Source organism: Brevibacillus borstelensis (assembly GCF_037834415.1).
Lineage (GTDB): Bacteria > Bacillota > Bacilli > Brevibacillales > Brevibacillaceae > Brevibacillus > Brevibacillus borstelensis_A.
Genome location: NZ_JAUMSJ010000018.1, coordinates 1 through 57,671 on the forward strand (window position 1 = coordinate 1; position 57,671 = coordinate 57,671).

Genomic DNA, 57,671 nt, shown 5'->3' on the forward strand with positions numbered 1-57,671 from the left:
ATAGTGTTGCTCGTATAATCTTTCACCTCTAAAACAACAAGGCCAAGGTCTGGCCCTATTATGACAAAATCCGGCCTTCTTCCCCGAATCTCCGGTTCGTAGTAAACAATATAATCACTTGGCAAATGGTTTTTCAGACATTCAAACAACATTCTCTCTCCAGCCGTCCCTCCCCTAGGGATTGTTTCCGGTACCATATAAGCCACGATCTGTCTCTCCTAGTACATTATTCCTATTTCATTTCATTATAGTATAAATGGCAGCAAAGAAGCAGACGAAAATACGGATGAGCCAAATCGTGGCAACAGATTTGCCGCAGAAAACCAAAAAACACGAGTCCGCCCAACTCAGGAGCAAACTCGTGTCCAATCCGCTTCGCCGCAGCGTACAAAGCGCTTTACTCTTTCACCGCAAAATCAATCCCGCCGAGTCCGTCCCAGCGGGCCGATACGACATCGCCTGCAAACAGCTGATGAGCTCCTGTAATTCCCCCGGATAAAATGACCTGCCCCGCCCGGAGCTTCTCACCTTTTCTGCTGAGCATGTTGGCCAGCATCGCCACAGAGTGGGCCGGGTGCCCCAGCACGGCGGCTCCCGCTCCCAAATCCTTCATCTGTCCATTAATCGAAAGGGTCACTCCGACGAGGTCGAGCTCCAATTCGTCCGGCCTTTTCATCCGGGAGCCGAAAAAGACCCGGGATGACGAGGTGTTGTCGGCGATGACATCGGGTAGCGTAAACTCGAAGTTTTTGTATCGGCTGTCGATGATCTCCAGCGCCGGGAGCACGTACTCCGTGGCAGCCAGCACCTGCGCTCCGGTGACGCCCGGTCCCGCGATGTGCTCGCCGAGAACAAAAGCGATTTCCGCTTCCACCTTTGGATGAATCAGCTCACTCAACGGAAGCATGCCGTTGTCGATCGCCATATAATCGAAAATGACGCCGCAAATCGGTTCATGCACGTTCATTTGCTTCATTTTGGCCTGGCTGGTCAGGCCCATTTTCAGCGCCAATACACGGTGGCCCTGCTCTTTCTTGATCGCAATCAGCTCCTCCTGAATCAGGTAGCCATCCTCAACGGACAGGTCGGGATACTCTGCCGTCAATTTCACGATCTCCTGCTTGCCAAGCTCGGCGTCCACAAGCTTTTGCGCGAGTGATCTGCATACTTGTTCCGCGAGCATGCGCTCCCCTCCTATCTGCTTTCCACAGCTGCCTTCTGCTTCGCGATCTCGGCGGCGACATCGATGATCATGTCCTCCTGCCCGCCGACGGCCTTTCGCGCTCCAAGCTCGATCAAAATGTCTCGGGAATCGATCCCGAACCGCTTCGCCGCCCGCTCCGCGTGCAGGCGGAAGCTGGAATAGACGCCGGCATAGCCGAGCACGAGCGAGTTTCTCGTAATCTCCTGGGGCACCTGGATCAACGGTGCCACGATTTCTTCCGCCAGATCCATCATTTTGTACAGATCGATCCCGGTCTGGATACCCATCCGCTCCATCACGGCGGCGAACACCTCTGTCTGCGTGTTGCCGGCTCCGGCTCCCAGACAGCGGACACTGCCGTCGATGCGCGTAGCTCCTTCCTTGATGGCGGCCAGCGTATTGGCCATCGCCAGTGACAGGTTGTTGTGGGCGTGAAAGCCGACCGGGACTTCCAGGCTTTCCTTGAGCGCCCGGACTCGCTCCGCGACCTGGCCTGGGAGCAGCGCTCCGGCGGAATCGACGATATAGACGACGTCAGCTCCATAGCTTTCCATCAATTTTGCCTGCTCCGCCAGCTTGGCGGGCGGGGCCATATGGGCCATCATCAGAAAGCCGACCGTAAGCAGCCCCAGCTCCTTGGAACGGGCGATGTGCTGAGCCGAGATGTCCGCTTCGGTGGAATGGGTGGCGATCCGCGCCATCCCTACACCAAGCTTGGCCGCGGCATTCAAATCCTTGATCGTGCCGATCCCCGGCAGCAGCAAAACGCCGATGGTCGCCTGCCTGCAGACGGAAACGGCCGCTTCGATCAATTCCATTTCATTCGTGCGCGACAAGCCGTATTGCAGAGAAGAACCGGCCAGCCCGTCTCCGTGAGAGACCTCGATAAAGGGCACGTTTGCTTCGTCGAGCGCACGGGCCACACGGACGACCTGCTCGACGGTAAACTGGTGGTTGATCGCGTGACTTCCGTCGCGAAGCGCTACTTCGGTGACGAGAATCTCCCGTTTATCAGTCATTTCCCTTCCCTCCCTTTCAGACGGACGCCGCCCCGACGTGAGGCTTGGCGAATTCCTCCGCCACTTTGACCGCAGTCGCGGTCATTATGTCCAGATTTCCTGCGTATTTGGGCAGGTAATCCCCCGCGCCTTCCAGCTCCAGCACCACCGTTACGCGGTTGCCGTCAAACAGCGGCTCTGTACGGAGGCGATAGCCGGGCACGTATGACTGAATAAAGGCAACGGTCTGCTCGATAGAAGCGGTTATTGCCTGTTCATCCACCTCGCCCTCCACCAGCGCATACACCGTGTCCCGCATCATGATTGGCGGCTCGGCCGGGTTCAGGATGATGATCGCCTTGCCCTGTTTGGCCCCGCCAATCACTTCCAGACCGCGGGCGGTCGTTTCGGTAAATTCGTCGATATTGGCACGGGTGCCCGGACCCGCGCTTTTGCTGGAGATGGCCGCGACGATCTCCGCATAGCTGACAGGGCAAACCCGGTGAATCGCATGGACGATCGGGATCGTGGCCTGCCCGCCGCAGGTGATCAGATTGATATTGCATTCATAGAGATGCTCCCCCAGATTGACGCTGGGCACTACATACGGGCCGACTGCCGCCGGAGTCAGGTCGATGGCGAGCTTTCCGGCCTCCTTCAGCGCTTTGGCGTGACGTATATGAGCTTTGGCCGAGGTCGCGTCAAAAACGATATCGGCAAGCTCCGGGGCATTGTCCAAAAACTGCTTCAGCCCTCCGTCGAACACCTCGTACCCCGCTTTTCTCGCGCGCAACAACCCGTCTGATGCGGGATCTATCCCGATCATCGTAGTGACCTCCAGATATTTGGAGCGCTCCAGCTTCATCAGCAAGTCCGTGCCGATGTTTCCCGATCCGAGGATCGCAACCTTTTTCCTGGACATGGCTCTCCCTCCCTTGACACTTAGCTTGTAAACCGGACACCGACTTCGCCCAAATGGGCAATTCTTGTATGGAACGCATCGCCCGGCCCCGCCGCGATGGCCGCAGACAAAGCGCCGGAGAGAATCACTTCCCCCGCTCGGAGCGGAATGTCGAATTCGGCCAGTTTATTCGCGAGCCAGGCGACGCAGACAGCCGGGTTCCCCAATGCCGCCGCGCCCACACCTGTATTCATTACCTCGCCGTTTTTGTACAGCACCATGCCGGCCATGACGAGATCGATCTGGTCGGGCTTCACCGGACGGCCGCCCAATACGTAAAAGCCGGAGGACGCATTGTCCGCAACGGTGTCCTCCAGCTTGATCTTCCAGTCGGCGATGCGGCTGTCCACGACTTCGAGCGCGGGCACCACAAATTCGGTCGCCAGCAGGACGTCGAGAGCCGTCACCCGCGGACCTTTCAAATCGCGCTTCAGAAAAAAGGCGATTTCCGCCTCTACCTTTGGCTGCAGCACTTTTTTGCAGGATATTTGCCCGTGATTTTCCACGGCCATGCCGCTGAGCAGATGGCCGTAGTCAGGCTGGTCTACCCCGAGCAAGGTTTGCATCGCCAGCGAGGTCAGGCCGATTTTTTTACCCGTAATCACATCGCCCGCTTTCACTTTCCGCCCGATGGTCAAAAGCTGCACACGATACGCGTCTTCTACCGTAATCTCCGGCTCTATGTTCGTAATCGGCTCGACAGCCAGGCCGCTTCTCTCCGCCTCAGCCAGATGGTCGGCGAGCCGCTTGATTTTTCCCTCGTCCATTGCCGCATCCCTCCTACGCGTTGTTTCCGACCGCTATCTTTTCATCGTGACGGTTTTGGCTTCCGTATAGAATTCGAAGCTGTGCCGTCCGCCTTCTCGTCCGATTCCACTCGCCTTCGCTCCTCCGAACGGCGTTCGCAGGTCGCGCACATACCAGCAGTTGATCCACAGCAGCCCGGACTGCACCTGATCCGCCACGCGGTGAGCGCGTCTGAGGTCGTTCGTCCAGACGACGCCGGCCAGCCCGTAGATGGAGTCATTGGCGATCTGGATGGCTTCCTCTTCTGTTTCAAACGGAATAATGACGATGACCGGGCCGAAAATCTCCTCTTGCGCCACCTTCATTTTGTTGTCCACATCGTAGAGCACGGTAGGCTCGTAAAAATTCCCGTCTCCGAGACTGGCGATTCGCTTGCCGCCAAAAGCGAGCTTGGCGCCCTCGGACAGGCCGATCTGGACGTACTCATCCACCGTGGCAAGGTGGCTGCGGGAGACAAGCGCGCCCATATCGGTATCCGGGTCGAGCGGACTGCCCACCTTGATTTTCTGTACCGCCTTCACAAATTTGTCCAGGAATTGATCGTAGATGCTCTTTTGGACCAAGAGGCGCGATCCGGCCAGACAGATTTCGCCCTGGTTGCGGAAAATCGCCTCGATCGACCCTTTCACCGCCTCATCCAGGTCCGCGTCCTCGAAGACGATGTTGGCTGATTTTCCGCCCAATTCGAGCGAAACGGGGATGAGCTGGCTGGCCGCGTTCCGCATCACCGTTTTGCCTGTCGTGGTTTCGCCGACGAACGATATCCGGCTTACATGCGGGTGTGTGGTCATCGCGGTGCCGACTGTTCCGCCCGGCCCTGTCAGGATGTTCAAAACGCCCGGCGGCAAGCCTGCCTCGTTTGCGATCTCGCCCATCATGACCGCGCTCAGCGGCGTATAGGAGGCGGGCTTGACGATTACGGTATTGCCTGCCGCCAATGCGGCCGACGCTTTCCACGTCATCTGCATGAACGGCAGATTCCACGGAATGATCAGGCTGGTCACCCCTGCGGGAGCGTATTTGGCGTAGGACATGAAGCCGTTCATCTCGTAATGCTCATGCGCGAGATATTTGGCCATTTCGGCGAAAAAGCGCAGATTCCAGGCAGCTCTGGGGATGTCAAAGCCGCGGCTCTCCTTGATCGGCTTGCCGACGTCAAGCGTCTCCACCAGCGCCAACTCCTCCACCCGCTCCATGACGAGATCGGACATTCTGCAGAGAATCTTCGCTCTTTCTTCGACGGGCATCTTGCTCCAGACGCCGCTTTCAAACGTGCGCTGGGCCGCCTCGATCGCTTTCTCCACATCCTCCTCGCCGGCATTTGCCACCGAGGCCAGCTTGAGATTGGTCGCGGGATCGACTGTGTCAAATGTCTCCCCGGAGATCGCGTCCACGTATTTCCCATCGATAAACAGCTTCGCGTCCTGCAGCTTTCGCTGATTTGCCTGTGTAGTCTGACTCATGTGAAACCTCCTACTCTTCGATTTCCAGAATCATTTCGACTTCCACCGCATTGTTGTGCGGAAGCTGGGCCATTCCAACTGCGGAACGCCCGTGCCTTCCCTTCTCCCCGAAAATCTGCACCAGCAGATCGGATGCCCCGTTCATGACCTTGGGCTGATCCGTGAAATCGGGGTCGCTGTTGACAAACCCGAGGATTTTCACCACCCGCTTTACGCGGCTCAGCTCGCCGATCTCCGCCTTGACGACCGTCAGCAGATTGAGCATGCATTGCCTGGCCGCGAGGTAGCCCGTTTCCACCGACACGTCGAGGCCGAGCTTGCCGCGGTATTCATCCGTCCCTTGTCCGGCGGTGAACAACAGGCTCCCCACGCGGACACAGCCCACGTAATTTCCTGCCGCTTGCCGGGGAGCCGGGAGCGTCAGCCCCAGCTCTTGCAATCTTTGTTCTGGTGTACCCGCATGTGTAGTCATCTCTTTCTCACCTGCCATCGCTCATATTCAGGAAGCGCAGCGCGTTTTCGCCCAGCATCGCCCGCTTCTGCTCCTCCGTGAGCGAAAGCGCATTGTCAATAACCTCGCCCGGAGGAATTTCCCGCAGCAAGAACGGGTAGTCCGAACCCATCAAAATGCGGTCGGCGCCAAATCGGTCCACCATATATTGAATGTTCAGCGGATCGTAGTTCAGCGAATCGAAATAAAAGCGCTTGGCGTAGTGGCTTGGCGGCTGCTCGGTCAGCCTTAGATGCGGCCATACCTTCCAGCCCTGGTCCAGGCGGGGAAGAATGTAAGGAAATGACCCTCCGCCGTGGGCGAAGCAAATCTTCAGCCGAGGGAATTTTTCCATCACGCCGCCCAGAATCAGGCTGGCCGCAGCCAACGCCGTCTCGCTCGGCATCCCCACCGTATACATCAGGTTGTGCCGCGGCATCCGCTCTCTGCCGAGTGTCTCCCATGGGTGGACAAACAGCGGCACCTCCCATTTCTCGCACATTTCAAAAAAGGGAAGCAGGAACGGATCGTCCAAGTTGTTGCCGTTCACGTTCGTACCGATCTCGATCCCCTTTAGGCCCAGCTCGTGCATGCAGCGGTCCATTTCACGAATAGCAATCTCCGCATTTTGCAAGGGCACGGTCCCAAGCCCGATAAAGCGTTCGGGGTGCTGCCTGACCGTATCCGCGATAAAGTCGTTCTGGATGCGGGCCATCAGCTCCGCTTCCTCCGCGGGCGCCCAGTAGGAAAACGTGACCGGGATCGGCGAGATGACCTGCATATCCACCTTTTCCCGCTCCATGTCGGAAATCCGCTTGGCAGGGTCCCACACCTGATCGGTCACTTCCCGGAATACTTTGCCCGCGACCATGATGTTGGCGCCGCACGCGCAGGTTCGCTGCAGGACGGGCCAGCGCTCGCCTTGAAATTTCTCGGCCAGATTGGGGAGGTCTTCCGGAATGATGTGCGTGTGAAAGTCTACTCGCATTTCCACTCACTCGCTTCCGGAGGCATGACGTGCCCGCAGTTTTTGCATGTGCGAAGCTCCAGATTGCTGTTGAAGCCGTGGATCGCTTCCTTGACCTGCACTTCGATATTGGTCAGCTGCACGGTGGCCCGATGCATTTCCCCGTCGCACTCGTCGCAGAACCAAACGAAGTCCTCCAGTTCTCCTTCCGCGCGGTTTCGCTCGATGACCAGTCCGATCGTATCGGCTACCCGATGCGGCGAATGCGGAACATTCGGCGGAAGCAGGAACATCTCGCCCTCCTTGACTGTAATCACTTCGCGTTTTCCCTCGTAGTTGATGATCTCCACATAGCAATCGCCTTTGATCTGATAAAAAATCTCCTCCGAGGGGTCCACGTGAAAGTCGCGCCGCTTGTTGGGGCCGCCCAGCAGCATGACCATCAGCTCGGCGTCTTTCCAGATCACCTTGTTGTTGACCGGCGGCTTGAGCTGGTCTTTGTTTTCCTCAATAAACTGCGCTAAATGAATCGGTGCCAGGATGCTCATGCAAATCACTCCCGTTCGCTTTTGATGGATGCTTTCCCGCTGCTCAACGCTGTGCAGACAAATCGGCCGCGTCCTTCAGCGCTTTTTGCATCAGCACCACTTCTTTTGCCAGATGGCTGATGCGGCTCAGAACATCCTCGTCCTCAATCTCGTTTTGCTGATTGAAATGGTCCGTGTGGGCGTAGACGAAGCCCGGGGCCACATAGGCCCGGAAATACCCTGCGATTGGCTTCAGCTGGTTCTCCACCACCAGGTAATGCTGGTACGTCCCGCCGTTGGCGACAAATCCCATCACCTTGTTGCGCAGCGCCTGCGGCGGAATGTGGTCGAACAGATTTTTCAGCGCGCCGGTCAGCGACCCCTGGAAGATCGGCGTTCCAATGATGTAGCAATCAGCCGACGTCACAATATCGATCACCTTTTTCGTGTCATCGGGATAGGTGGACGGATCGCGACCATCACACAGGGACATTTTGAAGTCCCTCAAGTCAAGCAGCTCTGTCTCAAGCTCAGGGGCTTCCTTTTTTACTTCTTCCAAGACTTTATGCACGAGGATGCTTGTCTTTGCTCCGATAATGGTTCCGGATATGCCTAGCACTTTCACCGGAAACCCTCCTTTCAGGCAGATTCTTCGATAGACGATAGACTGCTTTTGCCGCTTAGTCGGCTCCGCTTGCCCGCTTGACCGGAAGCGCCGACTCTGCTGTCTTTTTTGCCTCAAACACGCTGAGAGCGTCATCCACAAGGGAAAAAGAACGTTCACGCTTGTAGCTGTTGTAGAAAATCGCCCTTTTGCGGATCGGGTCGCCCGTGTAGTAGCGCTCGTACTGGAGCAGCCGCTGTCCGAACGCTTCGCCGCACAAATCCCAGGCCAGCTTGAACAGTCGGACGCGCTCTGAACCGGAGATTCCCGCCCGCCCGGCGTAGTACTTCTCCATGTCCTCGGCTAGTTCGGGATGCACCATGTCGGCATCCGTCGGAGACATGAGCAGTCCTCCCGCGCCGATGATCTGCAGCACTTCGATGGCACGCGGGTACATTTTCGGGAGCAAGCCGCGAATCGTCTCCAGCGGCACCCAGCCCGGCATCATTTCACCGGAAGGCAACACATCGCATTCCCGCTCGGCTGTCCGCAGCAGCGCCCGGATGCACTCGACAGACTGGATCAGCTCGCCCAGGTCGTTCTGAACGTTCAGATACACGTCCACCCCGATGGAGTCAGCCAGGCGGACCGCCACCTCCGTCGCGAACTGCAGCTTGATCAGCCCTCTCACCCCGGTCTGGTGCGCCGGCTGCTGGGCGATTCCCGTTTTCGGATACAGCCCGTTCGCCGCTTCCACGTTGTTGTACAAAAAGACGCGGTCCCACGGAACCAGCACATCGTGGAAGACGAGCACCGCATCGCTTTCCTCGAACCGGGAGGCCAGCGGATGATCGTACACGGAGCGCTTTCCGTCCTGCATCGGTTCGCGGCAAAGGATGCGCAGTCCCGGCGTATCGATCGGGATCGCAAACGCAAGCGCGTAACGCTCGTCACCAGGCTTAAATCCAGGGAACGAATAGATGATCACTTCATCCGTGATCGGGGCCAGCGTAGCCAGCATTTTCGCCCCTCTGACGATCAGTCCTTCCGGAGTTTCTCTGACCGCTCCCAAATGCGTAAACACGTCCTGCTGTTCATGCGAGCTCTTGCTCCGGTCATTCTGCGGGTTGATGATCGCGTGCGTGAGGAACAGGTCGTTGTCGCGAATGTACCGGTAGTAGCTCTTTACATTTTCCGCCCATTGCGGATTGTACTTCTCCAGAAACGAAGCATTGCTGTACAAGGAGGTGAGGACGATATTGAGAAAATCCGGCGTTCTGCCCATCAGGCCGAAGGTTGCCTTGGCATACGCCTCATACAGATTTCTTCGGTCCTCCAAATCCTCCGCAGTCTTTACCGGCAGGAAGGCGTTGTTCACTCTCTCTCCGGTTTCTTCGCAGATGTGCGTGATCTTGTCCTGATACTCAGGATCATGCTGCATGTCGTACAGCTTCGCGATTTCGCGGATAGGCTGCTGAAAGACGGCCTCATCCCACACGCTTGTCACCCTGCGCCCCTCCAGCCAAATCTCTGGCTGCCGGGACTGCAATCCCTTGATGTATTCAGCGCCTGAACGAATTCCCATAAACAATCCTCCCCTGGCAATGTTGGTTTTTCATCTTGAAACGGATTATAATATCGAATTTTTCCGAAAATTGTAGCGCATTTAACGTTTTTCTCCGTTTTTTGCGAGCAGTTGAACATCCAACATCTTTCCTTCCCGAGAGGAATCACTGGGTCAACCCCAATATTTTCGGTACCAACAGGACGGCATCTTCCCAATAGGTGATCAAAAACAAAATGGCAATCGCCGCCAGCAAAAACGGCATCGTCGCTTTGACCAGCCGTTCAAATTTGACCTCCGCGATGGAGGAGACAATAAAGAGCCCGGTTCCGACCGGCGGGGTCAACAGCCCGATCGTCAGGTTGATGCAGATGATCACGCCAAAATGGATCGGATCGATCTGGAATGCGGTGACGAGCGGCATCAGCACCGGCACTAAAATAATCAGCGCGGCAATGCCGTCCAGGATCATCCCAAGCAGCAGCAGAAGCAGATTGACCAGCAGCAGAAACACAAACGGATTGTCAGACACGGAAAGCATCGTACCTGCGATCAATTGGGGGATTTGCTCGAATGCGATCATCCAGCCGAAGATGTTGGCCATCGCGATCAAAAAGGTGACCGTAGCCGTGCTGATGACGGTGTTGATCAAAATGTGCGGCAGCTTTTTGACATGCAATTCCTTGTACAAAAGCGTGCCTGCAAGGAATGCGACGACGCAGGCGATCGCCGCTGATTCAGTCGCCGTGAATGCCCCGCTCAAAATCCCGAAGATGATGATAAAAGGCACCAGCAGCGCGGGCAAAACTTGGACGGTGCTCCTTAGCATTTCTTTTCCCGACGCGCGTTTGCTTTTTGGAAAGTTGTTCTTATACCCTAAATAGGCGATCAGCGCCGTGAACCCGATCCCGTAAATAATGCCGGGAACAATCCCCGCCATAAACAGCCCGCCGATGGAAGTCCCCGACAGCGTCCCGTAGATAATAAAGATCATGCTGGGCGGGATAATCGGCGCGACAATGGACGATGCCAGCGTCAAAGCCGAGGAGAACTCCCGGTCATAGCCCTCCTTTTCCATTTCCGGGACCATCACCTTGCTCATCATCGCAGCCTGCGCATTGGCCGACCCGAGAATGGAGGCCAGAAACATATTCGATACAACCGTCACATAAGCCAGCCCCCCGCGCACATGCCCCACGAACACCTTCGCAAACTGGACCAGCCTGGTCGTGATGCCGCCTCCGTTCATCAATTCCCCCGCAAGCATAAACAGCGGGATCGCCAGCAAGCCGAAATTCTCCAGGCCGGAGTACAGCCGCATCGGCGTAGATGTGAGCAGTGTCGTGTTCCCCATGACGAAGAAATAGACGACCGTGATCATGCCCAGTACCAGGGAGATCGGGATGCCCATCAACAAAAAGAGCAGAAACAGCAGAATTACCAATGTGGTCAATGGGCTTCCTCCTCTCGTATCATCCCGATCAGATTGGACAAAAGATGAATGGCAGCGCACGTCAAGCCGATCGGTACCGCACTGAACGGAATCCACATCGGAAGGAGAATGGCTGTGGACTTTTGAAAGGCGACGCCCGGCGACAGTACCCACGCATAGCTGTAATAGAGCATCACCGCCAGAAACGCTAGCATCAGGACGTGACCCATGATTCCCACCATTTTCCTTGCCTTTGCCGTCGCGTACTCAAGCACAATGGTAACGGCGGCCTGAGACCTGTACTTCAGTCCCAGACTGCCGCCGATAAAGCTGACCCAAATCAACAAAAAGATCGACACCTCCCCCGCCCAAGACAAGGGGGCGCCCAGCACGTAGCGAAACACAACAGCCAGCGCGACAATGACAGCCATCGCGAACATGAGAACAACGGCCACATACTTTTCCACCGCAGAAATAAAATCGCTCAATGCTTTCATGGTTTGTTCCCCTTTGACTGCCTATTTGCGGAATGTATCGATAAACTCTTGTATGAGCGGGTTGGTCGGTCCGTATTTTTGGTCAAATTGCTTCATGATGGGCGCAAAGAGCTTTGGATCGATCTCGTAGACTTTCATCCCTTTGTCGCTCAGCGTCTTTTTGAACTCTTCTTCCTGCCCCGCTCTTGTCGTCGCGGAGAAGTCTGCCGCCGCGGCGATAGCATCGCGAATGATCTGCTTGTCCTCATCCGGCATCTTGTCGAATGTCCCCTTGCTGACCATCGCGACCGCAGGCCACACCATGTGATTGGTTACAGCCCCGTACTTCACGACCTCGTAGTATTTATTGGTAATGGTCGCATCGAGATCCATGTCTATTCCATCGATCACGCCCGTCTGGACGGCGGAATACACCTCGGGCAGCGGCAGCCCTTCAGTCGATGCCCCTGCAAACTTGTAAAAATCCTGCAGCGGAGGGCTCGGGGTTACGCGCAGCTTTAGTCCTGCCATGTCTTCCGGCTTCAGTACCTCCCTGTCTTTAAACAGCATCACGCGCTGCCCGGCGAACAGGTAGTCAAGGCCCACAAATCCCTGCTCCTCCAATGTTCCGAGGATCTTTTTGGCTACGTCGGTATGTCGGGCTTCATTTGCCGCCATCAGATCGGGAAAGGCATACGGCGTAAACCAGGCTGAGAAGGAAGGGGACCTGGAGCTGAGGTAGGCAGCCGTAATCAGGCCAAAATCGACAGAACCGGCGCCGATTTGCTGAACCATGTCGGCTTCCGTGCCCAATTGGCTGGAAGGGTAAATCTCCAGCTTCATCCGTCCCCCGGAGCGCTTGTCCAGCTCTTCTTTAAATTTTTCTGCTGCCAGATGCCACGTGTGCGTCGGCGGTGTGATATGGGCCAGCTTAAAATTGTAGCTAGGCTTTGAATCTCCGCCTGCTGCCGCGGTCTGGGTGGAAGCGTTGCCCGGCGCTGCGCTTCCGCCGCCGCAGCCTGTTGTCATGACAATCATCAGGCAAGCGGTTAAAAGGGACGCCCCCCATCTTTTTGCCTTTTCCATTGACTACCCCTCCATTTTTTCGTATACGAACTCATTCATGAAGCTTTGCCGCAGCTGGATTTACCTGTCGGTTTGGTTTTTGTGCGAGTGAATTAATATCGGAATCTTTAGATAATTTAGCGCCTGCCTGCCGTTTTAGGTAAAAAGTGCGGTGCTATGATTTTACTAAACGGGAGACTGAAGTATTGTAAAGCGCTTAACGTTGTTGCCACATTTTTTGACAAAAAACGGCTTGGTTTCCGGTCTGAATGTAAACCATTTAACATGATTTCTGTTTTTTTGCTTTGTCCCTACTTCACACATTGAAAATGCCTTTTTTCTTCATCTATAATTGTTGTTGTGAAAGGTTCTGAAAATTTAGAATTAGTTCTGGAGGACTATCCGGAAAACGGTTTTGGCGAAGGGGTTTGGAGGCAATGAGCCTGTTGGAAAATGTCGTCTGCGTTTCTTCTCTTATGCATAAAATGGTCTTATGCTTTGAAGAGGATTTTACGCTCGGAGTAACGGATCGAGAAAAATTTTTAACCTATATACCGGGTAAAACCTTGCAATTTGGCCTGTCGCCCCACGCCCCGATCAAGGAGAGCAGCCTGGCCAACCACATCTTGAAGCAAGGTCTGGCTGTCAGCAAGGTGATGGATTCCTCCGTGTACGGCATCGCCTATCTGGCCGGCGGACTTCCTGTCAAGGAAAATGGAACGATTTCCGGCGTCCTTGTGTTTGGAGTCGGTCTGAATCGACAAAATACGCTGACACAGATCGCCGAGCATTTATCGTCGATCGTTGAGGAGGTTTCCGCGCAGTCCATCCACATGCAGAAAAGCTCCGGGGTTTTATCCTCGCACAGCGAAAAGCTGTACGCTGTCACGACCGGGATGCTGGAGCAGCTGCAAACGACTTTTACCGTGTTGAAATCGATCTCGCAGATTGCCAAGCAATCGGAAATCCTCAGCCTGAATGCCTCGATTGAGGCCGCACGGGCTGGCGAACACGGCAGAGGCTTCAACATCGTCGCCGGAGAAATGCGCCGCTTGGCCGCGATGTCCGGAGATTTCGCCAAAGAAATTTCCCGGAACCTCTCTCTTCTGCAAGCAGAAATGGCCTCGATCTCGGAGATGGTCTTGGACTCGAAAAATCTTTCCCAGGGACAGACAGAAGGCATAAGAGAGCTGGCTTCTGCCATTCAGGAAGTAACCCAGAAAGCCACTCTGCTCCAGCAGATGTCTCAAATTCAGTCAAACATCCCGACCAGATAGCCGAAACCTCCTCTCGTGCCCTACGTTTTTCGAGCATCCACAATTCCAATTGTAAGGAGTGTTCGATATGGTATCTCCATTTGAAACCGATGTGAAGTGGGAGTCGTTCCTGAAAAACGGGACCCGGCAATTTTGCAAAGGAAAAACGATCATATACAAGCAAGGCACGATGGGGGAAGGGTTTTACTACCTCCATAAAGGCTTGGTGAAAATCATTTCCTCAACCGTAAAAGGAAATGACCGTCTGTTAAACATCGTGGTTCCCGGCCAGATCATGGGCGTCCAGTCCATGGATCGGCAAACGCACTTCACCACGGCCGTCGCCGTAAAGAACTCCGTCGTCTACCACTTCTCCTGTGCCCAGTTTCAGGAAATGCTCAAGGCTCAACCCGAATTGCTTTCTCTCTTTACGCAAACGGTCAGCCAAAAGCTGCGCATTCTCCTTTTTGCCATCAACATGAAAGCGCTTACCTCCGAAGAGCAAATTGCCTCTCTCCTTTTGAATCTTTGCGACGATTTTAAAAACTACGAGGTTCCGCTCACCCAGCAAGACCTGGCGGACTGTGCCGGATTGACGCGGATCACCGTGTACAAGATTTTGAAGCAGTGGAAAGAAAGCGGGATCATCGAGATCAAAAACCGGACCTTTGTCATCCAAAAACCGGAATTGCTGCGCTATCCGTATCGGTACACCCAGACAGCGATCACTGTCTAGCCTCCGTTGTGCAAGGCAGATCACAAATAAAGGAGATCGGCATGACAAATCTGCGTTACAAGTGGACCCCGTTTTTGATGTATGGCCAAAAGCTGGAGTTTAAAAAGAACGCGACCGTCTATCGCCAGGGTGAACAAGGGAACGGTTTTTACTACCTGGATCGGGGCGGTTTAAAGATCATTCTGTTATCCGCGAACGGACACGAGCGCACCATCGACTATGTGCCAACCGGCGGACTGTCAGGTGAGCACGGGGCCTTTAAAGGGCCCTACGTCACGTCCGCCATTACCACTTCCCCCTCCGTTCTGTACTTCTTCTCCGATGAAGCGCTGTCCAATGTATGCAAAGACCACCCCCAGGCCGCCGTCCTCTTTACCAATTCGCAAATTTACAAGGTTCGGCTGCTGGCTGAAATCATCGCATTTCAGGACTGTCCGGTCGAGCAGCAGATGGCCCATTATTTGATCAGACTCTATACGATTCACGAAAATGAAAACGTCCCCATCGATCAAGCGTCATTTGCCCGCTACATTGACACCTCCCGCATCACCGTAAACAAAATTCTGCAAAAATGGCGCCAGCAAGGGCTGATCGAGCTTTCCAGCCGCGGTGCGATTCGTATTGCAGATGTCGAAAAGATCAGGGAAATTGCTTATAAAACCGGGGAGCTGGAAGGAATGAGCCTTTGGAAGTAGGCCGCTTCTTGCCACAAAGCGGAAAAAATCCCCCAGGAAATCGGGGGGATTTTCGCTTATTCCTCTTTCGGCAGGACAATTCCTTTATAAAGCTGTACCGTAATCCAATAGTAAAAGGTGTAGATGACCAGGAAAATGGAGATCGGCACCCAGATGCCCACATACGGTTCTTGCAGGATAAACGAGAACATGTTCATCCCCACGAGGACGTGCACCAGACCGATCAGGGCAGGAAACACGAAGACGATGAACAGCTCCTTGTAAATCGAGCCGACAAGCCATTCCTGGCGAACCCCGATCTTGCGAAGCATGCTGTAGCGGTCTTTGTCCCGGGTAGCTCCGGACAGAATTTTAAACATCAGGCAGCTTGCCATCATCGCCAAAAAGGCAATTCCGAGGAAGAATCCCATGAACATCGTCCCGCTCGTAAACGCATACAGGCTGGCATACGTGCTGTATTTCGAGTAAAGCTGGGGACCCTCGGCTCCAGTCTCATCGGCATACAACCGGGTTTGCCGCTCATCGATTGCTTTTAGCTCCTGCTTGTACTTTAAAAAGTCATCCACCTTGGCGAGCACGACCGCGCGCTCTTCCCCTTGGATTCCGCCATAGGTCGTTTTATCGACAATGCGAATTGCTTTGCCGTTTAACATCTGGTAGCTGTTGATAAATTCACCCGTGACCACTTCCTGCCAGTCAGGGGGCATCGACTCGACGGCTGGCCCCAGATTTTCGTACGCGGTGTACACCCTGGACGGGAGCGGCGTTGACACACGCTTGATCCGATGGGCCGGATCGTAGTCCTCCAATACGACCGTGTTGATTAGCGGAGGATGCGCAAGCAAATCGTCCTTCAGGTAGTAAATCCCCGCGTCATCCACCTTGTATCGGTACGTGTTTTGTTCCTCAACCGTCATTGCTTTCAATGCCTCGTAATCCGCAGGCACAGGATTGTGTATGATGACGTCATAGACTTTTCCCATATCCGCCATCAGGCTCACGTTCTTCTGAAAAGCCATGCCTCCTGCCATTGCCCCGACACCGAGAGCGATCAGCATCGCTACCGTTCCGAGCACCTTTGTCAGGTTGTTCACGCGAAAGCGAAGCTGCGCGAACGTGAAAGCGTTCAGTTTTCGCTCATTCCACACCCGATTCTTTTTCAGCGCATTTACAAACACAGGCAACAGCGTGATGAAAAGCAGATACGTTCCGATGGTGGTAGCCGACGCAGCGATGAAAAGTCCGATTTCTCTGAGCTCTTCCATATGGACAAGCGCATAATAACCCGCCGCCAGTCCGGCAATGCCGATCAGAGCCAGCAGAACCGTAGCGAAGCCTTTTCGCTTCACGATGTCATTTTGCTGTTCGGCCCGTATGAGATCCAGTTCTGTCGAACGAGCCAGCTTGATCGCGTTTACCGATGACGTCAACAGAAAGAGCACCAAAAAGAACCCGCACGTCATCATGATGGAAGGGAGATAGAAGGGCTGGTAGCCTTCAAGCGAGATATCGAGCTGCTTCATCAGCAAGACGCCAACTCCGCTCGCCAGCCCGGCTCCCGCGATAGTGCCGATGACCAGCGAAATGATCCCGAGTACAAGCGTTTCCAAAAACAGGATTTGGCTGATCTTCCTCTTCTTCGCGCCCAATACCATATACATCCCGAGTTCTTTGCGTCTGAGCGACAGCAGAAACGAGTTGGCGTAAAAGATATAGAAGAAGGTAATGAAGGCCAGCAACACAGAGCCTACATTAAAGACGAGCTGGATGGAATCGATCACCGAATTCTGTTTCGTAAAGTCCCCATTCAGCGCCAGTGTCTGGAACATGTAAAAGATCGTAATCGAGATGACCAGACCGATCAGGAGAACCAGATAGTCTTTCATCATTTTCCGCATACTTGAAAGCGAAAGCTTCAACAGCATGTGCATTCCCTCCTAGCCCAAATCATGCGATGCACCAAGCTCGGCAAGCACATCCAGGATTTGTTTGAAGAATTGCTGACGGTCTTGTGTCCGGCGGATTTCCGTATACAATTTTCCGTCCTGAATAAAGAGAATGCGTCGGCAATAGCTTGCACTGAAAGCGTCGTGCGTGACCATCATGATCGATACGTCGTGGTGCTCATTCAGATCGGTCATCGTTTCCAGCAAGCTTTTCGCGTTTTTGGAATCAAGCGAACCGGTCGGCTCGTCTGCCAAGAGAATCGCCGGATCGTGAACCAACGCGCGTGCGGCCGCGGCCCGCTGCTTCTGCCCGCCTGAAATCTGGACCGGATACTTCTGCAATATTTCCTGGATTCCCAAGGTTTGCGCCACCTTGTGCACCTTGGGGCCAATCTCGCTGGAGGAGACGCCTTGCAGCGACAGTGGCAGGGCGATGTTTTCATACACCGTCAAGTTTTCTAGCAGGTTGAAGTCCTGAAAAATGAACCCCAGCTTTTGCGAGCGGAAATCTGCCAGCTGATTCTGCTTCATCTGGGTGATGTCCGTTCCGGCGATCTGAATGAATCCGTCCGTGGGGCGATCCAATGTGGAAATAACATTCAGCAGCGTCGTTTTTCCGGAGCCGGAAGGACCCATGATTCCGACAAATTCGCCTTCCTGAATCGTGAGCGATACGCCCTTTAACGCATGTGATTGACTTTCTCCCCGTTTGCCGTATATTTTTTCAACGTCTCTGACTTCAAGTACAGATGGTTTCATGTTTTCCTCCCAAGCTTTTTCCTAAATCTCAATGACAGTTAGCTACTTTCATCGTCGTTTACAACTGTAACTAGTTTCCATGCAAGTAGCTATTGATCTACCTTACATTTTGCTTTCGGTTTTGTAAGGAAAGCTTAGGTCGAGCTTTGGCGGAGGAGATGAAAAAGGAGAAAAACACTCAGGGTACGGTGGGACACTTGCTCGGGGTGGATCTGGCCGGCTGCATTCCAAAAGCGGAACACGTCCAAAAGCAGCCGGTTCAAAATGCTTCTCAGAGGTTGGACGCTAAATGCGGTTCCGCTTTTTCCATTCCGCCTGGGTAGGTGTCAGCTTCCGTTTTTATCTAGCTTTCTTTTCAAGCTTATTTCTTTTGTTTTTGGTTCTTTGGCATCTTCGGCCATCGGCTTGGGTCTACATACCGAAGCATCGTGTGGAATAGTTGCCCCCATTGCTGCTCATTCAGGGAAGAGATCGGTTGATTCCTCTCCAGTCTCAACGTTCTCACTACATGCTTGATTTGGGAAGGCGTAAAAACTCCCTGTAATGCCTCAAAAAGAGGGGCTTGCGGCTGCTGAAGGACGTGTGCAGCCAGTGCCATGAACCTTGCACGAGCATGAAGCGAAATCAATGGATCCTTCTTTCTGAAGATCGTTACTACTGCTGAATCGACCTTTGGCGGCAGTGAGAAATTGTCTGGTGATACCGTCCGGACGAGCTTGATTTCAAACCACATCCGCCATTTCAGGATTCTTGGATTCGTAATCGGTACACCGGTAAAACGTTTGGCTGCTCCTTTTTCCATGATGAGCACGGCTCTCTGCAACGGAACAGCAGGGTCGTCCAGAAGCTTCCCGAGTATCGGAGTGGTGATGGAGTACGGAATATTGGCCACTACGCAAAACGGACTCTTTGGATGGTTGATTTGTAAAAAATCACTTCGGCTGGTTCGAATATTTGTTGTACCCTGCATCCTGTCGAGCAGCTTATCGGCAAAAACCGAGTCGCTCTCAACAGCTATAATTCTTGCCGCTTTCATTGCCAGCGGGAGCGTTATCGACCTTTGCCCGCTCCGATATCTATCACAGTATCATTCGACGTTATTCTCGCCATGTCGATCAAGTCTTTGATCAATTGTTTATTGATCAACAAATGTTGCGCAGAAAAGTTTAGTAAGGAATGAAAAAGGCACAGCACAAATAAACCTGAACCATCTGTGAAAAATGGCCAGGTTATACATGTTCTGTACCTTTCATTACCTTACACGCATGAATGCGATGCAACACATGATCTAGGGTCCTCCTCAAGGACAATTCATGAGGAATTTACATCCATCGGATAGCGATATCCGAAAACAAGCACGCAGCTTTCTTGGGGCGTACTCTAGCTATAGGATATCTCGCCGGAAAGAATAAGTCTATTCTTTTTTTCGATTTCCCGATATATTTTCTATGCTGCTTCCGCGGGCCAGCAATCTTGCACGTCATCGTGCTAAAAAAGGGAGCGTGTAGAAATTGTCAGTTTTAGAAAAGGCAAATGAAAAACCAAAGGTGCGGTTAATCACGGCGGGGTTATTGCTGGGGCTTGTTCTGTCATCTGTGGATCAGACCATCGTTTCGACCGCCATGCCGACCATCCTGAATGAGTTGGGCGGACTATCCCTGTACAGCTGGGTTTTTGCCATTTATATGCTCGCTTCGACAACCGCCATGCCGCTCTACGGGAAACTGGCGGATTTGTTCGGCCGCAGAAAGATGTATTTGATCGGGCTGTTCCTCTTCCTTGCCGGTTCGGCGTTATGCGGAATGGCAGGAACGATGGAACAACTGATCGTTTTCAGAGGCATACAAGGTCTCGGAGCCGGAGCGCTGATGCCGATCGCCTTTACGATCATCGGAGATATTTATCCTCCTGACAAGATTGGCAGGTTTCAAGGCTTGTTCGGTGCGGTATTTGCTGTATCCAGCATCCTCGGACCGGCAGCGGGAGGATTTATCGCAGAACATGTGAGTTGGAACTGGATCTTTTACTTGAATCTCCCCATTGGCATTCCCGGCTTTCTTATTTTGGCGACGGCGTTGAAAGAGCGGAAGAACGAGGAAAGACGACCGATCGATTGGCTCGGGGCGATTACATTGAGCGGCGCGATTGTCTCCAGCCTGCTTGCGCTCGTGCTGACTGGCGACAAGCCGGGAACGGAAGTACCGTACCATTGGGGACGGCCGGAAATAATCGGTTTGTTCAGTATCGGGATGATCCTTTTGGGCTTGTTTGTCTGGATCGAAACAAAAGCAAAAGAGCCGATCATCCCGCTCCATTTGTTCAAATTTCGCGTGATCGCATTCGGCAACATTGCCGGATTTTTTGTCAGTGCGGGGCTGTTCAGTGCGATTGCGTACCTTCCTTTGTTTGTACAAGGGGTAATCGGGGTCAGTCCGTCTGTCGCCGGCTATATATTGACACCCCTTATGCTTTCTACCGTCGTCACCTCTACCATAGGGGGACGCTTGATGAGCAAAGTATCATACCGTGCCATTCTCGTTCCCAGCTTGGCTTTCATGGCAGCAGGATATCTTTGCCTCAGTCAAATGAGCGTGGATACGTCCATCTTGCAAATCGTCCTGTGTATGATCATCGTCGGTCTGGGCATGGGAGCGGTTTATCCGACGCTCGGTACAGCGGCGGTGCGAGCTGTTGGGTTTCAACTGCGGGGAGTAGCCACGGCCTCGTCCCAATTTTTTCGCTCCATCGGAGGAATGATCGGGGTCAGTGTCTTGGGCAGTCTCATGACGCAGCGAATGGCATCGGGAGTGCGCCAGCTTGGCGAGCAAGAGGCGGCGCTGCCGGTGAGCAATCTCTCCGCCGACCAGCTTCAGTCTCTCGTCAACCCGCAGCTGCTGCTGGATTCCGATGCACGCGCTTCTCTGCCTCCCGAAGCGCTCGCGGGACTTCAGCATGTATTTAGCGACTCCTTGGGAAGTGTGTTTCTAATCGGACTGCTGTTTATTTGCGTCGCGCTCCTCGCATGCGTCTTTATGGGCGGAGAGCGATTGGTCGCGCCAGAAGAAAAATAGACCTGCTCTGTAAAGCGAATTGTTCTGTCCCGTCTGCCTCCTGGTCTGACTGCCCGTTTCGCTGAGGAAGAAACAAAGGCTCAAGCATGGTTTGCTTGAGCTTTTGTTGTCATGTCGTCCTGCGTATTTTGTTCATACTCTTCGGCGCTGCTTACACGAGCGTCCTTCGGTTTCGGATCTCCTCTCGCGCTCGATCATTCATTCGAGCCGGGCTCCAGGCTGGCTCAAAGACAAGGTTGACATGAACCTTCCCTACCTCTGGAATGCTTTTGGCTTTGGCTTCCACCTGACTGACAATCATATCGCGAAGCGGACACTCGGGAATGGTCAATGTCATGGTGATCGTCACATTTTTTTCCTCATCGACCGCAATGTCGTATACCAGACCCAAATCGACGATGTTCACGCCTACCTCGGGGTCGATTACGTCTTCAAGCGCTGCCCACAGTTTTTCTGTTATGTCCATTTTTTCCATCCCCTTTCATGAGGATAGGTTTTCCTTTGTCCAGCTGTTTCTTGCATCGGCACTGCAATTCATTCACGAAAGAGAGGCCGCCCCTCGAGCGGCAAACGCTACTCGGGGGACAGCCTCCATGCAGACTCATGGCTTATGTGTTCACTAGTCAGGCCGGTTACCTATTGCGCATAGAACGCGTTCTCCTGAAGAGCCACGCTCCGAACAAGATGAGACCAATACCTGCCAACTGAAGCGGGAGATGGCTCTCTTCTCCGGTTTTCGGCAAGACTTTTTTGCCTTCTTTGTCCGGATGAGTGCCGCCACTTGGAACATTGCCATCTACCTCGTACAAATCCTCTGGATTTTTGCCCGTGCTTGCCGTGCCGCTTGCCGTATCGCTTGTCGTGCCGCCTTCCGGTACTTTGACCGAATCGACAGGCACCGTTGGATCCGCAGGCTGGCCAGGGTTTGCTAGTGCCGGAGGTGCCGGAGTTCCTGGCATTGGCTCGACAGGTGTTACCGGAGTCGGTTCTGCGGGAGATGGCGTAGATGGCCCGACTGGCTGCCCAGGTTTGTCCGGCTGGGAAGGAACGCCTGGCCGTTCAGGCTTCTTGTCAGGTGCATCCCGGTCCGGTTTGTCTCCGTCCGGTCTGTCTCTGTCCGGTTTGTTGGGTTTCTCCGGATCAACTGGCGGGTCTACCGGCGGTTTCGGATCGACCGGCGGGTCTACCGGCGGTTTCGGATCAACCGGCGGATCGACCGGCGGTTTTGGATCAACCGGCGGGTCTACCGGCGGTTTCGGATCGACCGGCGGGTCTACCGGCGGTTTCGGATCGACCGGCGGATCGACCGGCGGTTTTGGATCAACCGGCGGCGTTCCACCGCCTCCTCCGCCAGAGTAGCGGGTATTCTCGACGGTTACGGTCGTGACTTTATCTTTTTCAATCACAAATTCCGTTAGCCTTGTCTTGATCACATAACCGCTTGGAGCCTTCGTTTCCTCGAAATAGTACGTACCAGGTCTGAGATCCGGAATATGCAATTCGCCGTTTTCGCCCGTGATCAAATCGCTCAGGATCGGCGTCTTGTTCTCGTCCAACAATCTGAATTTCGCATCTTTCAATTTGACGTCCGGACGACTGGAATCTACCTTTGTCAGCGTTACGGATCCCGGAATCAGCTCATTCGTAAATGTTTTCTGTACGACCTGGCCATCATCTACGATCTCAAATTCCAGTGGTTCGGACTTGAGAACGTAATCGACAGGAGCGGCAATTTCCGCGAGTTGATACTTTCCTGCCTTCAGATTTGAAATCACCAGTTTGCCGTTTTCATCCGTCTCAAGGTTGGTTTGCAGAATTTCGCCGTCTGCATTCCGAAGCTCAAATACAGCTCCCTTCAACGTGACGGTTTGGTCAAATTCGTCTACCTTCACGATTTCTACAGACCCACGATTTGCTTCATTCGTCATTGTTTTTTCGATCATGGTTATCTGGTTTGGATAAATCGTGAAAGAAATCGGTGTGTCATCCAGCTTGTACCCTCTTGGTGCACTTGTTTCGACAAGCTGATAGTCGCCCGGTTCCAGCTTCGCAAGGTAGAGCTTTCCGTTTGCGTTGGTCACAAGCGAAGTATGGTCGGCAACATCCTCAAACACATCGCCGTTTTTCCGCTGGAGTTTGAAGACAGCGCCTTCCAGCCCCTTCTTGTCGTTCTCCGAATCGACTTTCGTCAACTCAAAGCTCCAATCGCCTTTCTTGTTTGTAACCGGGATTTCCTTGTCTTCGTTGAACTTGATCACTTTGCCGCTTGCGTACGCTTCATCGATGATATACCCAGATGGGGCCGATTTTTCTTTCAGTAAATATTCTCTAAAGTTATATTTTTTCTTTGTTGCTGCTACTCCCTTTTCATCTGTCACAAGCGTTTCAAGCAGCATTTTGCCTGTCTTGTCATACAGTTCGAATGTGGCTCCTGCCAACAGCGCACCCGAGTCGGCATCTGTTTTGACAATTTGGATGAATGCCTTCCCTGTCGGGTACGCCCCTCCGCCGGCTCCTGACAAGCTGACCTGGATTCCGCCGGCTCCACTGCCATCGTCAGCCATGGACGTTCTTCCGGCAAAAGTGGCTTTGTTCTTAATGACCTCTCCGTCTTCAGCGATGATGAACGACTTGTATTCCAAAATATAGGCGCTCTCAATCGGCTTTGTAAAGGTCAATGCAAAGGAATGCTCCCCATCCGCTGGCGTAAGAACTGTCAATTCATAGTCGGCGGGATCGGCAGGCTCTCCTTTACTTACTACCCCGTTGGCATCCACCACTGTCCGATAGAGCTGGAAAGATTCCCGGTTGAGGATTTGATTGCTCGACAAGGTGTCAGTTACAGTCGCACCCGCATCGATCCAGGACTGATTTCGGTTCAGGTAGATGGTCCAGAACGCATTTTCTGCGTCTGCCCCTGTTCCCTGCTTGCCTTGTTTAAAGATATACTCCCCACCATGCTTTGGCTTCACAGTAGCGGATTGGGCAAACAACGCCGGCCCGCCCCCGTCGCTCATGGTGGCATCGTTCGAGTACTCGGACAAGACCTCGTGACCTTTCAGGCTCGTCTGGTACGTGATGCGATAGGCAGAGTTGATGGAGTCTTTAAACGTCAATGCAAAGCCCTCGTGACCTTCACTGTTCTTCAAACCGCCTTCAAACGAATACGCACTGCCAGGAACCTCTTCTCCAACCGCTACCTGGTCGGCTCCACCCTTAAGGATCAAACGATTAACCTTTAAGGACCCATCGACAAAGGTTTGCTCTCCCTGATAGAAATCCTTGATCACTGCCTGGTTAATCTCTTGCAAATTGTAGTTTACATCGACGGCCCAGGTGAGGGTTTTCGTTTTAGGGTCATATTTCCCCGTTTTATTCCCGTTGTTCTTGGTATAACGGTCTGAGGAAACAGTAGCCGAATCTTCTCTATCGTAGGACACCCCGTTTTCAAGCCATGTCAGCTTTCCATGGTTGGCAATGTCATGAGCGTTAAAGTAGTTCGGGTCAAACTTCGTCTTGTACTCGATGACGTATTGAGTGTTGATAGCATGCTTGAACTTGATCGCAAACCCTTCGCGATAATCGTTGTTGGGCTCGACCGTGTAATCTGTACCCTCTGTCAAGCCGGGTATTTTCAAGCTTTCTTTGACAAGCTCAATCCCTTGGCCCTTATAGCTGTCGGTGATGACAACCTCGTCCATTTGATAGTTGTCAAAGTTCAGGTGCATCTTCCAGAGAATGGTTTTGGCATTGTAGTCGATGTCCTCGTTTTTGGCTTCCTTCCAAAAGATGACCTGATACATCCCTTTTGTTGCCTGTTCAGTCCTGCCATCGTACATCTCTGCCTTGTTCGTCACATTGACACTCTTGCGAACACGGTCTTTCGCTTTTGTGTCATAGATGATTTCGTAGGCAGATTGAACACCATTTGGAAAGCTCAGTTTGAAGCCGTTTGGAAGCGTATCGTCTACGACATATTCACTTGCAGCCACTTGGCTTCCCCGGGTCGCCTTACCGTTGTCGTCAATGGTAACCTCGTAGACTTTCAGTGTATCTTTGAGCAATTCCTGCGTCTGCTCGGTTTCAAAGGCATCGATAATCCAAGCATTACCCGACGCGATCACTTGTTCATTGTAATTGTACTCAATGGACCAAGTGAGGGTTTGCGTAGAAGACCTGTAAGCAAGAGACTTTTTCGCGAGCGGTTGGCTGAATGCAACACTGACGGCAGCTGAATCGTCCTTTGCGTACGAATCGCCCGTAACCGTCACATTGTTTGTGTATGTCGTATCTTTTGCCTCAAGGATTTTGGTTTTGTACTTGACGCGGTACGCTTTATCGATATTTCCAAAGGCAAGCTGGAACTGATTGCCGGTCAGCGATGGCTGTATCGTTACAGCACTTCCCTGGCTTACACTCCCGTCCAGCATGACCTCCAGCTCATATACCTCGACAGAAGAAGGATCAATTTCAATTCCGGCAGGGATGATATCCTGAAAGATTGCGTTGGCAATCTTTTGCTCGCCTTTGTTAAAATCGACAACCCAGTCGATCTCGCTTGGGTTCATTTTTTTTGCTGTTCCTTGCTTGTCCATTTCTTTCTTGATATCGCTTTTGAAATGAACGTTGATCGTTTCTCCCAGGAACGGAAATTCGATCTGCTGCTTCGTTCCTCCGGAAAACTTGTCTTTGTCAAATGTTCGCCAAACCTCAAATTTACCGACGAATTCGTCATTCTCCACATCTTCGCTAAAGGTGAAGGTAACGGTGCCCTCCGGTGTTACTTTATAGGTACCCACATCACCGTCAAGATTTCCGGTCAGCTCTCGATCTACCTTAAATTTGTCCGGCAGATCGAAGGTAGAAGTGTCGCCACCCTTATAGGTGTGTCCCGCCGGAAGATGCCAGTCGAAGATCACCTTTACTTTTGATCCCTGATCAGGACGGACTTCGGTAATGTTATTACCTTCCTCATCCTCCATCACCACTTTTGTAATGATGTTTTCTGGCGATTTATCGGGGGCCTCAGGTGGAGTTGGCGGCGGCGGTGGAGGCGGCACAGGCCCCGTTCCTGGCCCCGGATTCGTTCCGGTTCCTGGATCTGTTCCAGTCCCCGGATTGGTACCAGTACCCGGATCCGTTCCGGTTCCTGGATCTGTTCCGGTTCCTGGATCTGTTCCGGTTTCCGGATCCGTCCCTGTTCCCGGATCTGTTCCGGTTCCCGGATCCGTCCCTGTTCCCGGATCTGTTCCGGTTCCCGGATCCGTCCCTGTTCCCGGATCTGTTCCGGTTCCCGGATCCGTCCCTGTTCCCGGATCTGTTCCGGTCCCGGGATCTGTTCCGGTTCCTGGATCTGTTCCGGTTCCGGGATCTGTTCCGGTTCCGGGATCTGTTCCGGTCCCTGGATCCGTTCCGGTTCCGGGATCTGTTCCGGTTCCGGGATCTGTTCCGGTTCCTGGTTCCGCGCCCGGCTCCGGATTATCCATGCCCGCTCCCGGATCAGACACATCTCCATTTGCCGAGGCACCCTCTTCGCTGGTGATTCCCGCATTCATCGGTGCTTGATTGGCGCTAACAAACGCGGCGGGCAAAAAGAGATTGACCAGCAAAGCAAATACTAAGTAGACAGATAAAAACTTCTTTCGCTGCCACATCCTAACCACGTTCACCTCGCAGGTTTATGTTGGCAAGGCAGTACGCCTCTGGCCCGGTTCCCCCTATTCACTTTTGGATCAGGCGGCCAGTCCCCTTTCTGCCGGGGAAGAAGAATGCAACACCTTGCACAAATTTTTCGCGTGCTTTTTTCGGTCCTTCCTCCTCTCCTTTGTACTTCATCTGTAAGGTAACTGAAGCTGTTCACTCTAGGTGACTACTTACATCGATTTGCTTGATTTTGGCTAATCAGCCATAAAACACACTATAAAAGATCACTCTGAATATTTTCTGAATCTGAGAAAACGAAAAGCCGCCCGCCTCTTTTGCGAGAGGGAGCGGCTTCCAAGCAGTTCCTGCATCCTGTCTTAAAACTGCTTTTCTATGACATATTCGCTTTTGTTCTTGATCATGGTCGGCTTTTTCGTTCCCTTTACCATGATCGAGTCATACGTTGTATCAACCGTAATCCATTCATTTGTCTCTTTCAGGTAAATCTCGTTCCAGGCATGGTACTGAGGGATGTCATTTTTACGTCCCATCACCAGCTTGGCAGGAATCCCCTCGCTTCGCAGCATGGCGGCAAACAGCGCTGCGTAATCGTAACAGATGCCCTGCCGTTCATTCAATGTCGAATCGACCGAAGGGATGTATTCACTCGTGACGCGATTGGCTTTTTCATAATCGTACTGCACGTTTTGGATCACATAGTTGTAGATTGCTTGTACCTTGTCCCGGTCGTTTTTCAAACCGTTGGTCAGTTCTCTGGCTTTCGCGACCGCATTCGTCTTGTCGTTCCAGTAGATCATTTGAATCGGCTGCAAAAAGACGGCCTGCGGGCTTGATACCGTTACATTCACTTCTTTGCTTTCAATTGCGCGGTATTTATTGTCCGCGACGTGCTGCAGAACCGTAATCGTATATTTGCCATCTCCTAATTGCAGGGGAAAGCGGTTGTGGTCTTTTACACTATAATAGAAATGCTGGTTGTCTTTGCTGATCTTGACCTTGTCGTTGACCGATTGAGCCGTGTCATGATGTTGGACTTTGACGATTCCGTTGCTTAGCTCGCTTACGTCAATAAGCGAGGGAGCGGCATTCGCCCAAGCAGTCGCCGGAGCGGCCAGCAAACACATGCTTACCACGGACATAGCAAGTCGGCGTATAAACACAAAAAAACTCTCCTTTCGGTAGCTGGCTGCCATCTTGAATACAAGGAAGGCCCTATAGCTTTGCGTCTCTAATTTTCATTAGATTTGCCATTATCGTTTGAAAGTTTTAAGTTAAAGATATTAAAAAAATAATAGCATAAGTTTACAAAAAAGGGGAGTCTCTTTCTACCTTTTTCTACATAATCCAACTTACTCTGCTATTTTCCCTTTAATAATCAGCCGATGCGTCGGGTTGTGCATCGGATGACAGGTAATAAGCGTAATCTCCTTGTCTTCCCTGTTTCCTTCCAAAACCCATACTTCTTCTGGCTTTACATACAATTTTTCCGTCACGGTATACGCAAATGCGGCTTGTCCGTTGTCTACCTCGATTTTGTCTCCTACCGTCATCTCATCCAAACGGTTAAAATTTCGGCCGTATGTAAAGTTTCTGTGCCCGGCTATGGCGTAATTGCCGACTTCTCCGGGTTTTCCGGTGTTCTCGATACTCGCAACAGTCGTTTTCATATTTTTATCCGAAGCACCGTGAAGAATAGGCAGCATCAAATCAATTTTTTCAATCGTCAAAATACCTTCCATGTTCTGATAGCTGCTGAAATCCGGGGCTGTCTTTTCCCCGTTCCCGGCCGAACCATTGGCCTCCTCTCCGCTTTGGCTTGCTTCTGCCACAGGCGGGACTGTCGTTTGAATGGATCCAGACGCTTCTTCCCCATTGGAAATATTCCGCAAACTATTCTGCCATTCCCTGACAAGCTTTTGCTGCTGGTAGTCCTGATACTCCTCCGCCAGAGTGGGGTAGCTCAGCACAACGATTCCCGCCAGCATCAGAAGCACTGAAAACAATCTCATCTTCATGTTTTGCCCGTCCCTATCCGCGTTTTTAGGAGCCCTTTTTCCATTGCTCGTACCACTCTGTCAATTCTTTGCTGGGAGCAACGTCGAACTCCTCTCTCAGCTTGGTCGAGATGAGCTGGAACTGCTTGCTTACCTCTCCCTGGTGGTTTAATCTTGCGTACAATTTCATTAAATGGAAGTAGCCTTCCTCCATTAAAGGAAACCTTTCGCGTATCTTTTGATAAATCAAAATGGCCTCGGTGTATTGTTCAGTGGATACGTAATATTCGGCGATTTGCTTGACATGATTCAACCAGAGCAGCCGAATGCGCTCCTGCTCGTACTCTGCCCACAAATAGGGGTGCTCTTCCAGAAAATCGCCGGTGTACAAAGCCATGATAGCTAGATGTTGTTCCAATGTCTCTGGCGTAACTTTGGGAGCTTTTCGCACAAAGGCCTCCCATTCCTCAACATCCAGCTTCAAATTTCCCCAAACCAGCCGATACCCTTCATCCTTGTATTTGATCTCCAGATCGAAGCCAATGCTCTTGATCATTTTCCGAATCTGATAGATGGCTGTATGCAATTGTGTCCTTGAGCGATCTGTGTCGTAGTCGGGCCAGAGCAAATCAATCAGGACCTGCTTGCTCACTGTCTTGTCCCGGTAGTGGACCAGGTACGCAAACAGCTCCTGCCCTTTCAGCGTCTTCCAAGGAAAATATTGCGCGTTGCCTTGTTGATCGAGATAATGCAAGCTTTGCAAGCAGCAGAGTGTCATCTTGCCGCTGTAGCTGATCGGGGTCTTGCCGGCGGATTCTGCTGCCCGTTGCACGGTGACCGCCAACCTGCTCTGATGGACAGGCTTCAACAAATAGTCGAGTGCATTCATGTCAAATGCCTTCACCGCGTACTCCTGAAAAGCGGTAACGAACACAATGTGAAGGTGGGGCTGAATGTTCAACAGTCGTTCAGCCAATTCAAAGCCGTCCATCTCGCTCATCTGGATATCCAGGAATGCCACATCCAGTTTTTCCCTCTGGGCGGCCTCCAATGCGGCGTGAGGATCTTGAAATGACCCCGTCAAGCGAATCGGATCGTTTATACCGCTCTGTTCGGTCAAGAGCTTTTCCATTCTTCTCAACGCAAGCCTCTCATCGTCTACGATAATTGCTTTCAAGCATATCTCTCCTAATTTGCTTCAGCTGTAACATCTTTTGCAACAGCCGCAGCATCTCTCCCATTTTATTGTAACAATAGGCGCATGAGATGTCCAAGATGAATGGGTTGCTTCGGGCATAGATAGAGGAGAGATATCGCTCGATATCGAGTGAGCGGCTATCAAACGAACGGGAACCTATACGGAACTGGCAAATGTCAGTTTCGCTGTAGTGCCTTTCCCCGGCTCGGACGAGAAGCTCAGCTCTGCTCCATGATTGCTTGCAATCTGCTGGCAAAGCGTCAAGCCTAACCCCGCTCCGCCACCAGAACGGCTGCGGGAAGGATCAACCCGATAGAACGCCTCTGTAATGCGGGCAAGATGCTCTTCTGTCATTCCCTTGCCGTTATCCTGAACAAAAATCACCTTGCGTCCATTCTCCAGATCAGCGACCAGCTTGATGACTCCGCCAGGGCTGCATGCCTTCACAGCGTTATCGAGCAAATTAACGAGCAGAATATGCATCAGGTCGACATCGCAGGACAACATGTCAAAGTGATGCTCATAGGCAATCCGGACTTTTTGCTCGGCTGCCTTTATGGACATCGCCTGCTCGACCCCTTGAAGCAATTGTTCCATACGAACGTCGCGCCGTTCGATCTTATTTTCACGCAAAGTTGCCAAATCCAGCAATCGATAAGCGATATTCTGCAGCCTGCGGCTTTCGGACATAATGTAGCTCGTCGCAAGCAGCTTGTCCTCTTCTGTGCGAACGACCTTCTGAATGTATTCCGCGTATCCGTAAATGGCGGTCAGAGGCGTTCTGAGCTCATGGGCCAGATTATCCACGAATTGCTGTTTCTGCTGCGCGGCTGCTTCCAGCTGCTGGATCTGCCTCTGAATTTCCTCCGCCATATAATTGAAGCTTTGCGCCATTTCAGAGAGCTCGTCATGCCCGGATACCGGGAGCCTGGTATCATAGGCGCCTGCCGCGATATTGCGAGAGATTTGGGAAATCTGCGAAAGAGGCTTGAAAATCCGGGTAAGCAGGAGCAGAAGGCCCAGGGCAAACAGCCCGGAAAGCAGCAATCCCGCGAAAAACAGCATGTTTTTCATCCGTTCCCAGGCGGTGATGACATCTGTCGTATCGTACAGATAGACCATTGTATAAAAATCATAGGGCGCAGGAAGCTTTCCCGAAACTACGACATAGGTGCGGCCATCCGATCTTTGCATGGACACCAGACGATTTCCGTCCTTCGGCGGCTCCGCAAAACTGTCAGGCAGCGGAATTTCCTGCCGGTTGGCATAGACGAGCTGATTGCCTTTGTAAAGCGCCAGCTTCACCTTTTTATCCGGGGAAAAATAACTGTACGGTTGGAGCAGGGAGGGCAAAGAGCTATCAAGATCCGTTCCGCGGCTTTCCACTGCATGGAAATCTTTCAAAAGCGCGGACGTGATGAAATAATGCTCGCCCAAGCTTTTCTCTTCTGCACGATGAACAGTGTCCTTAAATGTGGCGATAGAAATGATCACGATCCCTAGATTGAAAGAGAACAGAAAAAGGGCAAGAGTCGTTAAAAAGGTACGGTATTTCATAGGCATGACTTCAAGCTGCGTCCCGGTCTTGAGACAGCCCCTTTCCCATTCTCCCCGCCTGATGTGGCTGACAGCTTCAGTGTGCGAACGTCTAATGTCCGGGTGCCGGCTTCGTGATCATAGCCCCGCACAAACCGCAAATTCCTGTTTCCCCGCTCTTCGATTGAGAGTTGTTTATGCCCGATAGTTAAAATAGCTGCCAAAGTGATTCACTCCTTTCCCCTGTCACCATCGTACTATGGCTTTGTTAGGGAGTTGTCAAATGTGGGCTTCCGCAAATCAATCGCTTGGCGCCGCATTTGGTCACGAAGGTGCAATCAATCGTGAAAAGCCGCCCCATACGGCGGCGGCTTGAGGTCTGAATCTGACATTTCCGATTCAGGAAAAAAGGTTAATCCAATTCAATGATCTGCATAGTGGGCGTTTCGTTTCCGCTGGCAGGAGGAGCCGACTTTTCAAGCTCTTTCACCTTATCCTCCAGCTTTTTCTGGAGCTTTTCATTGAATTCCAGTGAGGGCTTACATAATCCATTATAACCGATACCGAGCAACTCCTTGTCATAACGGGAGAACGTCATCAAAGCAATTTCCCCGTTTTCGCCAGCGATATCAACTGAAATCGTCGGATCATTGTTGCTGTAACCCTGGGCGTTGTATGCAACCGACTTGACCGGGCCGTGAACGACATTGTATTTCTCCGCAAGCTTCTTTGCCAGAGCAACATATTCCTGCGGGTTTTTATCCAGCACCGGATCAAATGCCAGCGAAACCTGTTTATCCAGTGTTCTCTCACGAGCTATGTCAAATACTTCTCCTGTTACAGAGTCCAAGCTGAACGTATAGACGAGCTTGCCGTTGATGTACACATCACCAAACCAAAACGAACGGGGAAGACTTTCGGTTGGCTGGCTGTAGCCCATTTTCACCACCTGACCCTCCAAGCTCAAGCCAAATACCTCCCAAAGAGTCCGCGCGCCGATTTCCGCCGCTTCTTCTTTTGCCATGTCCTTGCTGGTCGGCTTTTGGTTGCCGTTGTATTCAAGGGCGATATTTTCTACCGTGTAATTGGCTTTTTTGTAGCCCGCAGGCAAGTTTTTTTGGGCCGCTTGGGATGCGGCGGCTGTATAATTGGCGTAGTTGGTAGCGACCGTATCCGTTTTTTTGAACTCCGCCGCGGTGACGGCGTGTACGAGTCCCTGGAACAGCATCGTGCTGGCCCCAATCACTACCGCCCCTGCCAAAATCGTCTGTTTCATGCTTTTTCCTTCCAGTCTGTTTCCTTTCATCCGAATCCTCTCCTTCATCGTTTGGTTTGTGACTACAATAGGCAGTATAAAAGGGGCGGATTATCGATTCGTAATCAAGTGATTAGAGAGTTGTAAAAAATTCGGCTCTATACTTCAAAACGGTATCCCAGTTTATAGACCGTTTTGATTCTCGTCTCCATATCGAGCTTCTTTCTCAGCTTTTGAATATGGACGTCCACGGTTCTCGTATCCCCTACATAGTCATAGCCCCAAGCAAGCTCCAACAGCTTTTCCCGGGATAAGGCAATATTGCGGTTGTTCACCAGCACTTCCAGCAGATCGAATTCTTTGGGGGTACATTCGACTGGTTTTTCGTGCAAAAACACTTGCCTGCTCGCGAAATCGATTTTGACCCCATCGAGCTCAAACGTTTTGCTTGTCTTCTTGGTACGCCTCAACACAGCATCTACTCGCGCCAGCAGCTCCATCATCTCAAATGGTTTCACCAGGTAATCGTCCGCGCCAAGGGTGAGGCCCTTTACCTTGTCCGCCAAGCCGCTTCGCGCCGTCAGGAAAATGGTGGGTGTCCCCCGAATCTGGCGGAAAACCTCGTACCCGTCTATCTCCGGCAGCATGATGTCCAGCAGAACGAGATCCACCTCGCGCCGTGCCAACTCATCAATAGCCGCCTTCCCGTCCGTCACGGAAATACATGTATGTCCCACCGATTGCAAATTTCTTTTGATTAACTCATTGATCGGGATTTCATCCTCGACAATCAAGATGGCTGCCACCAGAATCACCTCTTGCACCAGCATAGCACGACTATGTAATAGAATTGTAAAAGGCTTCGCTTTCCCGCATTTCAGACATATGCGTCCGGAAGACGTTTCGACGGCAGAGCTGCAGCAGTCGCTTCTTTGCCGCCCTCTAAACCGAAGGCCACAAAAAAAGCTACCGACCATGCAGCACAAGTCAGTAGCTTTTCCCGTCATTTTTCCCATTCAACTCTGATGCCTGAGATATCGCCGATATCCAAACGATGAATGTGGACCCTGATATTTGGCTTCCCTTCGCTTGTCAACACATAGCCTCCCCAATCTCTGCCGCCATCAGCCTTATAACCGGCGGTATCGATTCCAAATATGCTTGCAATAAGCGGCTTTGTCACTGAAATCGCTTCTTCTTTCGATTTTATTTTATATCGGTCCGTTACATGGCTGACACTATATACTCGAGATGATTGTGCTCCAATCTTGACAGAATACTTCTCGGTTTCATTCTTGAGCGTCCACACTTCTTCTTCTTTACCCGTAGCTTTATTGGCATCCGTAAATGGGACGCTATTTTTGCCAGACATCACCATGAGCGCTTTTTGCGCCTGGTACACATACTTTTTATCCACATCATCTGGCTTGTAATCTATGGAGAATTCGGACACTTTGTTTATTTTCAAATCGACGCTTACGTATTGCCCATCATCTAAATAAAAGGACAAGGTAGTTTTTTCATCGTCTTTGAAGAGATGGGCTCGTTGAAAAATGACTTGTTGATTGGCTTCTTTGAATGCCTCTTGTGCAGTACCAACATACTTTTGATAACTTGGCGGCAACTCATTGACCGCACACTCTACCGAAACGGTACGAACCTCTGTCGTATTCGGTTTAAAGGTCACAATCGCCTCTCGATTCTCTGTCCGTATAATAAAGTATTCTGTCTCTTTCTCAAACTCATCAAAGTGAAACTCCTTGTTAATGCCCACCGATTGAATTGCCTTTTGGGCAGCCGCAACATAGTTTTGGTCGATTGAAGCTTGACTCGCCGATGTTTCTACTGGAGTAGAGAATGGCTTCATCCAGATAACGAAAAACACCGCTGCACATGCGACAAGTCCGTTCGCCACCCATACGTATTTTTTCCGCTTTTGCTGCTTGCTGATCTTTCTTCGTTCTTCGCGTATGTTCTCCAGCATTACTTGTTTTCGCTCCCAAGAAAGGTTTTGATCCGGGAAACTCCTTAAATCCTCCCAGATTTTCTGTTCATCTTGTGACGGCATCTTTGATCGCCTCCGTTACAGGAACTTGCCTGCTGTTTTGAACAGCTTTCATCGCCCTATGCAAAGTGAGATTTACTTTGGCTTCGCTCCAGCCCAATACCTCTGCTGTCTCCTTGCTGGACAATCCCTTGATCCCTCGCAATATCAACACATCTCTGTAAGAACGCTTCAACTGATTGATGATGTCATAAAGCATGCGCTTGTTCTCGCTCAACTCTAAAGACTCTTCGGGTGTCTTGTCGCGGGAAACAAGATCCTGCAAGAATTTTTCCGGCAGCCAGCTGATCAGTTTATTTCTGCGCTTTTCATCTATCGCTGCGTTTCTGGCAATGGCAAACAGCCACGTTTTTGGATTGGTAATCTCTGTTTGCCCAGCCGCCTTTAGGGCTCGAATGAAAGTCTCTTGGACAAGATCGTCTATATCCTTTCGTCCCGTATAGTAGACGAGAAAGCGATAAATATCGCTGCTGTACGCCAGAAACCATTGCTCAATACGTGCGCCGGCATTCTCATCCAATTGTGTTCCACCTCCTTGTCACTGTATAGACGGAGGAGCTGCCGACTATCTTTCACTTTTATCATAAAATTTTTTCAGACTTTCCATTATTGCTGATGTTTTCCTTGGCTTCTTTTCAGCGGTTTCATTTTTAGATGGAATGACAGTGACAGACGATAAACTTTTTCAACAGAAAAGACACCTGCTCGACGGAAAAGCACCCCAATTGGCGGACATGTTCAACAGTTGGAGGTGCCGTTCATTCGAGCGGTGTCTTTTGGATATTCATTGCGATAGGATACATTTGAACAACGGTCTGTTGATATTTTATCCATAAAATGCGCCGCTAGATGGGTGGGACCATGTGCTTGCCTTCAACCCGGCAAACCCGACTTTTTGGACCTCGTACAGGATTTCCTCTCCTTCCTCGCTCTCTATCGCTGCCGAAACCATATACCCCTCCAATGGTGCAAATGTATAATAGGAAAACGGCTGTACCTCGACTCTGCCCCCGGCAAGCGGCACTGAAAAAGACAAAGGCTGCAGCGAGAAGCCTTTCCCAAGCGCCTTCATCACTGCTTCTTTTCTTGTCCAAAGCCGATAAAATGCCTCCCGCTTCATGGAAGGTGTACCCTGCTGCTTTACAAAGGCTATTTCCTTCGGGACGAAAACACTCCGCATTACCTCAAAGCAGCAATCCTTCTTGACGGCTTCGACGTCAATTCCCGTCTTCTCGATCTCGGAAAAGGCGCATACCAACATCCTGTCGGAATGGGACAAATTAAAAAACAACGGTCGTTTTATACTACCCGCCAGATTTCCGCTGTCCAAGAACAGCTTCCCGTACTCATTTTTGATAAACCTGACCTCCTTCGGGAAGATTCCCAGTTTTTGTCCAATAATCCGCTTGAGCAGCATCCGTCCAACCAAAAATTCCACTTTTTTGAAATCAACGCGATAACTCTCATACACCGCTTTTTCTTCTTGATCCAGCACCTCCATACAGCTTTTCAACTCCGCAGGCTGAACCTCTTCATCGACATGAAGCCAATAGATTTCAACCCTTTTCCCCATTGATTCCCTACTTCCTTCACGATAGTTTCCATGTAGAAACGTTCTCTATTCGAAACGGTTTTGCCTGCCGGACCGGGCAGGTATTTACATTCATAAAAAATTTTCCTTCTGGACCGATAATCGTCTGAAATCGGTTCGGTATCAAAAGCCTGAATGTAGTCACCCCCGCTTCTCCTCGTAAAAATTCCGCAGCATCTCACTTTCACGCAATTGCCAGGGAGTTGATTCATTATGACTTTATTTGGGCAACAAAAAGCCCAATTCCCTATTTTTACATTATTTTCTTGATGAAACCATAATCCGTGTATATACTCGGTATATAATTTGGAGGTAACCGATGATCGCGGAGGCACACTTTGTGTAAAAGGAGACAACAAGCATGGATTACATTTTAGCCCATAAGTGGGCGTTCCTGATTCTCGCGGAAGTCATCTTTTGGGTTTCCATCATCACTTTCTTGGTCCTCAGGTATTGGTTTGGCAAAAAGACTCTCAGCTTCGTGTTTTTGCTTCTCTTTATCATCAATGACCTGTGGATCGCTTCTTTAGGCTTTTTCGACTATTTGCAAACAGGGCAGTTTTCCAGTTACCAAGTCGTAGTCGTGGTTGTTTTCCTCTATGCGATCACGTATGGCAAAAGCGACTTCCAAAAACTTGATTCCTATATCCAGATCTATGTAGCCAAGTGGAAAGGGGAGCCCGCTCCCGCTATCGCTCCGCCGAAGAAGCTGGTCGGCAAGGAACATGCGCAAAAAGAACGGAAGCATTTTTACGTTCACCTGGCCGTCTATTCGGCAGCCCATCTTGTTTTCTTCTTTCTGTTTGGACTGTCCTCACGCGTCTACGAAATGGCAGTTATGAGCCAGTTTTTTGACGAGTTTTTCTCAGCTAAGGACGGTACACTGCCTTTTGGCGATCCGACCGTCAACAACCTCAGCAGGATTTGGACCTTGATCTTTGTGATCGACAGCATTATCGCTCTTTCGTATACCGTATTTCCGAAAGGCGGCGGGAAAGCCTCTTAGGCTACTTCAGACATGCGCTCCACACTGCGTTGCGAAAACAGCCGCGGAGAGATAGACCTGTTTTTCTTCGCGCCCTCTCCTTTTAAGGTCGGCTGTCACTAACACGTCCCATGGGGTAGCGAGAGGAGCAAACATCCTTAGCTAAATTGCCAGAATATTATGGGAGGATATAAAAGCTGTGAACATTATATGAAAGCTCTTGAGCAGTACGTATAATATGTTTCCAAGAGCGCTCTTGCTTTTATTGTCAGATGTAAAAATGGGGGGTAATCATGAACAGTGAAGTTGTCGGCTGCCAAGAAAAAGATCACGAGCGATTGGTTGATATTTGGTATCGAGCTGTAAGTCGCACGCACACTATCTAGAAAAAGGAAGGGGGCATGAAATCCACTTCCCTTACTACTCTTCTATGACTTGTACTGAGAGCCCTCTCTTTTACTTGCTTTACGATATCTGCGTCAAATATCCATCGAAGACTTTTGCCATTCATTTATACTCATTTTTTAGAATGCTGTAAATCTCCAGATCAACAATGCCCTTGCCCGACCATAGGGTTGCTTGTCGTAATGTGCCTTCTTTGACAAACCCATTCGTAATCAGCACCTTCTTTGATATTTCGTTTGCAGGCATGACTTCAGCCTGAATTCTGTTTACGTGCGCCTCGTCGAATAGAAATCCTACCAATGCTTTTACCGCATGTGTGGCAATCCCTTTCCCCCAATGCGATTCGGCCAAAAAGCAACCGATTGTCACCATGTTTACCTTCTGGTTAAAATCAAATGCTTCGATGATGCCAACCAGTTTGTCGCTTTCGGTATGAGTGAAAATGCCCCATTTCACCCGTGACTTTTTGTTGTAATCCCTGTCAAAATGCCCGATCATCGACTTCACGGTCTCTTTTTTATGCTTCGGGATGATTCCGCAGTACTCAAACACCTTGTCGTTGCTGTAAATTTCAAATACGTCTTCAAGATGGCTGGCATCGATTTTTTTCAGGGTTAAACGGTCAGATTTTATAATCGGAAACTCATCGAAAACAACGTTCATATCCAATATGATCCTTCCCTTTCTTAAATGAGTCAGGTGTCGAATATAAACATGGCAAGACAACGCGCAGCATTCCACATAAGTTAAGTATCGGTCAACTGCACAAGCCGGAGGAGGTGCGATCGTGGGAAGCTAGTGGTGAATGTTTTCCGAACCATCTTACCCTTCACTATAAACAATATTTGGGGGCAACTACCATGCAGGAACTTACATTTGTAAAAGATTATAAAAACAACGAAGCACTTCGAAAGAGTTTTTTCGAACTTGCTGCCAGCACTTTTGGCATACATTTCGAAACCTGGTATCGAAAAGGGTTTTGGAACGACCAATACATACCCTTTTCATTTATTAAGGGAGATACCATTATCGCAAATGTTTCCGTTAACATGCTTTCACTCATTATAAATAGCGAGAAGAAAAAAGCTATACAAATCGGAACGGTAATGACGCATCCAGATTATCGAAAACAAGGATTATCTGCAAGTTTAATGAACAAGGTTTTAGAGGAATATGAGGATCAGTATGATTTCATGTACCTTTTTGCGAACGATACGGTTCTTGATTTTTATCCCCGGTTTGGATTTAAACCGGTTGAAGAGCATTTATTTTCGATGGATTTTACGCCAAGTCCAAGCCGCGGTCCGCATACAGGTATTCGAAAACTAAATGTAAATGAAGCAGATGATTTACGCTTCCTCTACAAGCTTGCCTCAGAAAGATTGCCTGTCTCTCAACGTTTTGGAACTGATTGTACGGACGGAATCTTCATGTTTTATTGCCTGAACGTTTTCAGCGATGATATGTATTACTTGGAAAACGAGGACGTTATTGCGATCTACAAAAAGGAAAACAATCAGATGGATGTTTTTGATCTCATCCACACAAAGGAAATCAACATTCAAGATATCTTGGACAAGATCGCAGGTAGCGATACTGAAAAAATAACCTTCCATTTCACTCCTGATGATAAAGGCATCGATGTAAAAAGTAGTATCTACGATGGTGGTTTATTTGTAAGGGAAAATGGCGGAAACATCTACCCTTTACACGTCAAACATCCAATTACATCCATTGCTTGATGTCAAAACTGCCCGCTTTAGAGTCGGGCAGTTTTTTTGTTATTTCATCTCGGTTCGTGAACTTGTCTGAAGGGGGAATTTGGATATGCGGGGGATAGAAGTGACTAGTCTGCCGAAGTAATTGTCATATGATATAATTACAGGGTGAAGTATAAAAAGCGAGGTGTGACTACTATGCTATGGCAAGAAGTTAGGGATATTTACCCTGATCAGTATGTCCTTCTCGAAATCTTGAAATCCCATTGTGAAGACAATATTGAGTATGTAGATGAAGTTGCTTTGATTAAGGCCATTCCAGACCCTGATGAAGCGACCAGAGAACTGCTGAAGTGTAAAAACCAAAACATTGTTTATCATACGGGTCAGGAACAGATCATTATTGAAATTAGAAAACATGCTTTTTATAGGAGCAGGTAAGATGCAAATCGAATTGATCGACGACTTACTCCAAACATCCATGACCATTTTTTATAAAGGGCGCTCCTTAAAGATCGATAATTTAGTAATTGATACTGGTGCCGCACATTCTCTTTTGTCCTCGGATATTGTCTCACAGATCGGCATAAAATTTGAAAATGGAGACAAACTTATTCGAAGCTTTGGAATCGGTGGAGACGAATACTCATTCCAAAAACGGGTTGATCAAATTCAACTCAGCCCTCTTATTCTAAAAGATATCAGTATTGATTTTGGTATTTTTCACGAAGATATTGATTATATTAATGGTCTTATTGGGCTAGATATATGAAAAAGTGGCGAAATGATAATTGACCTTCAGCAGATGGAGATGTATCCTGCGAAATCAAACTAACACTTTGCCTATCGCGGAAAAAAATGGACATAGCCCTCCTACCGATCAAGCGAGTAACCTTCTAAACGCAAAAAATCATGAATCCACTCACTACTCGCTTCTCCTGCAAACTCAAAAGCAAACTGGTCAGACTCCATGGAGCGATCCAGCACTTCTGCATGATGCGACCATCGTAAAACATTCGAAGGCCTTACGATACCCGGCAGAATCCAGGATTCCATCCAATTCCGCTGGAGAGACGCCTCACTGATATAGAAGCAGGGCAAAAGTGATTGTCTCCTGTGGAAGTCCTCTACAATCCCCATCCATTCCTCATGCTCAGGAAAAGGGCCGCTCGTATACACACTGTTCGCCCGCTTCGTTACACCCCTGTTTGCCCGCAGCCTCCATGCTCCCAACGTTTGCTGGAATGTACGCAGGCCAACCATTGGCCGCGAGCTCTCCGATTAATCGGATTCGTTTTGTATCTCCTCTCACGTCTTCTCCTCCTCTTTGGGCGTTTAGATCCTTCTCTGGCACCTCATTTGCGTCAGCGGCAATCATAGAAGCTTGCGGTTGGGTTCTTTGTTTCTTCGTTTACATATTTTCTTACTATAACGGTGTCTTGTTGTTTTCATGGAATCATAGTTTGTGCAAAAGTTTCAGCCTTGTTTGCTTATTTGTCGGAGTACGAAGGTATGACAAAGCCCAATTAGACAACCTGCTAGGAGATTCATAATCGTGGAGAATAGCTACCGCTGACAACACTCATCTTTTAGCAATTTTTGATGCCCCCACTCCAGAGGTGATAGTAGGTTCAGACATTTTAACATTTACTCCTGTGAATATTAGGAAACAGCCTTGTTCAAAATAAACCAGTTGTGAAGTAACCACTTTGGCTCATCCTATATCATCCATTCCCAAACACACGTTCGTGTTTATTATATGCATATGTTGTACGCTTGAGCAAACAGGAAAACTCCACAGCTACCTGAGATTTACGGAAACAAAAAAATTCCCTCCCCCGGATCAATTCCGAAGGAGAGCATTTGTCATTGTCGCGGTATCCCCGCTGCATCCCGTAGCGAGTTGGCGGCGTAGTGTGCAGCTGCTTGTACCTGTTTGTCCGAGCTGGCCATCCAGAGCGCTCCAAGTATCCCGATCACCTTCTCGGCAGCCACTTTGTCGATTGTACGATTAACAGGTTGTTCTGTATTCTTCATCGTTGTATCCCACCACCCCTCATTGCCCAGGCCATCGTTGAGGTCTACCGGGTGTCCTGCAAGCTCCTGCCCGTTGTTATACTGATAGAGATTGGCAGCCGCAGAAAGGCGCTTATTGCTCCAGGCGTAAGTCTGCCAGAAATGGGAGCAGGCCCCGCGGCGGGACATTTCTTCGACGACAGCATAGGAGCCGTACACCCCGACAAAATAGCCGGGCAGTTCCTTCTCTGCCGCCTTCAGATAGGCTTCGATGGCGTCGTAATCCTTCGGAGGAGCGTCGTAATCCACGGCGAAGTAGATCGCGGTGCCCTCCGGCTGGCCGATCAGCTTGGCCTCCTGGAAGGCGGCTTTGCCGTCCCTTGTCCCGTTGACCGCACCGCCCGCCGCGTCATTTTTCCCTCGCTGAAAGACGCTGATAATTTTCAGGCCGGCCGCCGTGATCAGCTCTGCTTCGCTGCGCGTCAACCGCTTCCATGCCATACTTGCCGGAACGAGATACCGGCACACAAATTTCATGCCCGCTTCGCTCATTTTCTTCGCTTTCTCAGCCGTCAATGGGACGGCGCAATCGATGCCCTTAGTGGTTGCTGTCATTTTCCCTCACCTTTCCCTTTCAGGACGTCGACCGCTCGGCGGATCGTTTCCGGCACCGGCAGGCCGGCACGTCCAGCGTTTTCTATGATAGATAGCAGCTCGTTGGCCAGGTAGAAAAAGATCGTAGCATCCCGGAAGATATGCTGCTCTCCAAGCGCGGTATCAATGCGGTGGGTTACGGCCACCATTGCAAAGATGAACACTTTGCGAGCGATCCCTTTTAAGCGGCGTACACACCGCTGGCATAGTCAAGAGCGACGAACGCCAACAAGACACTAAGCTATGCAGACCAACCTCCCCATAAAAAAGAGGCGGCTGCGCCTCCTGCTGCAAACACTAACTTAAAAATGGTTTCCATGTCCTTTCCTCCTTGCCTTTTTAGGCAAAAATAAGAGGAGCCTCGCTTGTAGCTCCCCATGAAAAAACGCCTCTCTCATTCGAGGAAAAGGCGTCTACTCCGTTGGTAATTCCAGTCGTCTTTGTACTTCATCCCGGTACTCTTCGGCTTTAATACTATCTACGGTGACTTTCCCGCTCTCAATAAGCTTGAGCAACATCTGTACTTTCACTTCGCTTACCATTACAGAATCCCCTCACTTTCAAGTTGGTTCATGAGCAACAGATCGATTTTCTCGTTTTGCTGCTGCAGTATTTCTTCCTGTGTCAGAGGTCGGTCAACCATCTCATACCATAAATCGGCAGTTTCTGGATTCACATACAGTACTGCCGATTTTGCACGTACCGCTTCTGGTTTCTCTGGAATCTCGTTCACACGGATACCATGGCGCTTCACTTCTTCGGGCAAACCTTCTTTTGGATCGTCGGGCATGTAGTGGATTAACGTTACTCTTGCTTTTGTTTCCGTTTCCTTTTCAAACAGGACTATCATAATGTTCCTCCTTTATTTACCATAGGTATGGAAAAGCTCCAGATGGCCCAGGGTCGACAGCCATACGATCAATGGACTGAGTCAGTCCGGTATATTTCCAAATTAATTCTCCCGAGTTGTTTAACTTTTGAATTAATCTATCGGTCGAGTGATAGATATTATCAAATTGATCTAATGAAATATTATGATACAGCCCGGGAGCAAATCTGGTGTAATTCGTCTTAGTTCCCCCATTAGGACCGACCTTCTTTAAATCGCTGTCACCTGCCACATACACATTTGCGTTTAGATCTAATGCAATAGCTTTTAAAGCTCCTGCAGCCTGGAAAGACCATACTTTCGATCCATCTGGTGTGATTTTTTTAGCAGTTTTATCTGCTGATGCAGTATAAACATAGCCTTGCTGATCGAATGCCACCCCATTCACGGCGTCAGTATGTTCGGTAAATGTCCATGCGATAGTAAATCCATTTTGTGTTTTATACACCTTATTATCTGGAGCATCCGTCCCCATCACTGCTGCTTGTTCAGAGTTAACCGCCAATTTCTTTACCACTGCGGGAAAGGTTTGGCCAGCTACATACGATCCAGAAGGGCTGATTTTTGTAATGGCTTTATTCAAATCGCGGGCGGCATATACGTATCCTTGTTTATCAACAGCTACATCTCTCACGTAACTATCATCAGGCAAATTGTACTGCCAACTACAGTACTTCTTAACCGTTCGATTATCACCGATATAAACACCGCCTTTCGGATCCACGGCGACACTATACTCAACGTCATACTGTCCAATAATGGCTGTACGTCGAAAGATTTCAACACCGTTAGCGTCTAGCGTGACTCGAACTCTCTCACGGGAAGAGCAAGCATAAACCTGGAATTTTTCAAGCGTTATAAGCACCCACTTAGTTCCGTCCCAGTAGTAGACAGGGTAGTAGGCCCATTCACTTCCCTTTCGATATTTGGCTGAAACAATATAAGATGACGACACCTCTATAGAGTCGTTATCGACTAAAATTAACTCGTAAGACTCTTTATAGAGATTATCAGGGTCTACTATCCGGAGTAATAATTGGGTGTCAATTATACCCTCATCACTCTTTCTTGCAACTTTTTTAGATATAGATACATTTGCTTTTACCCATAGATCATACATTTGGGGATTAGTTGGCGATGTCAAGCTGCCAGTCACGGTAACCCCGCCACCAAACAGTTCAAACCCACTTCCCATTTGCGCTTCCGAAGAACTTTTTCTCTCCAGTATGATAGATGATTCTACCGTTTGCGTGTGACGGGAAGGAACTGACCACCTCCGTTCGAATTTCTTTTGTTTGATCTTTCCTTACATCGATGGCGTAGTTTTTGGCATTGGTCTCAGCTGTATTAGCCTTCGTTTGTGCTCCCGCCGGTGTCTCAGCTCCGACGTCCGCTGCAGTCAATACTACGTTTCCTGTTTTTCCATTGACCGACTTCACTGGTGTTTGCCCCTGGATGCTGTCGAACCATTGCTGCCACTGTTGCTCAAAACGTGAAGTAGCAACCGCGAACCAATCGGCCCACTCCCACTGATAATCTACTGTTTTCGTTGTGTACCAGGATTGGAACTGGTTAAAAATCGTGGTCGTATCCGCCTGGATCAGCGAGTTTACTAATCCACAGACCTTGTTGTCGAGTCGTTCATCAGTAATCTGCCAGCCTTCAATGTACGATTTCCCTTTAACGATTCGCACTTGAGCCAAAGACAACTCAAAAACATTCTCATCCCTTGTCAGCGCTGGCGGCACCGGAGACGCTGCCGGTTTACCCGTCAGGATAAAAGCCCGCACATATCTATGTTCCAGACGCTTGTCCAGTCGAATCACCACTCGGTCAATTCGGTCGAGAGCCGGGTCCGGGTATTCGTGTTGCAAATACAGCGGCTCCGTGTCTATCTTATACATATACCCCTGTAGCCACGCATAGCCGGGGCGGATGTACGTCCGAATATTTGTCCCGTCGGTCTCCACTTTCAGATTGGTGCCCCCGTTGAAAATCCCATCGGTCAGCACACGGCGGAAATACTCGGCAAACTCATCTGCCGTATAAACACGCTCGTCCTCTCCCGTGGAGTCAAAAAATCGATAATGCTCCGCCATTCTTTCACCGTCCTATCATTTGTTTCATTTTCTCAAAAAGGGTCGGAAGCGAATTGCCAAAGGTGGCATCGAGCCGGAAACCATCAGGTTCATAGACTTCTGCCACCTTAGTGATACGGGCATCCAGCCTGACTCCCCAGCTGCGGTTGACGACCGTGACGATGTCGCCAAGGTCGTAGTCTCTCCGGTAGACCAAATTGGAGGTGGTCAGCAGCGTCGATTCAAAAGATTCCACCCGTCCCAGTTCAGCCAGCTTCTCGTTTCCCCTGCTCCGCAGCATCTCTTCCATTTGTGCCTCAGTAAGTTGCTCGGTGCCCTCTTCCTGTGACCCGATGTCTTGCGCATCCATGAATGTTTCATACCGCTTTAAACCTGCCTGTTTGCCAACCATTACGATTTTTTGATCAGCTCCTTCCCCCTCTCCCGCGACCACGGCCATGTTTTTGAAACCGACCGCACTGCTTACATACGATTGGCTTTCGATGTTGTCATAGTCCGTGCTGAAGATCGCAGGCGGGCGAACATCCTGGTTCACTGTTAAATCCCGGCCAGCCAACGCGTCAAACACGTACCTTTGGCGCTCCGTATCCAGCCACACATGCCATCCCAAGCCAGACGACAGACTGAGTTTCTCCAGCTCTTCGTCCAGCTGCTTGTATCGTGTTTGGTACGGGACTTTCGGGCCCCGGGAAAGATCGGGCGCATGGATCAGATTCGGGATGACGCGGGCAGGATCGGCAGGAGCGATGCTGTTTACACGGACATAATGCTTCATGATCGTCTCCACAGGCGCATGGATGTAGTCATATGCCTTTCCAACCGGCGGGTAGGTAATACGCCGCCCCATCAATCCGGCCAGCATGCTCCCTTTCACAACCAGCTCTTCTGTGCCCGTTTCATTTACTCTTACTTCTCTGTGCTTGATGATCGCCGCCTCATCCGGCCTGCTGGCCATGAATATGATCGTATCCTCCAGCAGCTTGTCGGCGTTCTGCATGGCCGGGTTGATGTGCAGCTCAAATTCCCCAGGCTTATGCCAGCGCCGTACCCATTGCAAGGAGGAATAGGTGTCCACCTCGCCCAGCAATTGAAATTGGGAATCCATGATTCGGATTGGCTTCACACCTACACCCCCACATACCGATTTTTGTACTTTATGGTCACCCGTGTTTTCGTGCTGTCGTTCCCGCTGTTGTATTCCAGAATGTTTTCGCCAACCGCGAGTTGGAAAAAGGTGCTGGCAAGGTCGACGTAGTGAAAGGCGTTTTCTACCTCTCCGTTCTCCCGCCGAATCTCCACCCGCTTGTTGCCGAAAGAAGTATCAATGTAGAGGATGTCGTTGTCTCCGAGCTCCCTCTTCACACGGATAAATTCACCTGTCGTGTTGTTCATGACGGTCGGGTTTTGGGCCGGCCCCTTAAATGCAATCTTCACCGGCGTTTCCACATCGCCTTCGTTCTGGAAGGCGCGCCGGAACGAGCGCCTGGCAAAGGAAGCCGGGAGCCGCAGAACAAAACCAAAGCCGCCCATGATATAGGACATTTCCCTGCTGGTGGTAAAAGTGTCCAGCCAAAACGGGGAGGGACATAAAAGGGAAAGCAAAAAGACTTGGTATGTCTCCCCGTATTGATCTGGAAATACGGGGGCCCCATCGGCTACCGCCTGAATCTCTTTCACCCCGCCGTCGTATTCGTAACGCAGAATTCCAGGCCCCCATTTTGGATTCAGCACCCTCGCAAGCGTCTGCCGCAATGAGAAAACCTCCGCTCTGGACTTCCCCATGACCGCGCCTTCAATCGTTACACTTCGCGGCTCCAAATACGAATCCAGATAGGTGACGCCATCCTGATACGGGGATCGCTGCGTATGGATGTCCGCCGGCGGAGTCCCTATGCCTTCCAGCTTTGTGATCAGAAAAGGGGCAGAGTTGTAGAGCACAACACTTTCGCCCCGGGTGTTGGTAAACGTTATTCTTCGCAAGCTATAACCCCCATTCAAGCGCGAGCTGTCTGCTGACTTGAAGAGTTTTTCGATTCATCTCCGAAGGGGACAGCGGAGCCGGGCTATTGTATGTGTTTTGCAGAGTAACACTCGGTTTGATGTTTGCTGCAATGGCTTTGGCCAGAGCATTGTAGTCAATCGTCGCGGCACCGATCCCCGGAAGGTCATAGTTCGGGATCACCTGCGATCCTTTAGGAAGATAGAGCAACTCCGGCCCATTCTCGCCTGTCCATGTCCAGCCTGACCGTGTGACAGTGCCTCCATCCTTCAGTCCTGGGTAAGCGGCTGCTCTTGCACCACCGCCAGACGAGCCTCCGCTCGCTGCTGCCCCTCCTCCTCCTCCAGGAATTGCATTTCGGATGGAAGAGATCATTCTATTCACGAAACCTTTAATCTCGCTGTACAACCATCCCGCTCTGCCCTGAATCCCGTCCCAAATGCTCATCACAAAATCCTCTCCTGCAGCCATGAAGTCCGAGGCAAAGTTCTTTACATCTTGGACGATGTCATCCATGTAGTTGAAAAAGCTGTCCTTGATCGTAATCATTCCGTTTATAACGCTCTGTTTGGCGTTTTCCAGACCATCTGTGAACAGCCATTTGATCTTGTCCCACGTATCGGTGAAAAACGTCATGATCGCGTTCCACGTTGTCTCGATCGCCTTCTTCTTTTCATCCAGATACGTCTGGGCCATTTTTTTCATCGAATCCCATAGCGTTGCGAAAAACGTCTTAACCCCGTTCCACACTGATTCTGTTGTGGACTTGATCGTAGTCCAAACAAATGCGATGTATCCTTTGATGGCATCCAGCGTGCCGGAAAACACGAGTTTGATAGCTTCCCAAATCCGTCCGAACGCATCCTTCAGGCTATTCCAGATCAACTGCGCGTCTGCCGACAGTTGGGTAAAATTCCCCGTGACCAGATCATAAATGAGAAGAATGGTCCCGAGAAAAATGGTTTTGATGATGTCCCAGACAGCGCCAAAATACATTTTGACGCCTTCCCATATCTGGGTCAGTCCGTCACTCATGCTGGCAAACACTCGCATGACTTCTTCGCCTAGCATGATCACGACCGCCGTGATTGCTTCCACGATCGCATTCCATGCTTCAGATGCCGTTTCTTTCACGGACTCCCAAAGACCAGACAGGTAGATCATTATCTCGTCCCAGTTCTGCATGATCAGCAAAGGAATCCCCATAAACGGCTCGATTACCGCAAGAATGACTGTGCCCCACTCTGCAAAAAAGCTCTGCATCCATTCCCAGGTCTCGGAAAAAAACTGCTTGATCCCTTCCCAAGCGGCCGCAGTCGCATTCTTGATGTTTTCCCATAGGTTGAAGAAGAACTCTTTTATCGGCTCCCAGTTTTCGTAAATCAGATAAGCGGCCACGGCCAACGCCGTAATCGCCCCGATTGCGATGCCGACCGGGCTTGTGAGGATCGACATGACACCGCCAGCGGCACTGATTACATCGGAAACGGTCCGAAAGGCATCGATGATCAACCCCACTGATGTGACAAGAGGGCCCAGCACATTTAGCACCGGACCGATTGCCGCAACGATACCCCCCATGACGACAATCACTTTTTGGGTGCTTTCGTCCAAACTAGCAAACCAGTTTACGACCTGCTGAATGACCCCAACAATGTCATTGAATATCGGGATGAGAATCTCGGACAGCTGAATCATAAGACCCTCAAGTGCGCTTTGCAGTTGAACGAGGCCGCCTTTGGCATTGTCATTCAACATATCAGCCATCTGTTGCGTTGCGCCTGACGAATGATTGATCGCATCAGACAGCTTCTGATATTCTGCCTCGGACGTATTGATAATCGCGAGCATGCCGCTCATCGCTTCTTTTCCAAACAAGGTGGAGGCATATGCTTTTTGCTGATCTTCGTCCAAGCCCCCAAAAGCGTTGCGCAAGTCCTGCATGACCGTGTCCAAGCTCTTCATGTTCCCCTGGTTGTCGGTCAGGCTAAGGCCTAGCTCGTCCATGATCTTGGCCATCTCTTTGGTTGGACTTGCCATGTTGGACAATGCGGAACTTAGTGCCGTACCGGTTTGACTGGCATGGACACCGGACTTTGCCATAAGCCCCAGAGCGGTCGCAGTATCCTCTGCACTGTATCCCAATGCACCGGCTACAGGGGCAACGTTTTTGAAGGATTCGCCAAGCATGGCAACAGTGGTATTAGACTTGCTGGAAGCGGCAGTGAGAATATCCGCGAACTGCCCGGTCTGGTTGGCAGCCAACCCGAACTCCTTCATGGAGCCCGTCACTATGCCAGATACACGGCCTTAAGTCTTCTCCGGAAGCGGCAGCAAGCATCATCATGCCCTCGAGGCCGTCCAGCATTTGTTGTGTATCCCAGCCAGACGTAGCCAAGTATTTCAAGCCGGAAGCGGCTTCACTAGCAGAGAATTTGGTTGCGACACCCATTTCCTTTGCCTTCGCATGCAAGGCTTCAAAATCGGTTCCTGTCGCTCCGGAAATCGCTTTAACCTCGCTCATGGCCACTTCAAAGTCCATGCCCACTTTAAGAGCTGCTTTTCCTATCTTGGTGAGAGGGTCAGTTACGTTTTTGGTAAGTGTGCCGCCGGCATCTGAAATTTTCTTGCCGGTATCTTGAATGGATTTACCGACTGCTTCCAAGCCTGTCTTTGTTTGATCAAATTGGCTCTGAAGCGATTTTAGCCGTTCCTCTGTTGCAGCTATTTCGCGCTGAAAGGCACTGTACTGGCCTTCGCTGATTTTCCCTTCGACAAACTGGAGATTGACCTGTTCCTGGGCCTCTTTTAAACGGTCCAGCTTTTCTTTCGTATTGGCGACCGCATCGGCCAGCAGCTTTTGCTTTTGGGCCAGTATTTCTGTATTTTTGGGATCCAGTTTGAGGAGTTTTTCAACCTGTTTGAGTTCGGACTGAATGTCCTTGCTTTTCTTGATTACGTCGGACAAGGCTTTCAAAAGCCCCGTCGTTTCTGCTCCAATGGCAACATTTATGCCGCGAATGGTTTCCGCCATATATGGCTCACCCCCTATCTGCCGTAAAAGGCATCGATGTCTGCCTGAGTGGCTTCTCTGGACGAATGATCCTCACCATCAAAAAAGCACTCGAGAAAGTCCAGCAAATCCATCACTCGCAGTTCGTTCATTTCGGCAAAGCTCAATCCCGCCTTTTTACCCCCTGCGAGCAGATTGATTTCGATGCGCTCGGGTTCCTTTCGCCTGTCCGGTCTCTGTGCCTGCTTGCGCTTTGGAACGAAAAAAGCCCTCGGCGGCTTCCTCCATGACAGCGGCGAACAGCCCCTGATCCGTAATATCAAAGTTTTCCAGCGAGCCGACCCATTCTACAAAGGACGGGAAGGGCTTGCCGAGACTATCTGCTTTCGCCATGGCCCATATTAGCTGCAGGATGGCTACGATATCGATCTGACTCGGGTCGTCCCTAATGTTCTGCATTTTCATCAGATCGCCAAGCAGGTCTGTCTTGAATTCCTGTTTGTAATACAAAAGAGCCAGGGGGGTAGCCCTGACTCTCACTTGTTTCCCGTCGATTTGAAGTTCTCTCATGATTCGCCACCCCCAGCGGAAGTCGTAAAGGAAGGAATATACACGGAGGCAAAGAAGGCGTTGTACGCCTCGGCATTGGCTTCATTTAACTCCAGGTCGCCTTTTACCAGCATCTTTCCACCAATCTCGATCGGAGAAATGGACAGATTCAGAATATCGGTGTTCACTTCCACAGACTCCGCTTTGGTTTTACGTTCCTTGGCCGGGCGTGACGCTTGGCAGTTGTAATACACGAAACGACGGTTCCTCTTATCCCCTTGAACTTGCCCAAGCAGTGCAAACTTTTTGGGAATCGCGTCCGAAACCTCTACCAGCATGCCATTTTTATCGATTTCCCACCCCATCATTTCAGCGAGAACCTCGTCTGGCACCAATGCTACTTCCAATTCGCCGGTATATCCATTGTTGCTGGAAACGACAAAGTATGCCGTATTGTCCGCGTAAAATGTAGAAGACTCCCCTTGCGCCTCGGGAGTCCATCGTACCGCTCCAGGGATCGGGATCGGCTGTTTCCATGTGAGCTTCCCTGTTGTTGTTTCGTCGGCAAAGGCAATGTGTACTTTCTCTAATCCAAATGTGACTTTGTTTTTTGACATGGTTATTGTCCTCCTATTCGTTCCAATCATCAATGTGCCTAAAAAGCTTTTCGTCTTGGTACGGGACGGATCTGCCTCCGTCCATCAAGATGCCTGGAGACGACTGCTGGGGGTCGGACCGTATTTGTCCGGTTGATCGTCTTTGTTTCTTGCTCACGCTGTCCATTCACCTCCTTTCATCGCCTTTCCTTTGCGTGTTTCGAATGGCATAGAAAAAGCCGCCCGGTTTCCCCGAACGGCTTGTCTTCATTCTCGACACTATCACTTTAACACGATTTTGCGTGTAACAAGTCGCATTTTCGTCGCGTTTTTGTCTCGTTTTCGTATCAACTTTTTCAGGCGAGACAATGCGAGCTAACGTTTGTTTATAACCAGTTTCATAATCAAAAACATACTCGGGCGGACTTGAGGCAAAAATATTGGGCTCACCGGGCTTATTGTGATGAAATCGTCCGCTAGATAAGATTGTTATGCTATAATGACCTTGCAATAGAACAGGCTTTATTGGGCGGTCGGCTATCCTTCCGGAAGGGAGGTGATGCCTGTGGAGGTATTTCAAGCGCTACAACTAATGTTCCTATTCGGAATGTTCATTCTCGCGCTGTTGACTTACCTAAACAAAAAGAAATAGACCGCCCTCGGTCAAGGTAACGGTCTATTTCTGATCGGTTCACCTTTTGCAGCCTGCCGTCCTTAAAAGCGGCAATTGCGTGAGAGCCGTGTTACCAGCACGGCTCTCTTTGCATTTTACGTAATTTCTGACTCCAGTATACCATAGGGTGGAGAATAATATAACCCCTCAGGCCATACAAGAGGGATACTAACTTTGCTAAATATAATGAGTTAACCACTAAAATATGGGAGTTCCGGAATCCTACGAACAGGAAATTTTTTCCGTGAAACTCACCTCTTGCTAAAGCCTGATCAAAAAGTGGAATTTTTCATGATTCTCTAGACATACACCGGCCCCTGAAGCTAAATCGGCAGCAGTTGAAAACTAGCTCATATCGGAGCCCATCTCAGCAAGAAGAGTCGCAGCTGTTAGCTTATCAATTCTAGGAACAGATTGAAGGCGCTGTACTTCTTCCTTAGTATGACTCCAAATATTTGTCGATTTCTTGGCCGGAAGACCGGATCGTTTCCTCCAAAAACACGATGTGATTTCACGTCACGATTGGCGGATCAAGAAGATTTGATGAGTGATTGTCCCGAATAACAAAAAAATTGAAGGAAGCAGGTCTTTCTATTTGGTGGTTCACTAATCAAATCAATGATTAAAGGGAGTTAAAAAAGGTCCCCTTTTTTGCTCTACTGCCCTTTAGCTCAATAAATTAGCAAAGAACCATAACACAAAGAAATCCTCTCTTGTAATAGAGAGGACTTTACCACCACCATCACTTCTCGTAGTATTCTTCCTTCCTAACCAACAGTGAACAACACTCCACATGTGTTGAGTGCCGACTGTTGAACACTTTCCGAAAAATAAAAAGCGCCTGAAATGATGTATTGACGCACGAGTGCATAGTGTATATATTATATATATACAATAGTTACACTATTGGTGGCAGCGAGGTGAAACATGAACATTATCATATCCAACGCATCGAGCGATCCGATTTACATACAGATTTTGAACCAGATTAGACAAAGCATCCTGAGCGGTGAATTGCGGGCAGGCGACAGCCTTCCCTCCATTAGGCAGCTGGCCAAGGATTTGCAAGTGAGTGTAATTACAACCAAGCGTGCTTATGAAGAGTTGGAGAAAGAGAAGCTAATCGACTCTGTCGTAGGTAAGGGTTGTTTCGTATCCGGAGCGACTAAAGATTTCATTCGGGAACAGCGCATGAAACGACTGGAAGGCATAATGATAGAAATCATTCGAGAAAGCAAGGAATTAAATATGAGTCAACAAGATTTAATCGACCATCTGACTTTATTGTTCGAGGAGGAAGAGACACCATGAATGCCATAGAATTACGTAATCTAACGAAATCATACCCTCAATTTACAGTCGATAACGTATCTTTGGATGTGAAACAAGGCTACATAACCGGACTCATTGGCCCGAATGGCGTTGGCAAAAGCACCTTGATCAAGATGATACTCGGCATGATCCGTCCCGACTCTGGGAGCGTAAAAGTACTGGGTTGCGATATGCCTAAACAAGAAGTTGAAATTAAGCAGCGTATAGGCATTGTGTCGGATGAATGCTTCTATTATGAGCATCTTACGATTCGTGACTCACAGAAGATGATCGCACCTTTCTACAAGAAGTGGAACGAAAAGAAGTTTAACAGCTATCTTGAACAATTCGAGTTGTCTCCCAACAAGAAGATTCAAGATTTATCCAAGGGGATGAAAGTCAAGTTTTCCCTTGCCGTTGCCTTATCGCATGAGGCTGAGCTCTTAATCATGGATGAGCCTACCTCTGGACTTGACCCTGTATTTAGAAGGGAAATGCTTGATCTGCTGGCGGATATGATGCAGGACGAGAGCAACTCGATTATCTTCTCGACCCATATCACCACAGATTTGGATCGCATTGCTGACTACATTGCTTTCATCAATCGCGGAGAACTCGTATTCAATGAAACGAAAGATAAAGTGCTCGAGAAATACGCAATTGTAAAAGGCGACTCACAACTGCTCGATTCGGATATTCGAAACAAATTTGTCGGGATTCGCGAAACAGCTGTTGGTTTTGAGGGATTGGTAGATAATAGGCAGGAGGCCGAACGGTTGTTTGGAAATTATGTTGTTTTTGACAACCCCTCCTTAGAAGACATCATGTATTTCACCACCAAGGGAGGGCGCATTTATGCTTAATTTACTTCGTAAAGACTTCATTGCCTTAAAAAGCTCACTATGGATGGCTATCCTGTATCTGGCTGTATTCAGTGCCTTTTTTATACCAAAAAATTCATCATTGTCTATTTACCTTGTGGGTATCTATACAGCATTCGGCTTACTTAATCTGGGTGTAACGATAGATATCAAAAACAATAACCATCATTTCCTGGTCACGCTGCCCATTAAGCGCAAACATATTGTTCAAGCCAAATACATAGCTGCCATCATCTATACCCTTTTTGGAGTCCTTGCTTCTTACGGGATTCACTGGCTCGTTAAACAAGCAATCTTAGAGCTTAATATGCCGGATTATTCGGTCTTGGACATTCTGGTTCCAGCAGGCATAACGCTTCTTCTAGCTTCCGTCTATTTGCCGCTTTTTTATGCATTTAGTAAAAAAGGAAGCTCTATTATCTTTGCCTTATTCCTTATCATCATGATTGTTCTGGCGCAGCCTATAGGTATGTTTATCAATATGGTGAATGAGAGTGGCTTTAACAGTCACCAAACGTTATTTCTTATCCTGACGGGTATCATATTGTTATTCATTGCTTCCTACTGCCTAACTATAAAGCTGTTTACTAATAAAGACTTGTAGGAGGCCGCACAGTTGGTATCATCAAAGTGATAAATACTAGTGGTACGATATAAAAAAGGTACGACGGTTTTTGCTTTCCATAAAATTCATGACAGACCTAAACAAGGGGCTGTCCCAAAAGTAATGAAAGGACAGCTCGATTGAATGAAACTGGACCTAGATTTGAAGAAAAGTGGTTGAGCAGATGCTATTCCTGCCCAACCACTTTTCTTTTTTGGTCCATTACCGATTTCCTCAGCAAATTATGGGCAAGCGAAAACCACCCGACCTCTAGGCTCACTTTTGGTATGCAGCGAAGCAGGAATCGCCGGAAGCCCCGGTTATTCTTCATTTGTCCAAAAACGCTTTCGGGTTCAATCATGCGACGAACCGAAAGTGCATAGCCTTCCTCGCTGCGAAACTTCTCTCGCACTTGTTGTTTGAAGCGTAGGTACCGCAAGCTTACCTTCACTTCCCGATCTCCGGCTGCTTTCGTACATGACGGCTTCAACGGACAACCTTCGCAGCTTGTACTGCGGTAATGGCGGTACCTAATTTCAAAACCGCTCTCCGTCTTCTCCTTGCTCTCACGGCAGAAAATCAAGGTTTGTCCTGCCGCGCACGTCCATGTATCTGCCACTTCGTCATACTGCCAATTGTCGATCTTGCTAATATCTTTTAGCCAGGCTTTCGATTTCTCCTTATGGTAGGTACTGTATTTCACCAACGCTTCCAGCTTCTCGTTCTCCAGGTAGGCATAGTTTTCTTCGCCGCTGTACCCGGCGTCGGCAATAATGGTTTTCGGCAGTTTACCCAGGTTTGCTTTTACCTGTTCCAAATGGGGCTTTAGGCAACGGGTATCCGTAGGCCGCTGATGAAGACTGTAGCCGACGATAAATTGATTTTCGGTGCCGATCTGCACATTATATCCGGGCTTGAGCTGGCCGTTCATGCTGCATAAAGGTGGCTTCCGGATCGGTCTTGCTGTAACTGTTGCCGTCTCCGAGAATTTCTTGCTGCACCTCGTACTTTTGAAGCCTTGGAAGCAGGTCTTGGCAGAGCTGGCGAACCGCTTTTTTAAGCGGCTTATCCTTTGGTTTCGCATGCAATTTTCTTCCAGCTGTTTGACCACAGTCTCCAGCTTTTCACTTGTTATCTTCGACGCTTCGCCCAGCTCGCTGAGATCTTGGCCGCTATTTTCGCGTTCTTCCTGTTTTTCCGTCTCCTCAATCGTCGCAAAGAGCGTCTTGACCTTCTCCTGCAATTTCATCTTATGTTTCACGACGGCTTTTCCCCAGACGAAGGTGTACCGATTGGCATCGGCATTGGCTTCGATCTTCGTACCGTCGACGAAGTAATACTCCAGCTTTACGTACTTTTCTTCGACAAAAGCTGAAGGATAGCGGCGAACACGGTTTCCAGAACCTCTTTCATTCGTTCGGAACGAAACCGGTTGATGATGCGGAAATCTGGGCGTTGTCTTCCCGCGATCTACATGAACATGACGTTTTCGCGAACGGCTTTAGCGATTTGACGGGAGGTATATTTTGATGCGTCTAGCTTTGAATCGCTATTTTCTCAAGAGCGACACACAGCACTCCACATGCCCCGTATGCGGAAACATATCCACCGGCTGCACTTCCTTCACCGCATACAACTCCGCCAGCACCTTCAAATCCCGCGCCAGCGTCGACGGATTGCACGACACATACACCACGCGCTCCGGCTTCATCTCCAGAATCGTCGTCAGCAGCGCCTCGTCACAGCCCTTGCGCGGCGGATCGACCACGATCACATCCGGGCGGATGCCCTGCTCCTTCCACGCCGGAATGACGGCCTCCGCCGGCCCGGTCTCAAACGTCACATTTTCAATCCCGTTCAGCTCGGCGTTGCGATTCGCGTCGGCAATCGCCTCGGGCACGATCTCCACCCCGTACACATGGCGCGATTTCTGTGCCAAAAAGAGCGAAATCGTCCCGATCCCGCAGTAGGCGTCGATCACGGTCTCGGTTCCGGTAGCTCCCGCGTACTCCAGCGTCTTGTTGTACAAAACCTCTGTCTGCACCGGATTCACCTGATAAAACGAGCGGGCGGAAATGGCGAACTTGATCGGCCCGATATAGTCGTAAATAACGCCGCTTCCCCACAGCGCAATCGTCTTGTCCCCAAAAATGACATTAGTCTTGGCCGGATTGATGTTTTGCACAATGCTCTTCACACCGGAAAGCCGCCCACGGATGGAATCGACCAGCTTTTCCTTCTGGGGAATAAACTCTTCGGTCGTCACCAGCACGACCATAACCTCGCCAGTGCGAGCGCCTACTTTGACGACCACGTGGCGGAGCAGTCCAGCATGGTTCACTTCGTCGTACGGCTTGATTTGAAGCTCAGCGGCGATCATCTTAACGGCCGCCACCGCTTCGTCGTTGGCTGGATGCTGGATCATGCACTCGTTCATATCGATGATCTCATGGGAGCGCTCCGCGTAAAAGCCGCCGACCAACGCCCCGTTCTGCTCTCCGATCGGGACCTGTGCCTTGTTGCGGTATCTCCACGGATCGCTCATCCCCAGTGTAGGATGGACCGTAACTGCATCCTCCCCTTCTATGGAGAAGCCGCCGATGCGGCGCAGGTTGTCCTTGACAATCTGCTGCTTGTGGACGAGCTGCTCCTCGTAGGCGAGATGCTGGAGCGAGCATCCGCCGCAGCGGTCGTAGACCGGACAGGGCGGGAGAGCTCGGCTCGGACTCTTCTCCACCACTTCCAGCAGCTCGGCAAAACCGAAATTCTTTTTCACGTGACTGACCCGGACGCGAACCCGCTCCCCAGCCAGTGCTCCCGGCACAAACAAGGTGTAGCCCTCCACCCGTCCTACGCCGGCTCCTTCATGGCTTAATCCGGTGATCTCCACATCTGCAATTTGTCCCAATTGCACGGGCAGTCCTGATGGCTGTTTGGGTTGCTTTGCCCGCACTG

The 57,671-nt window shown here is 50.3% G+C and carries 52 protein-coding genes, 4 pseudogenes and 1 riboswitch (1 of these 57 running past the window's edge); of the genes and pseudogenes, 13 read left to right on the forward strand and 43 right to left on the reverse strand.

All coding sequences use genetic code 11. The annotated features are described in order from the left end of the window. From Q3F21_RS15305 to Q3F21_RS15370, 14 genes are all read right to left on the reverse strand, one after another. The coding region (locus Q3F21_RS15305) for a nuclease-related domain-containing protein (RefSeq protein WP_340254510.1) at nt 1–206 on the reverse strand (206 nt) is incomplete at its 3' end. A gap of 191 nt (nt 207–397) precedes the next feature. After that, the gene (locus tag Q3F21_RS15310; protein WP_340254513.1) at nt 398–1,183 is read right to left on the reverse strand and encodes a 2-keto-4-pentenoate hydratase; all 786 of its coding nucleotides are present in this window, start codon (nt 1,181–1,183) and stop codon (nt 398–400) included. 11 nt (nt 1,184–1,194) lie between these two features. Beyond that, entirely contained in the window at nt 1,195–2,223 is a 1,029-nt protein-coding gene (dmpG, locus tag Q3F21_RS15315; protein ID WP_340254516.1) for a 4-hydroxy-2-oxovalerate aldolase, read from the reverse strand. Between the two features lie 16 nt (nt 2,224–2,239). Next, nucleotides 2,240–3,124, reverse strand: a complete 885-nt coding sequence (locus Q3F21_RS15320; RefSeq protein ID WP_340254519.1) for an acetaldehyde dehydrogenase (acetylating) — start codon at nt 3,122–3,124, stop codon at nt 2,240–2,242. Nucleotides 3,125–3,144: 20 nt separating this feature from the next. Next, a complete protein-coding gene (locus tag Q3F21_RS15325) occupies nt 3,145–3,930 on the reverse strand; it encodes a 2-keto-4-pentenoate hydratase (RefSeq protein ID WP_340254522.1) in 786 nt (261 codons plus the stop codon). A gap of 33 nt (nt 3,931–3,963) precedes the next feature. Beyond that, nucleotides 3,964–5,433: an aldehyde dehydrogenase gene (locus tag Q3F21_RS15330; RefSeq protein ID WP_340254525.1), complete on the reverse strand. Its 1,470-nt coding sequence runs from the start codon at nt 5,431–5,433 to the stop codon at nt 3,964–3,966. 10 nt (nt 5,434–5,443) lie between these two features. Then, on the reverse strand, nt 5,444–5,905 hold the full coding sequence (locus Q3F21_RS15335) for a RidA family protein (RefSeq protein WP_340254528.1): 462 nt from the start codon (nt 5,903–5,905) through the stop codon (nt 5,444–5,446). 7 nt (nt 5,906–5,912) lie between these two features. Then, entirely contained in the window at nt 5,913–6,911 is a 999-nt protein-coding gene (locus tag Q3F21_RS15340; RefSeq protein WP_340254757.1) for an amidohydrolase family protein, read from the reverse strand. Beyond that, on the reverse strand, nt 6,902–7,438 hold the full coding sequence (locus tag Q3F21_RS15345) for a 3-hydroxyanthranilate 3,4-dioxygenase (protein WP_340254531.1): 537 nt from the start codon (nt 7,436–7,438) through the stop codon (nt 6,902–6,904). The genes Q3F21_RS15340 and Q3F21_RS15345 overlap by 10 nt, the downstream gene beginning before the upstream one ends. Before the next feature lie 43 nt (nt 7,439–7,481). After that, entirely contained in the window at nt 7,482–8,042 is a 561-nt protein-coding gene (locus Q3F21_RS15350) for an NADPH-dependent FMN reductase (RefSeq protein ID WP_340254534.1), read from the reverse strand. 55 nt (nt 8,043–8,097) lie between these two features. Next, a complete protein-coding gene (locus Q3F21_RS15355) occupies nt 8,098–9,606 on the reverse strand; it encodes a 4-hydroxyphenylacetate 3-hydroxylase family protein (protein ID WP_340254537.1) in 1,509 nt (502 codons plus the stop codon). Between the two features lie 145 nt (nt 9,607–9,751). Then, nucleotides 9,752–11,038, reverse strand: a complete 1,287-nt coding sequence (locus Q3F21_RS15360) for a TRAP transporter large permease subunit (protein ID WP_340254540.1) — start codon at nt 11,036–11,038, stop codon at nt 9,752–9,754. Further along, nucleotides 11,035–11,514, reverse strand: coding sequence for a TRAP transporter small permease (locus Q3F21_RS15365; RefSeq protein ID WP_340254543.1), 480 nt, complete (start codon nt 11,512–11,514; stop codon nt 11,035–11,037). The genes Q3F21_RS15360 and Q3F21_RS15365 overlap by 4 nt, the downstream gene beginning before the upstream one ends. A 21-nt stretch (nt 11,515–11,535) precedes the next feature. Further along, on the reverse strand, nt 11,536–12,579 hold the full coding sequence (locus Q3F21_RS15370) for a TRAP transporter substrate-binding protein DctP (RefSeq protein ID WP_340254546.1): 1,044 nt from the start codon (nt 12,577–12,579) through the stop codon (nt 11,536–11,538). Nucleotides 12,580–12,995: 416 nt separating this feature from the next. Between Q3F21_RS15370 and Q3F21_RS15375 the strand changes: the two genes are divergently transcribed. The 3 genes from Q3F21_RS15375 to Q3F21_RS15385 all read left to right on the forward strand — a co-directional run bounded on the left by Q3F21_RS15375 (nt 12,996) and on the right by Q3F21_RS15385 (nt 15,245). Continuing rightward, nucleotides 12,996–13,835 (forward strand): methyl-accepting chemotaxis protein, encoded by an 840-nt coding sequence (locus Q3F21_RS15375; protein ID WP_340254549.1) that lies wholly within the window; start codon nt 12,996–12,998, stop codon nt 13,833–13,835. Between the two features lie 67 nt (nt 13,836–13,902). Continuing rightward, on the forward strand, nt 13,903–14,550 hold the full coding sequence (locus Q3F21_RS15380; RefSeq protein ID WP_340254552.1) for a Crp/Fnr family transcriptional regulator: 648 nt from the start codon (nt 13,903–13,905) through the stop codon (nt 14,548–14,550). 41 nt (nt 14,551–14,591) lie between these two features. Beyond that, a complete protein-coding gene (locus tag Q3F21_RS15385) occupies nt 14,592–15,245 on the forward strand; it encodes a Crp/Fnr family transcriptional regulator (RefSeq protein ID WP_340254555.1) in 654 nt (217 codons plus the stop codon). A gap of 56 nt (nt 15,246–15,301) precedes the next feature. On the opposite strand, the gene Q3F21_RS15390 is transcribed toward Q3F21_RS15385, so the two are convergent. From Q3F21_RS15390 to Q3F21_RS15400, 3 genes and pseudogenes are all read right to left on the reverse strand, one after another. Continuing rightward, nucleotides 15,302–17,170, reverse strand: a complete 1,869-nt coding sequence (locus Q3F21_RS15390) for an FtsX-like permease family protein (RefSeq protein ID WP_340254558.1) — start codon at nt 17,168–17,170, stop codon at nt 15,302–15,304. A 12-nt stretch (nt 17,171–17,182) separates the two neighbouring features. After that, the gene (locus Q3F21_RS15395) at nt 17,183–17,950 is read right to left on the reverse strand and encodes an ABC transporter ATP-binding protein (RefSeq protein WP_340254561.1); all 768 of its coding nucleotides are present in this window, start codon (nt 17,948–17,950) and stop codon (nt 17,183–17,185) included. Between the two features lie 361 nt (nt 17,951–18,311). Beyond that, a pseudogene (locus Q3F21_RS15400) lies at nt 18,312–19,060 on the reverse strand (rRNA adenine N(6)-methyltransferase family protein). A 401-nt stretch (nt 19,061–19,461) separates the two neighbouring features. Between Q3F21_RS15400 and Q3F21_RS15410 the strand changes: the two are divergent. Further along, on the forward strand, nt 19,462–21,021 hold the full coding sequence (locus Q3F21_RS15410; protein WP_340254570.1) for a DHA2 family efflux MFS transporter permease subunit: 1,560 nt from the start codon (nt 19,462–19,464) through the stop codon (nt 21,019–21,021). A 151-nt stretch (nt 21,022–21,172) separates the two neighbouring features. On the opposite strand, the gene Q3F21_RS15415 is transcribed toward Q3F21_RS15410, so the two are convergent. From Q3F21_RS15415 to Q3F21_RS15465, 11 genes are all read right to left on the reverse strand, one after another. Beyond that, the gene (locus Q3F21_RS15415) at nt 21,173–21,487 is read right to left on the reverse strand and encodes a metal-sulfur cluster assembly factor (protein WP_340254573.1); all 315 of its coding nucleotides are present in this window, start codon (nt 21,485–21,487) and stop codon (nt 21,173–21,175) included. A 166-nt stretch (nt 21,488–21,653) separates the two neighbouring features. Next, the gene (locus tag Q3F21_RS15420) at nt 21,654–26,675 is read right to left on the reverse strand and encodes a collagen binding domain-containing protein (protein WP_340254576.1); all 5,022 of its coding nucleotides are present in this window, start codon (nt 26,673–26,675) and stop codon (nt 21,654–21,656) included. A gap of 366 nt (nt 26,676–27,041) precedes the next feature. Beyond that, entirely contained in the window at nt 27,042–27,845 is an 804-nt protein-coding gene (locus Q3F21_RS15425; RefSeq protein ID WP_340254579.1) for a transglutaminase-like domain-containing protein, read from the reverse strand. Between the two features lie 14 nt (nt 27,846–27,859). Continuing rightward, nucleotides 27,860–27,944, reverse strand: a riboswitch (cyclic di-GMP riboswitch). 90 nt (nt 27,945–28,034) lie between these two features. Beyond that, the gene (locus tag Q3F21_RS15430; RefSeq protein WP_340254582.1) at nt 28,035–28,700 is read right to left on the reverse strand and encodes a sortase; all 666 of its coding nucleotides are present in this window, start codon (nt 28,698–28,700) and stop codon (nt 28,035–28,037) included. A gap of 25 nt (nt 28,701–28,725) precedes the next feature. Beyond that, nucleotides 28,726–29,856 (reverse strand): response regulator, encoded by a 1,131-nt coding sequence (locus Q3F21_RS15435; RefSeq protein WP_340254584.1) that lies wholly within the window; start codon nt 29,854–29,856, stop codon nt 28,726–28,728. Nucleotides 29,857–30,033: 177 nt separating this feature from the next. After that, nucleotides 30,034–31,434: a HAMP domain-containing sensor histidine kinase gene (locus Q3F21_RS15440; RefSeq protein WP_340254587.1), complete on the reverse strand. Its 1,401-nt coding sequence runs from the start codon at nt 31,432–31,434 to the stop codon at nt 30,034–30,036. 391 nt (nt 31,435–31,825) lie between these two features. After that, nucleotides 31,826–32,719 (reverse strand): hypothetical protein, encoded by an 894-nt coding sequence (locus Q3F21_RS15445; protein ID WP_340254590.1) that lies wholly within the window; start codon nt 32,717–32,719, stop codon nt 31,826–31,828. Between the two features lie 107 nt (nt 32,720–32,826). Beyond that, the gene (locus Q3F21_RS15450) at nt 32,827–33,474 is read right to left on the reverse strand and encodes a response regulator transcription factor (protein ID WP_340254593.1); all 648 of its coding nucleotides are present in this window, start codon (nt 33,472–33,474) and stop codon (nt 32,827–32,829) included. A 197-nt stretch (nt 33,475–33,671) separates the two neighbouring features. After that, entirely contained in the window at nt 33,672–34,736 is a 1,065-nt protein-coding gene (locus tag Q3F21_RS15455; RefSeq protein ID WP_340254596.1) for a hypothetical protein, read from the reverse strand. Then, nucleotides 34,720–35,253, reverse strand: a complete 534-nt coding sequence (locus Q3F21_RS15460; RefSeq protein WP_340254599.1) for an RNA polymerase sigma factor — start codon at nt 35,251–35,253, stop codon at nt 34,720–34,722. Before Q3F21_RS15460 ends, Q3F21_RS15455 begins: the two co-directional genes overlap by 17 nt. A 306-nt stretch (nt 35,254–35,559) precedes the next feature. Beyond that, complete coding sequence (locus Q3F21_RS15465; protein ID WP_340254602.1) at nt 35,560–36,306, reverse strand: 4'-phosphopantetheinyl transferase family protein; 747 nt, start codon at nt 36,304–36,306, stop codon at nt 35,560–35,562. A 379-nt stretch (nt 36,307–36,685) separates the two neighbouring features. On the opposite strand from Q3F21_RS15465, the gene Q3F21_RS15470 reads away from it, so the two are divergent. Continuing rightward, on the forward strand, nt 36,686–37,330 hold the full coding sequence (locus tag Q3F21_RS15470; protein ID WP_340254605.1) for a hypothetical protein: 645 nt from the start codon (nt 36,686–36,688) through the stop codon (nt 37,328–37,330). Nucleotides 37,331–37,816: 486 nt separating this feature from the next. On the opposite strand, the gene Q3F21_RS15475 is transcribed toward Q3F21_RS15470, so the two are convergent. Continuing rightward, nucleotides 37,817–38,383 (reverse strand): GNAT family N-acetyltransferase, encoded by a 567-nt coding sequence (locus tag Q3F21_RS15475; RefSeq protein ID WP_340254608.1) that lies wholly within the window; start codon nt 38,381–38,383, stop codon nt 37,817–37,819. Between the two features lie 191 nt (nt 38,384–38,574). Here Q3F21_RS15475 and Q3F21_RS15480 point away from each other — a divergent pair, with 191 nt between their 5' ends. The 4 genes and pseudogenes from Q3F21_RS15480 to Q3F21_RS15495 all read left to right on the forward strand — a co-directional run. After that, nucleotides 38,575–39,456 (forward strand): GNAT family N-acetyltransferase, encoded by an 882-nt coding sequence (locus tag Q3F21_RS15480; protein WP_340254611.1) that lies wholly within the window; start codon nt 38,575–38,577, stop codon nt 39,454–39,456. 174 nt (nt 39,457–39,630) lie between these two features. Then, nucleotides 39,631–39,873 (forward strand): hypothetical protein, encoded by a 243-nt coding sequence (locus Q3F21_RS15485; protein ID WP_340254614.1) that lies wholly within the window; start codon nt 39,631–39,633, stop codon nt 39,871–39,873. A gap of 1 nt (nt 39,874) precedes the next feature. After that, a complete protein-coding gene (locus Q3F21_RS15490) occupies nt 39,875–40,204 on the forward strand; it encodes a retropepsin-like aspartic protease (RefSeq protein WP_340254617.1) in 330 nt (109 codons plus the stop codon). A gap of 784 nt (nt 40,205–40,988) precedes the next feature. Continuing rightward, nucleotides 40,989–41,096 (forward strand): annotated as a pseudogene (locus Q3F21_RS15495) (cupin domain-containing protein); the annotation flags it as partial. Between the two features lie 202 nt (nt 41,097–41,298). On the opposite strand, the gene Q3F21_RS15500 reads toward Q3F21_RS15495, so the two are convergent. The 12 genes and pseudogenes from Q3F21_RS15500 to Q3F21_RS15555 all read right to left on the reverse strand — a co-directional run bounded on the left by Q3F21_RS15500 (nt 41,299) and on the right by Q3F21_RS15555 (nt 51,268). Next, nucleotides 41,299–42,063 carry a DUF1906 domain-containing protein gene (locus tag Q3F21_RS15500; RefSeq protein WP_340254620.1) on the reverse strand — a complete coding sequence of 255 codons (765 nt, stop codon included), beginning with the start codon at nt 42,061–42,063 and terminating at the stop codon, nt 41,299–41,301. Continuing rightward, nucleotides 42,060–42,421, reverse strand: a pseudogene (locus tag Q3F21_RS15505) (phage holin family protein). The gene Q3F21_RS15500 and the pseudogene Q3F21_RS15505 overlap by 4 nt, the downstream one beginning before the upstream one ends. A gap of 94 nt (nt 42,422–42,515) precedes the next feature. Then, complete coding sequence (locus Q3F21_RS15510; RefSeq protein WP_340254623.1) at nt 42,516–42,644, reverse strand: hypothetical protein; 129 nt, start codon at nt 42,642–42,644, stop codon at nt 42,516–42,518. Further along, the gene (locus Q3F21_RS15515; protein WP_340254626.1) at nt 42,644–42,952 is read right to left on the reverse strand and encodes a hypothetical protein; all 309 of its coding nucleotides are present in this window, start codon (nt 42,950–42,952) and stop codon (nt 42,644–42,646) included. The genes Q3F21_RS15510 and Q3F21_RS15515 overlap by 1 nt, the downstream gene beginning before the upstream one ends. A 16-nt stretch (nt 42,953–42,968) precedes the next feature. After that, nucleotides 42,969–44,186, reverse strand: coding sequence for a hypothetical protein (locus Q3F21_RS15520; RefSeq protein ID WP_340254629.1), 1,218 nt, complete (start codon nt 44,184–44,186; stop codon nt 42,969–42,971). Beyond that, nucleotides 44,170–45,090: a phage tail protein gene (locus Q3F21_RS15525; RefSeq protein ID WP_340254632.1), complete on the reverse strand. Its 921-nt coding sequence runs from the start codon at nt 45,088–45,090 to the stop codon at nt 44,170–44,172. The genes Q3F21_RS15520 and Q3F21_RS15525 overlap by 17 nt, the downstream gene beginning before the upstream one ends. 4 nt (nt 45,091–45,094) lie before the next feature. Next, nucleotides 45,095–46,213, reverse strand: coding sequence for a siphovirus ReqiPepy6 Gp37-like family protein (locus tag Q3F21_RS15530; RefSeq protein WP_340254635.1), 1,119 nt, complete (start codon nt 46,211–46,213; stop codon nt 45,095–45,097). Between the two features lie 2 nt (nt 46,214–46,215). Beyond that, entirely contained in the window at nt 46,216–47,070 is an 855-nt protein-coding gene (locus tag Q3F21_RS15535) for a phage tail family protein (protein WP_340254638.1), read from the reverse strand. Between the two features lies 1 nt (nt 47,071). Next, entirely contained in the window at nt 47,072–49,354 is a 2,283-nt protein-coding gene (locus Q3F21_RS15540; RefSeq protein ID WP_340254640.1) for a phage tail tape measure protein, read from the reverse strand. Continuing rightward, a complete protein-coding gene (locus Q3F21_RS15545) occupies nt 49,293–50,123 on the reverse strand; it encodes a phage tail tape measure protein (RefSeq protein WP_340254642.1) in 831 nt (276 codons plus the stop codon). The genes Q3F21_RS15540 and Q3F21_RS15545 overlap by 62 nt, the downstream gene beginning before the upstream one ends. 156 nt (nt 50,124–50,279) lie before the next feature. After that, nucleotides 50,280–50,672: a hypothetical protein gene (locus Q3F21_RS15550; protein WP_340254645.1), complete on the reverse strand. Its 393-nt coding sequence runs from the start codon at nt 50,670–50,672 to the stop codon at nt 50,280–50,282. Next, nucleotides 50,669–51,268 (reverse strand): major tail protein, encoded by a 600-nt coding sequence (locus Q3F21_RS15555; protein ID WP_340254648.1) that lies wholly within the window; start codon nt 51,266–51,268, stop codon nt 50,669–50,671. Before Q3F21_RS15555 ends, Q3F21_RS15550 begins: the two co-directional genes overlap by 4 nt. A gap of 571 nt (nt 51,269–51,839) precedes the next feature. Here Q3F21_RS15555 and Q3F21_RS15560 point away from each other — a divergent pair. The 4 genes from Q3F21_RS15560 to Q3F21_RS15575 all read left to right on the forward strand — a co-directional run bounded on the left by Q3F21_RS15560 (nt 51,840) and on the right by Q3F21_RS15575 (nt 54,716). After that, nucleotides 51,840–51,899: a putative holin-like toxin gene (locus Q3F21_RS15560; protein ID WP_237762811.1), complete on the forward strand. Its 60-nt coding sequence runs from the start codon at nt 51,840–51,842 to the stop codon at nt 51,897–51,899. A gap of 948 nt (nt 51,900–52,847) precedes the next feature. Further along, nucleotides 52,848–53,231 (forward strand): GntR family transcriptional regulator, encoded by a 384-nt coding sequence (locus Q3F21_RS15565; protein WP_340254651.1) that lies wholly within the window; start codon nt 52,848–52,850, stop codon nt 53,229–53,231. Next, nucleotides 53,228–54,094 (forward strand): ABC transporter ATP-binding protein, encoded by an 867-nt coding sequence (locus Q3F21_RS15570; protein WP_340254654.1) that lies wholly within the window; start codon nt 53,228–53,230, stop codon nt 54,092–54,094. Before Q3F21_RS15565 ends, Q3F21_RS15570 begins: the two co-directional genes overlap by 4 nt. After that, complete coding sequence (locus tag Q3F21_RS15575; protein ID WP_340254657.1) at nt 54,087–54,716, forward strand: ABC-2 transporter permease; 630 nt, start codon at nt 54,087–54,089, stop codon at nt 54,714–54,716. Before Q3F21_RS15570 ends, Q3F21_RS15575 begins: the two co-directional genes overlap by 8 nt. A 187-nt stretch (nt 54,717–54,903) precedes the next feature. On the opposite strand, the pseudogene Q3F21_RS15580 reads toward Q3F21_RS15575, so the two are convergent. After that, nucleotides 54,904–56,240 (reverse strand): annotated as a pseudogene (locus Q3F21_RS15580) (IS1182 family transposase); the annotation flags it as partial. A 25-nt stretch (nt 56,241–56,265) separates the two neighbouring features. Beyond that, a protein-coding gene (rlmD, locus tag Q3F21_RS15585; protein WP_425341262.1) for a 23S rRNA (uracil(1939)-C(5))-methyltransferase RlmD crosses the window boundary here: on the reverse strand, nt 56,266–57,671 show its 3' portion. Its footprint extends 88 nt past the window's final position; 1,406 of the gene's 1,494 nt are visible here — the last part of the coding sequence; the start codon falls outside the window, past its right edge; it ends in the stop codon at nt 56,266–56,268.

Coding starts and splice junctions, on each gene's coding strand:
- Q3F21_RS15345 (WP_340254531.1), bottom strand. CDS start 7,438: ATGAGCATCCTGGCACCGATTCATTTAGCGCAGTTTATTGAGGAAAAC.
- Q3F21_RS15470 (WP_340254605.1), top strand. CDS start 36,686: ATGGATTACATTTTAGCCCATAAGTGGGCGTTCCTGATTCTCGCGGAA.
- Q3F21_RS15565 (WP_340254651.1), top strand. CDS start 52,848: ATGAACATTATCATATCCAACGCATCGAGCGATCCGATTTACATACAG.
- Q3F21_RS15445 (WP_340254590.1), bottom strand. CDS start 32,719: ATGAAAGGAAACAGACTGGAAGGAAAAAGCATGAAACAGACGATTTTG.
- Q3F21_RS15465 (WP_340254602.1), bottom strand. CDS start 36,306: ATGGGGAAAAGGGTTGAAATCTATTGGCTTCATGTCGATGAAGAGGTT.
- Q3F21_RS15440 (WP_340254587.1), bottom strand. CDS start 31,434: ATGAAATACCGTACCTTTTTAACGACTCTTGCCCTTTTTCTGTTCTCT.
- Q3F21_RS15555 (WP_340254648.1), bottom strand. CDS start 51,268: ATGTCAAAAAACAAAGTCACATTTGGATTAGAGAAAGTACACATTGCC.
- Q3F21_RS15510 (WP_340254623.1), bottom strand. CDS start 42,644: ATGGTAAGCGAAGTGAAAGTACAGATGTTGCTCAAGCTTATTGAGAGC.
- Q3F21_RS15520 (WP_340254629.1), bottom strand. CDS start 44,186: ATGGGAAGTGGGTTTGAACTGTTTGGTGGCGGGGTTACCGTGACTGGC.
- Q3F21_RS15385 (WP_340254555.1), top strand. CDS start 14,592: ATGACAAATCTGCGTTACAAGTGGACCCCGTTTTTGATGTATGGCCAA.
- dmpG (WP_340254516.1), bottom strand. CDS start 2,223: ATGACTGATAAACGGGAGATTCTCGTCACCGAAGTAGCGCTTCGCGAC.
- Q3F21_RS15330 (WP_340254525.1), bottom strand. CDS start 5,433: ATGAGTCAGACTACACAGGCAAATCAGCGAAAGCTGCAGGACGCGAAG.
- Q3F21_RS15415 (WP_340254573.1), bottom strand. CDS start 21,487: ATGGACATAACAGAAAAACTGTGGGCAGCGCTTGAAGACGTAATCGAC.
- Q3F21_RS15420 (WP_340254576.1), bottom strand. CDS start 26,675: ATGTGGCAGCGAAAGAAGTTTTTATCTGTCTACTTAGTATTTGCTTTG.
- Q3F21_RS15575 (WP_340254657.1), top strand. CDS start 54,087: ATGCTTAATTTACTTCGTAAAGACTTCATTGCCTTAAAAAGCTCACTA.
- Q3F21_RS15310 (WP_340254513.1), bottom strand. CDS start 1,183: ATGCTCGCGGAACAAGTATGCAGATCACTCGCGCAAAAGCTTGTGGAC.
- Q3F21_RS15430 (WP_340254582.1), bottom strand. CDS start 28,700: ATGAAGATGAGATTGTTTTCAGTGCTTCTGATGCTGGCGGGAATCGTT.
- Q3F21_RS15370 (WP_340254546.1), bottom strand. CDS start 12,579: ATGGAAAAGGCAAAAAGATGGGGGGCGTCCCTTTTAACCGCTTGCCTG.
- Q3F21_RS15355 (WP_340254537.1), bottom strand. CDS start 9,606: ATGGGAATTCGTTCAGGCGCTGAATACATCAAGGGATTGCAGTCCCGG.
- Q3F21_RS15340 (WP_340254757.1), bottom strand. CDS start 6,911: ATGCGAGTAGACTTTCACACGCACATCATTCCGGAAGACCTCCCCAAT.
- Q3F21_RS15395 (WP_340254561.1), bottom strand. CDS start 17,950: ATGAAACCATCTGTACTTGAAGTCAGAGACGTTGAAAAAATATACGGC.
- Q3F21_RS15390 (WP_340254558.1), bottom strand. CDS start 17,170: ATGCTGTTGAAGCTTTCGCTTTCAAGTATGCGGAAAATGATGAAAGAC.
- Q3F21_RS15515 (WP_340254626.1), bottom strand. CDS start 42,952: ATGATAGTCCTGTTTGAAAAGGAAACGGAAACAAAAGCAAGAGTAACG.
- Q3F21_RS15525 (WP_340254632.1), bottom strand. CDS start 45,090: ATGGCGGAGCATTATCGATTTTTTGACTCCACGGGAGAGGACGAGCGT.
- Q3F21_RS15380 (WP_340254552.1), top strand. CDS start 13,903: ATGGTATCTCCATTTGAAACCGATGTGAAGTGGGAGTCGTTCCTGAAA.
- Q3F21_RS15320 (WP_340254519.1), bottom strand. CDS start 3,124: ATGTCCAGGAAAAAGGTTGCGATCCTCGGATCGGGAAACATCGGCACG.
- Q3F21_RS15480 (WP_340254611.1), top strand. CDS start 38,575: ATGCAGGAACTTACATTTGTAAAAGATTATAAAAACAACGAAGCACTT.
- Q3F21_RS15490 (WP_340254617.1), top strand. CDS start 39,875: ATGCAAATCGAATTGATCGACGACTTACTCCAAACATCCATGACCATT.
- Q3F21_RS15455 (WP_340254596.1), bottom strand. CDS start 34,736: ATGCCGTCACAAGATGAACAGAAAATCTGGGAGGATTTAAGGAGTTTC.
- Q3F21_RS15570 (WP_340254654.1), top strand. CDS start 53,228: ATGAATGCCATAGAATTACGTAATCTAACGAAATCATACCCTCAATTT.
- Q3F21_RS15550 (WP_340254645.1), bottom strand. CDS start 50,672: ATGAGAGAACTTCAAATCGACGGGAAACAAGTGAGAGTCAGGGCTACC.
- Q3F21_RS15545 (WP_340254642.1), bottom strand. CDS start 50,123: ATGGCGGAAACCATTCGCGGCATAAATGTTGCCATTGGAGCAGAAACG.
- Q3F21_RS15375 (WP_340254549.1), top strand. CDS start 12,996: ATGAGCCTGTTGGAAAATGTCGTCTGCGTTTCTTCTCTTATGCATAAA.
- Q3F21_RS15325 (WP_340254522.1), bottom strand. CDS start 3,930: ATGGACGAGGGAAAAATCAAGCGGCTCGCCGACCATCTGGCTGAGGCG.
- Q3F21_RS15365 (WP_340254543.1), bottom strand. CDS start 11,514: ATGAAAGCATTGAGCGATTTTATTTCTGCGGTGGAAAAGTATGTGGCC.
- Q3F21_RS15335 (WP_340254528.1), bottom strand. CDS start 5,905: ATGACTACACATGCGGGTACACCAGAACAAAGATTGCAAGAGCTGGGG.
- Q3F21_RS15485 (WP_340254614.1), top strand. CDS start 39,631: ATGCTATGGCAAGAAGTTAGGGATATTTACCCTGATCAGTATGTCCTT.
- Q3F21_RS15500 (WP_340254620.1), bottom strand. CDS start 42,063: ATGACAGCAACCACTAAGGGCATCGATTGCGCCGTCCCATTGACGGCT.